The following is a 57,671-nucleotide window of genomic DNA, read 5'->3' as shown; positions in this document are numbered from 1 at the left end:
ATTACGTAGAAAAACAACTTCTACCCGTCGCCGACAGTCTTTTGCAATTTTTAGGGAAAAGTTTCTCAGGGATTACCGATCGGCAAATTGGTTTGTTTTAGGGGGCTTTGATTAATTCTTGGATGAGTTAATCAAGGGTGTTTTTAGTCTATTTTGCTGTTTTATTTTCCGTCAGACGTAAATATTTGATATTAAATCTTGAAAAAAGCCGCCTTCACAGCGGCTTTTAAAGGTTATTTCTTCGCGCAGATAAATTTAATAAAAACAATTCCTGGCGATAAAACCAGTCGCCACGACAACTCTTCGGATTTTGTAAACTGTGGGTCTTGCTGGTAAAAGGTTTCCATTAGGCTGTCGAGCCAAACATCAAATAGATATAAAGGAACTTGCTTGCCGCCTTTACCATGAATGTCGGCGAGTTTTTGCAGGTACGGGGTAATGGTTTTTGTGCGCGAAAATTCCACCATTGAATCAAGGGAGTCGTGCAACATGGTTTTTTGTGCACTCATATTGGTTTCGGCAAACAACTCGGCAATAACACAGGATTTCGACATAAAAAGTCGGTAAAACGCGTCGATCAGATTTACGTTGTAGCATCCATTTCCGAGTAAGCGTTGATAACTACGATCGAATAAATCCTCGTAGTTTATGTCTGATAAATTTAGGTCCTTACTCATAAAAAATCTCCTACGAACGGTTGGCCCGAAAGGTTGAATGATGTTAATGCCGCTCACATACAACGGAAGCAGTGGTTAAATCTGAATACTCAATATGGAAACGGTTGATTAACACATCCATGACTTCATCAGTATGCAGAAGTCGAAAATCGGTTTCCGATTTCTTCCCAATTTCAGAGGTTCATGGTTGTTGAAATTGGTGGCGCATCCTTGCGGCTGGAAACTAAAGGTTAATCGGAGTTTCCTTGTAAAAATAATGTGTTTGCTGTCATTTTTATTGATGTGACTGAGTCAGCATCCGAATAAAGTCTTCTGGGTTCAATTTTGGGTTGCGTCGAGATCTCTTACTACTTCACCTTCCAAGGTAACTGGAAAGCGTTTTTTGGATGGCTTTTCCAGCGTTTGCGAGAAGGGCAGTGTGAACAGATTTTGTGCGAGCGATTGTAAGGTGTTTTTTATTTTAAATTCCGCATCTGCCAGTGCGTTTTGCGCCTCAAAATGACGCTCTTGTTCCGACAATGCTTGGGTTTGCAACTGGTGAAATTTAATGAGAAATTCTTCACCAATTTCTACGCCTTCAACTAGGGCGTTTTCGAGCTCGTCGCGTGCCTGAGTCAATAACCCTAATGTCATAAAGTCTGCCACAGCAAACTGAGCTCTCATCATTTGTTTGGTTTGTGCTACGGCTAAATTTTGCATTTGCGCTGCAAAATCAAAAAATGTTGTTGAAGGATGCATGTTTGAACTGACGTGTGCCGAAAAAAACATAACTTTTACCTTCTTGTAGTTGAGGGTCGGGCCTTAGTTTGGCGATTGCACTGGGTTTGAGTGCCAACACCTTTACAGTGCGTTAATAGTAACGACTTTGAACGGATTTATCATCGTCAGAACTACTTAATAAATCACAGATTTCATCGCACTATTTAGGAACCTCTGACTAACTCATCGATAGCTTAATCAGAAGACAGAACTTGACAATACGATTTCCAATTTCTTCACAATTTCAAGCACTTACCGTTCTTGAATTGGCGACACATCCCACTGTCGCAGGAAACGCTGTATTAACCGGAGTTTCCTATACTCTTAAACCTGCCGGTTAATACACGCTCGGGCTAATAAGCACACTAAGACTAAAAGAGTCATTAATAGCGCTAAAATTTAACATTGTTCGATGATCACGGCATAATCCACATCAAAATCATGGCTGTTATATCTGGCCTCCCAAATTCATTAACAAGAACGACTATTCAGGAATATTATGACTTCTGTAATCTCACGAGCTGACGGCCACTGTGAATTGTGTGGCGCTGAACAATCTTTGGGCGTATACGCTATCCCTAACTCTGGTGACAGAGATGTAGAGGAGTGCGGTGTTGCAGTCTGTGAGACCTGCTCTGAGTTACTGGGCAAAGATGATCCAAGCGCAGACATGAATCACTGGCGTTGTTTGCAAACCAGCATGTGGAGCCCGCACGCGCCGGTACAGGTGTTGGTGTGGCGACTGTTGGATCAGCTCTCCGCGGAAGGTTGGGCGCAAGAAGCCTTAGAATCGATGTTTATGGAAGACGATACTCGTCAATGGGCGCAATCTACAGGCAGTGTCGATGCTGACCAACCGCCAACACTGGATAGCAATGGCGCCGAGTTAAAAGCGGGCGATACGGTTGTGATCATTAAAGACTTAGACGTTAAAGGTACTAGCTTTGTTGCTAAACGAGGCACTGCCGTTCGCAATATTTCGTTGACGAACAATCCAGAGCACATTGAAGGTCGAGTTAATGGCACACGCATTGTTCTACTCACTCAATATGTGAAGCGCAGCGGCTGATAATATCTGTGCCGCTGGTATTTAACACTAATATCCACACTCAAGGTTCAATGAAGGGTTGATTATGAAAATTACAAAAATATACGGAAGTCAAATCGCACCGAACCCACGTCGTGTCCAGTTCATGATTCAATACAAAGGGTTGGATATTCCGGTTGAATACATTGATTTGATGAAAGCACAACAGCTTTCGCCGGAATTCTTGGCTGTAAATCCCAGCGGTACCATTCCTGTTGCTATTTTAGATGAAGGTGAGTCTTTTTTTACTGAGACACTGCCTATTTTGCAATTGATCGAAAGCTTGTACCCAGAAAAGCCGCTCTTTGGCGGTGATATTATTGAAAAGACCAAAATTTTAAGTTGGATTAATACCATTTATATGCAAGGTTTTATTCCAATTGCCGAAGTGCTGCGAAATGGTCATCCGGCTTTCGAAGGGCGAGCATTGCCAGGTTTGAAGTCGATTGCGCAAATTCCCGAATTAGTAACTCGTGGCAAGGCGTTATTAGAAACCTTCTCCGAAACCATGGATAGCGCATTAAGTGGTAAAGAATTTTTAGTTAACGATAAACTGTCACAGGCCGATATCGATTTATTTGTGATGTGCGAATTCAGTGATTTGTCGGCTTGTACCATTTACACCGATCAATATCCAAATTTAAAAGCACACGCAGCACGTTTAAAAGAATTATTGAGTTAAGCTAATTTTTATGTCCCGAGTTAATTTAATTTATGCTCGTGCAAAAAACTTTTGCATTGGTAAAGATGGAAAAATGCCTTGGCATTTACCGAAAGAATTTGTTTGGTTTAAAAAACACACCATGGGTTGTCCTGTGATTATGGGTCGCAAAACCTATGAAGATCACAAATCGGTATTGCCTGGGCGTTTAAACATAGTGATTACTCGGGATGAAAATTATCAAGCCGTATCTGGAATTGAGTTGGTCTCTACTTTGGATGAAGCTTTAAAACTCGCTTTTAAACAAAAAGACGAGGTGTTTGTTATTGGCGGTGTGCATTTTTTTACAGAAGCATTCCCAATGGCAACAAGAGTATTCGAAACCGTTGTTGACACCGAAATTAATGGTGACGCTTTTATTCCCGAGTTCGACTTTGGCGATTGGCAAAGTGAATTGCTAGTTGCTTCTAAACCCGATGCGAAAAACGCGTATGGGTTTTCGGTATTTGAGAGAAGAAAAAATACTCTAGAAAACTCTGATTAAGTCGAGGCAGAATTAATCAGAGTTTCCTCTCTTTAAATTCAAAAAAATTATCAACAAACCTATTTATGCGACCGAGTTTGCGCCGTTTATTCTTGCCAGCTCTTTCGATTTTAAATAAGTTTGTTGTATCACCATGGCATCGGTGCTGGCGCGATGGCGTTTCACATTCAGCTTTTTCTGAACCATCTCTTTGGCCTTGTCCCAGTAATGTATTTGCTCGTCCGGCAAAATAGCCTCAATGGGGCTCAGTGAAAAACTCTGTTTAACCTTGGCAAACAAAAATAATTTATCCAACCAGGGTTTATCAACTACCCAGCAGTCGCTAAAGGTACGTTCGTTTCTCAGCAAATGATTAAGCGCTAACGCTGCTTCGCGAACCGGCAATCCGCGGTTTAGAAGTTGTTCTCGCTTTATACCGTGAATTTTTTCAGCCTCGAATGACCAAAATGTCCAAGAATCGTGAGGATGAATTAATTTTGCCTGGCGAAGACCATCCGAGAGTACCACACCAATTTCTATGGGATAGCTTTCTGGACCAAAGCCGGAAGCTTCTATGTCGATAATAATGGGCGGATTGCGAAAGTGTCTCACGAGTTTTCAGATGCGTTGCAATAATAGGCACAATAAACAGGGTTATTTATTGAGGTTAGATGAACTTGTCGTTTTGTGCTTGAAGAAGTAAAAAATATTTCTTATTTGACTGTCTTGTTAGTAAATTCTTAGAGTAAAGCGTTTAAAAGTAAATGAAAGAGATGCATAACCATAATGTTTAAGACTAATTAATTCGTAATTAATTTGGTCTGCAAAACCTGGTTATAAAAAATAGAAATGAGTGTGGAGAATCTCTTGCCAAAGAGCAGGTCGTTATAACCTGCTTTGGCATTAATTTTTTGAAATTATCTGCGTTTGGCTTATTCGTATTTAGCGAATTAATTGATAGCGGTCGTTAAGCGTTGCAATAATTTCTGCCTTCGGATTTTCGGGTTTATAAACCGCAGAGCCAGTAATTTGTTCAGCGATGCTTGTGTAAGTTTGAGAAACTTGCATCATCATTTCTTCGGGTAGGGCGTTATTTTTTGCCAAGGCTTCTCGCTCAAACATGCGGTTTTTATTGAGCAAAATGTCTGGGTCTGGAAAATGATTAAGCAGGGCTTGGCGGAAGTATTCTTTTGAATTTTCTACCACCGTACCTTTTTTGAATTGTTCTGCATCCCACAGACGAGAAGAATCCGGTGTACCTACCTCGTCCATGTAAATCAACTCTTTAACACCGGCGCGATTGGTGATGTAACCAAACTCAAACTTGGTATCCACAAAAATTTGTCCAATGGCCTGGGTTGCCTTGGCGATAACTTCAAAGCCTTGTTTGAGCAATTTTTCGTACAAATCGATATCCGATAGGCTATTAAATCCAAAGGCGCGGTAGTGTCTTTCTATGTCGGCTCTAGAAATATTGACATCGTCGGCCTCCGGCACACCGTCGAGTCCTTTTAAAATTCCTTTGGTTGATGGCGTAATTAGCAGCTCATCAAGGCGCTGATTCTTGTTAAGCCCTTCCGGTAGGTTTTGTCCGCAAAACTCACGTTCGCCGTTTTCGTAGGCTCGCCACATAGAACCGGTAATGTAGCGTCGCGCGATGGCTTCAATTTTTACCGGTTGCGCTTTTTGTACAATCCAGACCAGCGGATGAGGAACATCAAGTATGTGACTTGCTGCTAATTGATTGTGCTTGAACAATCGAAACCAATGATTGGCGATGCTGTTGAGCGCCGCGCCCTTGCCCGGTACACCATTTAGCCCATTTTCTCCGTGCCAAATACAGTCGAACGCCGAGAGTCGATCACTGATAACCATAACAGCGAGCTCCGCTTCTGGTGCTACGGCGTATCCGTGTTGCTTGATGAGTCGCTGACTGTCTTGTTTCGAGAGCCAGTAAACCGATCGAACCTTGCCGCTGTGAACGGATTGTTCGGTTTTTATCGGGAGGTCGTTATTTTGAGCAAGAATTTGCTGGGCATGGCTCATGGTCGGTAAAACCTTTTAAAAAACACCGGGTTTGTGATTGGAAACTGCTAATCTTAGCAGATGCCACACCGTCGGCACCACGGCAGGATAAAACCTGACGAAAAGATCTTCGAAATTGTTTGTCGAGCTTGTGCGCTTGTTATTAGCAAGTTCTTATGAATAGGCGTTATTGTTGCTGTTCAAAAAAATCATTAAAACGCGCTACTCTATCTAATGGGTCGTCTTTGTAGGGTCAATGACGGCAGAGTTTTACAACACTATCTATTTACGCGGTGATCGTGAAATGCTCGGAGGTACTTGGTGAATCGACGGAATTTTTTGTTTGCAGCAGCGGCAGTTGCAGCGGCGAGTCAATTTCGCTGGGTTGAGCGTTTGAGCACCGATAAAACTCAAGCCTCTGATCTAGCGGTGCAAGGTGTTAACAAAGGTTTGTCAGAAGCGAGTTACAGTGAGCACTTAAACTGGGTTTTCGATGATCCAGAGACTCCGGTTCCTTTTAGGTCGCTTAATCGTGTTAGCGCATCGGATCCTTCAAAAGCTGTACAGGTGCCGTTTGCGGGAGAGCCTAACTTAACCAAGCAGCTTGGCACCCAACCAGCGGCACAGCTATCGTCCAATCTTGATTCGCACCGGGCTAGCCAATCTCTATTGAGCAGCAGGGTAGATGAACTGATAGAAGATGGAATCAATCATCAGTCCGATCACAGTCGGGCTCTCGATGAAACTCCAAAAGCCACAGAAGTCGCTAAGTCTATTGTCGAAAAAGTTAAAAACTTCTCGATAAATTACGCCGATGACGTATTTCTTAGTCAATCCGACCAAGTGCTTCTGGATTCGACCTTAAATCGCCTCGCACGATTGCAAAACGTCACTGGTTTCGGAAATTTTAATATCCTTGGTTTTGACGAAGCGCTGAAATTTGCCAAAAGCTTTTCGGATGTGGGTGAATTTACCGCCCAAGAGTTGGCTTTTATCGAACAAATTTTTACCACCGATGCTCGAAACTACGGTTTCTTTGGTGAAAAAGTCAGTAGCCAGTTAACCGATGTTATTTCTAAAGACTCGGTGATCAAGGTTCCGGGCAGTGGCCATTATTTGTTTAAAGAGCAATCGTTGCATCATTACGACCAGTTGGTTCGTGATGTGGGTGAAGACATTGTTTTAACCTCGGGAATTCGCGCCAACGTAAAACAGCTGCATTTGTTTTTAGCCAAGGCGCGAAGTGTCAATTACAACCTGTCGCGAGCCTCTCGTTCGTTGGCGCCTCCGGGTCATTCATTTCACGGTATTGGCGATTACGATGTGGGTAAGACGGGTATGGGCGCGGCGAATTTTACCGATGCCTTTGCCGATTCCGATGTATTTAAACGCATGGCAGATCTGGGTTACATTCAAATTCGCTACATGCAAGAAAACACCTTAGGTGTGCGCTTTGAACCCTGGCATATCAAGGTCGTGTAGCTTTACGCTCAAAACCGTAATTTGATTTTCTCGCCTCGCATCATGGCTTAAAGCCGTTTCTATTGGTGGGCGTTTTACTCACGCCCGACTTCTTTTGTTGTCTTCGCTGTTTCACTCTTCTTAATGGTTTTAGATGCTGAGGTATCTAATTGTTACTTCGTTATGATTTCATATAGCGATATATTTTAATTCAAGAAGATTGACGATGATTATATTGTGTATATACTAAAAATATACGTGAAAAAGGTAGAGTCACTGTGTGACTAAAACAGCGAGGAGTAACTCAATGAAAAGAATTACAAACGGGTTTAACGCTGCTCTCGTTCTATTGTTTGTTTTTGGTTTTAGCGCTAAAACAATGGCCGAAAGCGATTTAGTATTTAATCACGACGACGTTGAAGTAGTATCGTTGGTACAACCCAGTTATCCAGCCTTAGCGGTTCGCTCGGGTGTTGAAGGTGAGGTGACCCTAAGTTACGACTTAAATCACCACGGTCAAGCGGTGAATGTTCGCGTGGTAAAAGCCACACCAAAACGAGTGTTTACGCAAGCAGCCGTAAAAGCTCTGAAAGAGTCGCGATTTGCGGCCCTGAATGATTCTGGCGAAAGTATTGAGGTGAAAGGTTTGATTCGTAAGTATTCTTTTGAATTGGAAAAAGATCAAATCGCTTCCCGATGATTACAGGCGGCAACGCCGAACCTACATAAATAAAAAGAGCCGGTTGGCTCTTTTTGCGTTTTGTCTTAAAGCTTTTTGACTTAAAACATTCTGTCTTAAAACCCTTTGAGCCAATTAATTACTCAGTTTCAGGGGTGTTTTCTTCTTCTTTAGAGACTTCATTTTCACTGCTGTGCTTAGCCAAAAAGTCGCGAATGAAATGACGTATTTCTCGTGCGGCGCTGGTATCTAAATGTTCACAAAGGTTAATGAACTGCTCGCGCTCTTCATCGTTGATGCGAATAATCAGCTGGCTGTTTTTCTTTTTAATTTTGTGCTTTTTAGTATCTTTACTCATAACGCATCACATTGCTCAAAACAATTTGTCGCGGCAATAGTACCGCAATCGTGACTAAAAATGTATATCGCTTGATTATATAAATTAATTTTCAGAATTGATCGTTCATAAAAAACCCCGCAGAGCGGGGTTTTAAGAGTTTAGATGCTTTTTATCTTTTCGCGTTGTTCAACCAGCTTTTTCACTGACGCTTCGTAGTCGGCGAGCTTGGCTTTTTCTTTGGCAACAACGTCTTCAGGTGCGTTGGCAACAAACTTCTCATTGCTTAGCTTGCCGCTGATACGGCTGACTTCTTTTTCGAGCTTCTCGATTTCTTTACCTAAGCGCGCAAGCTCGGCGTCTAAATCGATCAGTCCAGCCATAGGCACAAAGATATCCATGTCGGCAGCTAAGCCCGTGGCAGAGAGCGGCGCTTGTTCTGAGTCATCGAGCCAGGTTACCGATTCGAGATTCGCCAGCTTAGTTAAGAAGGTTTTGTTTCTTTCTAAGCGGGTTTTATCTTCGGCTTTGGCGCTGTGGAAATACACCGGTAAATTTTTCGCCGGAGAAATATTCATTTCGCCGCGAATATTACGAATGGTGGTAATTACGGTTTTTAACCATTCGATATTTTCTATCGCGTCTTGGTCAACTTTGGATTCGTTCGCAATTGGATAGGGCGCGTACATGATGGTATCGCCGCTTACGCCAGCCAAGCCTTTTACTTTTTGCCAAATTTCTTCGGTAATAAACGGCATAAACGGGTGTGCCAAGCGCAGTACGGTTTCAAGCACACGAACCAAGGTGCGACGTGTGCCGCGCTTTTGCGCGTCGCTGTAGTCATCACTGTTAAGTGCTGGTTTACAAAGCTCTAGATACCAACTGCAGTACTCTTGCCAGATAAAGCTGTACAACGCTTGGGTCGCAAGGTCGAAACGGTAGGTTTTAATGCCTTCGCTAACGGCCGCTTCGGTTTTTTGCAGCAGCGAGATAATCCAGCGATCGGCCAGTGATAATTCGTAATCGCTGGAGCCGTCTTGACCGCAGTCTTGATCTGCACAGTTCATTAAAACAAAGTTTGAAGCGTTCCAAATTTTGTTACAGAAGTTTCTAAAGCCTTCGATACGACCCACATCGAAATTAATGTCGCGGCCGGTTGATGCCAGCGAATAATAGGTGAAGCGCAGCGCATCGGTACCGTAGCTGGCAATACCTTCTGGGAATTCTTTATTGGTCTGCTTGGTAATTTTGTCTTTTAGCTGCGGCTGCATCATGCCAGCGGTGCGTTTTTCCAACAGTGCGTCAAGACCTACGCCGTCGATAAGATCGATAGGGTCGAGCACGTTACCTTTGGATTTCGACATCTTTTGGCCTTGGCTGTCGCGCACCAAGCCGTGTACGTACACGGTTTTAAAGGGCACTTCTTTACGGAAGTGCAGGGTCAGCATAATCATGCGCGCAACCCAGAAGAAGATAATGTCGAAACCGGTCACCAATACCGAAGACGGGTGAAAGGTTTTCAAAAATTCGGTTTCTTCTGGCCAGCCGAGAGTGCCAAAGGTCCACAAGCCAGACGAGAACCAAGTGTCGAGCACGTCTTCGTCTTGGGTTAAGACAACACTGGCATCGAGGTTTTCACGTGCACGAATTTCGTCTTCGCTGCGACCCACGTAAATATTGCCTTCAGCATCGTACCAAGCGGGAATTCTGTGGCCCCACCACAATTGGCGAGAAATACACCAGTCTTGAATGTCGCGCATCCACGAGAAGTACATGTTTTCGTACTGCTTAGGCACAAACTCAATGTCACCTTGCTCAACGGCTTTAATGGCTTCGTCGGCCAAAGGTTGAGTTTTTACGTACCACTGATTGGTTAAGTAAGGCTCGATCACAACACCCGAGCGATCGCCGCGCGGTACTTTTAATTTGTGATCTTCAATCTTTTCAAGGAGGCCTGCGGCTTCAAAGTCGGCAACGACTTGCTTACGCGCTTCAAAACGATCCAAACCACGATATTTTTCCGGCGCTTGATCGTTAATATTCGCGTCGTCGTCGAGAATGTTGATCATGGGTAGGTTGTGGCGTAAACCCATTTCGTAGTCGTTAAAATCGTGGGCAGGCGTGATTTTTACGCAGCCAGTTCCGAAGTCTTGATCCACATAATCGTCGGCGATAATTGGAATTTCACGACCAACCAATGGCAAGGTAATGGTTTTGCCAATAAGATTTTGATAGCGCTCATCGTTAGGATTAACCGCAACCGCAGTATCGCCGAGCATGGTTTCTGGACGAGTCGTCGCGACGGTTAGGTGTTGTAAAACGATGCCGTTCTCGTCAGTAACTGGGTAGCGTAAATGCCACAGGTAACCGTTTTCTTCTTCGCTTAATACTTCAAGATCAGAAACTGCGGTTTTGAGTTTGGGGTCCCAATTCACCAAACGTTTGCCGCGATAAATCAAACCGTCTTCGTAGAGTTTGATAAACACTTCTTGAACGGCTTTGTAAAAACCGTCGTCCATGGTGAAGCGTTCACGGCTCCAATCCGGCGAAGCGCCTAGGCGGCGTAATTGGCGTGTGATTTGGCCGCCGGAATGTTCTTTCCATTCCCAGACTTTTTCGACGAATTTTTCACGGCCTAGATCGTGGCGACTTTTACCTTCAGCGGCCAATAGGCGTTCAACCACCATTTGCGTGGCGATACCAGCGTGGTCGGTACCGACCTGCCAAAGCACTTTTTTACCGAGCATACGTTGATGACGAATCAAGGCATCCATAATGGATTCTTGAAATCCGTGACCCATGTGTAAGTAGCCGGTGACGTTTGGCGGCGGAATCATGATGCTATAGGCTTCACCGTCGCCTTGTGGAGCGAAGTAACCGGATTTTTCCCAGTTTTCATACAGCGCGGTTTCAATTTCTGCCGGCTGGTAAGTTTTGGCAAGGCCAGTGGTTGGCTCTGAAGGTTTGTCAGACATAGTTTTTAAATTCGGAAATAATCGTGTTCACGGCGAAAGTTGCGGCTTTACCTTAACTCTGTGCGTGAATCCTATGATGAATGTGAAAAAAGCGCCGAGTATAACAAGTGGTGAATTATGCGCCTAGGCGGTTGCATCACTCAATGTACGCCAAAACCGGATTACTGCGATTAATTTTAGATGAGGTATTCCAACCAGCGCGACCGAATGGATTGGTTAAATTTTTATGGGTGTAAACAACGCTCTATTTTGTGACGACACGATTTTAACGGGATGAAGCGGCGATACGCGGGAGTATCGCCAATCTCAAAATCATTGTGCAGACAAGTCAGGCATTAATTTTGTGAGATTTTATCGGGTAACCGCGTTCCCGATAAAACGCGAAACTTTTGCGCGTGTTTTGCAATACGGTTTCGTCCTGACAAACCACTTCTACCAAACGCTGAAAGCGACTGAAGTGATTTTCTAACACGCCACTGGTTAGATTGATCAACACATCGTGACAATGTGGATGCGGCTCAAGATGCGTGACAATAATGGGCTCCGACGGCTGTGGATTCGTCTCGCCCAAAGCATGGGCGAGAAAAGATTCCGGTTTATCGGTCCAAAGTTGTTCGCTCAGAGACTTTGCGTCTTGTTCATCTTCCGTTGCAATCACCAATTGATGGCGAGCGTGAAAGATTTTTTCCGCAAGACGCGTTACAAACTGTAAGCGCGCCTGAGGTTCGCTACTTTGCAAAATGTAGAAATCAACGTGCGTCATCGAATGAATAGCCCGATTCAATCCAGTATTAAGCTTTGCTCAGTAGGTATTCGGCCAACAGTGGAACTGGACGACCGGTTGCACCTTTTGCGGCACCGGACACATGCGCCACACCGGCGATATCCAAGTGTGCCCAAGTGTAGCCTTTAGTGAAGCGCGATAAGAAGCACGCTGCGGTTACGCTACCGCCAGCTGGGCCGCCAATGTTGGCGATATCGGCGAAGTTGCTGTCGAGTTGTTGTTGGTATTCATCAAACAACGGCATGTGCCACGCTTTATCACCAACGCTCATGCTTAATTGATGCAACTCAGCGGCGAAGTCATCGTTGTTGCTGTAAAGACCGCAGGCGTGATTACCCAATGCAACGATACAAGCACCGGTTAGGGTTGCGATATCGATAACGGTTTCTGGCTTGAAGCGCTCAACGTAGGTTAGGGCGTCACACAATACCAAGCGGCCTTCGGCGTCGGTATTCAATACTTCGATGGTTTGGCCAGACATAGAAGTCACGATGTCACCAGGCTTTGTAGCTTTGCCGTTTGGCATGTTTTCAGAAGCGGCAACCACGCCAACCACGTTGATATTCGGTTGTAATTCAAGCAAGGTTTTCATGGTGCCAAATACGCTGGCCGCGCCACACATGTCGAACTTCATTTCGTCCATGTTCAAACCGGGTTTTAGGCTGATGCCGCCGGTGTCGAAGGTGATACCTTTACCCACAAGCACGTAAGGCTTTTTGGTTTTCGCCGCGCCTTTGTATTCCATCACAATTAAATGTGCTTCTTGATCACTGCCCGCTGACACTGACAACAAAGAGCCCATGCCCAAAGCTTGCATTTCTTTTTCTTTTAAAATTTTAGTGGTCATTTTTGGCTGGTTGCGCGCCAATTCACGAGCTTGATTGGCTAAATAGGCTGGCGTACAAATGTTGCCCGGAAGGTTGCCAAGTTCGCGGGTGTAATTCATGCCGGTAGCGATACCTTGGCCGCGAGTCATACCCGATTTAATGGCCGCAACACTTTCTTTGTCGGCACCTAATACCACGGTTTTTAGTACAACCGGTTTGGCTTTTTCGGATTTGGTGAAGTCGTATTTGTAAGTTGCTAAGGTTAACGATTGCGCGAATTGGCAAGATTTCCAGTCGTTATCGGCGGTGCTTAGTTCGATGTCATCAATCGCGAAAGCTACAGATTTGGCAGGTGTATCAACGGTTGCCTTGGCAAGGCTGGTCATGGCTTTGCGGAATTTGTCGTTATTAAAGTCGGCTTTTTTGCCTAGGCCTACCAGTAATAATCGTGATGCAGCAATACCCGGTACAGATGGCAATACCAAGGTTTTACCAAGGCCAGCTTTAAAGTCACCGTCTTTAATCAGTTTGCTAATGAGTTTTTCACAGGCGGCGTCGATCGCGTTCGCGGCTCCAGACAATGAAGTCTCGTCGAACAGAGCAAGAATTAGACAGTCGGTCTTGAGTGTGGTTGGGTCAAATGCTTTCGCCTGAAAATTCATAGAGTTTTTCCGTGATTGAAATTGTGGAACATGCGTCGTTAAAAGACGTTCAACGTAATAAGTAAAGTAGCCTTCGATTGGTCTAAATTTAAACCCAGCAAAGGTGTGTATCATTCTTGTGTTGTTAGGGAAATGTTCGCGACATAAATTCCGGATAAATTCGCTATCCTATCGAACTTCTACCAAACAGTGTCATCTGTCGGTAGTATAACGATTTATGCGCTAGTCGATGCAAAGACTTCATCTATTAGACGGAAATAATCCTAAAAATCCGTAATCTAATGCGTGGGCATTACGATGAAAGGTGTTGATCTTACGGCTGATGGTTTGTGTGGCTGTGTATCAAATTCGGTATCCGAGAGTGATTGAATTTTGCTGCGATTGAATTTTACGACGCATTCCTGCGTCGCCGGAAACTCTTGGCTAATGCGAGTTTCCTACAAACGGCACACTCGAACATTTACACCACCTATTAAAAAGTAGTTCCGCTCTTGATTATTTTTCGATACATCACTCGTGAAATCTTTGCCAGCATGTTCGGTGTCTGCATCGTTCTGGTGTTTATCATTCTCAGTAGTCGCTTTGGGCGCTACCTCGCTGAAGCTGCCACGGGGAGAATTCCTTCCGACATTTTGTTTTCGGTCATTGGTTTAAGAATTCCCGTGGTGTTGGAACTGGTTGTACCGCTTAGCTTTTTTATCGCCATTTTGCTCGCCCTTGGCCGTATGTACGTTGATAGCGAAATGACGGCCTTGTTTGCCTGCGGTTTTAGCCGCAAACGCTTATTGGCGTACGCCTTTGGCCCGGCCACCGTGGTTGCGGGTTTGGTGGCGGTCTTGAGTTTGTGGTTAAGTCCGCTCGGTTTGGATCATTCCAACGCGCTGTTAGAGCAAGCAAAGGCGCGCAGCGAATTTGAGACCTTAACGCCTGCGCAATTTCAATCGCTGGGTGACAGCAGCGCGGTGATTTATACCGAATCGCTCAGTCGCGATCGCAAATCCATGTTCGATGTTTTTGTGGCAACCAGCAGCGATAGTGAAACATCGTCGTCGTTGACCTTGGTAAAAGCAGAACAAGGCGAGCAGATTGTTGTAGAAGAATACGGTCGCAAGTATTTGCAAATTAATCGCGGCTCACGATTGGACGGTGAGCCGGGCAGTGACAGCTATCGAATCGTTGAGTTTGAATCCTATGCTCAGCAGCTCGACGAGCCGGAAATTCGCCAGAAATCCGCTACCGATCGTAAGCCAACGCTGGAGTTAATCGGCGATCCCGATCCCGAATCTCAAGCGGCTTTGCAATGGCGCCTAACCCTACCAGCGTTGGTATTTGTGTTAACGGTGATTGCTGTTCCTTTGGCTTACACCAATCCTCGTCAAGGTCGTTACACCAAAATGATTCCAGCCATTTTGCTGTATTTGTTGTATCTAGTGGCTCTTAATGCAGGGCGTGGTGCAATCGAAGACGAGAAACTTCCCGCCCTTGGTTTGTGGATTATTAATGCGATTTTCTTGGGCATTGGCTTGTTATTGTTTAACGGTTTTAGTTTACGTGGCCTGTTTTCATCGAAAAAAGTGAAAAAGGTGAAACATGCGTAAACTTAGTTTTTATATTGCGAAGACCATTGCCGGTGCCATCTTTGTGGTGTTGTTGGTGATTGTTGGGTTGGATACGCTGTTTTCTTTAATCGATGAATTTACCGATTTAAAAAATGGCTACACCGCCAAAGATGCTTTTTTATACGTGCTAACCAGTATTCCGGGGCGACTTTTTGAGTTTGTGCCGTTTTCTTCGCTGATTGGTTGTTTAATTGGTTTGGGCTTGCTTGCTGGAACCAGCGAATTGGTGGTTATGCGCGCTGCGGGAATTTCTGTATTGCGCATTACCGGCTTGGTATTGCGTCCGGTATTATTGTTGGTGTTACTCGGGATTTTAATTGGTGAATTTATCGCACCTATTACCGACCAAATTGCCGAAAGTAATCGAGCGGTTGCCCGCGGTGAGGAACAGGTTTTTGAGTCTGACTCTGGTTTATGGCATCGCGACGGCAACGAATTTATGCACTTCAACGCTGTGCAGCCGAACGGGAAAATCTTTGGGTTGAATCGTTACGTGTACAACGATGCCGGTGATTTGGTCAGAACCAGTCACGCCGAGTTAGCTATATACGCCGATAAGCATTGGGTAGAAGAAGACGTAGAAGAAAAAACGTTCTTTGAAGATCACATTGAAACCACCACCTATCATTCTCGCGCTTGGGATACGAGAGTTTCTCCGCAGTTGCTCAATGTTTTGGTTTTACCCGAAGATTCTTTATCGATTCGCGATTTGTACACTTTTGCAACCTTCAGACAATCGCAAGGCCTGCCAGCGCGTAAATACTGGCTGACGTTTTGGGAGAAGGTTTTACAGCCTTTTGCGACGATTAGTTTGGTATTGATTGCGGTATCTTTTATTTTTGGCCCGCTGCGCCAAGTGACCACCGGATTTCGTGTTTTTACCGGTGTAATGGTGGGTGTTGCCTTTAAAACCAGTCAAACAATTTTAGGCCCTTCCAGTTTGGTTTTTGGATTTTCACCGTTAATTGCGGTGGCAATTCCTATCTTAATTTGCGCCACGGCGGGTGTTTGGGTGTTGTCGCGTTACCGATAACATTGTTATGGGCTCGCTTAATAAAAAGAGATGAAACTCTGATTAACCTAGAGTCTGCTGCGACATAAAGATATGTCGCCAATTTCAAGAACGGTAGGTGAATGAAATTATGAAGAAATTGCAAATCGCATTGTTAATTTCTGTGTTAATTTCTGTCCTCTGATTAAATTATTGTTGAGTTAATCAGAGGTGCCGAGGGTTTTACTTTTTAGCTTTGGGTAACAAAACTATTCGAGTACGGCTTAGCTTGTCGTGCAAGGTCTGATTATCTTTATCAAGAAGTTGCCAAAGATAACCCAACAAAAATACTCCAAGACCAATGGGGGCGATAATTCCACGAATTACGCAGCTTAAAAATGACGGTTTTTTTCCGTCATTGGCAATAATTTGTAATCGCCATGCACGCATTCCTAAAGTTTGTCCACCGCGACGCCAAAAAAAACAATAAAACGCAAAAATTAATACCACTAAACCCAAAAAACCGAGCGTACCAAAATCGCCTTTTTCGCCTTCGCCGAAGGTTTTGCCGAAAGCGTTCACCTGAATAAAAAGTACCAATGCACCGTAGCCCATACATACAGCTGCCAGTACAAGCCAGTCGTAAATCAGCGCAGTGAATTTTCGCCACAAGGGTGCGTTTGGAAGTTCGGATAGATACATGGTTATTGCCCGTTCAAAATTCTGCGGCAATAGTACCAAAATTAATGTGCAGAATAACCCCGAGCAAGATCAAAAATTGGCTGCTAAGCGGTTGAGTTTGTAGGTGCAGATTCGTTCGGTGGTGCGCAGATTTAGACCCGACTCGTGTTTGAAATGAGTATGGGAAACTCTGATTAACCAGAGTTTCTCGCGACACAAGGATGTGTCGCCAATTTCAAGAACGGTAAGTGATTGAAATTGTGAAGAAATTGGAAATCGCATTTTCAATTTCTGTCCTCTGATTAAATCATGGATGAGTTAATCAGAGGTTCCTATGATCTATTTGTTGCTGATTCATTTATTGCAGAATAGGGCAGATTTTGAAGCTTGGGCACTTTCACGTTTCCAGAAAATGCCCTTGCAGTTGTTCGTCAAAACTCATAAACAAACGACATTTTTACCGAGTCATCTTTTAGGCGCATTTTGTAATTAACTTCGCTAATGCTGCCCTCGCCGCTGGAATCCGGTAGCGCTGTATTGATGAGTTTATTTTGATGATATTTTTGCCAATAGGTTTTTAGGGTCGATTTAAATAAGTTAGAAAAAAACTTACTGCCGCTTTGCAATTCAATATCGTGGTATGACTGATAAATCCATTGGTGATTCATCAGTCTTTGCGTGGTATTTAAGCTGTTATCAAAAAAATTCGCCGCTGAGAATTCCAATTCCTCGTTGGTTAAACCGTAAGCCGAAAAGTGACGATCGGCGCCTTGCCCTTCGATATCTGCCGCATGCATATTTGAATAGGGATACAGATAATCTGGAACGAAAGTTTGTTCTTGTGCCGAGCCTCTAGTGGAATAAATGCAGACCGAAAAGGCTATTAAACACAAGGCTAAAAATTGCAGTGCTAATTTATAGTCTGTGTTGTAGTCCGAGGCAGCAAGTGCGAGGGTGTGATCGTAGGTTTGAGTTTTTCGTTGCTCGAAACCACGGGTTTTTACATGAATTGTTTTTTTACTGTTCATAATTATATCTTCCCAAACAAAGCTTAATCGGTACTGTTTTGCTGAAAAGCTTTTTGTACAGCGTTAATGAATCACTGGTCTTAGATTAAGTATGGTTGAACAGTAATTTACTTGCTGCTATTTCAGCGACTTATTTTTAGATTTGTTTGTTCTGAGCTGAGCGGTAATTCTGCGTGAATATTTGTCCTTATATTATTTCTCTTTAGTGAAGCCGGTTTTTGTAAAGAATACTTTTTAACAGCAATTTAACTGAATCAATTAGGGTATTTTAATGGTCGTTATTATTTATGTGTGTTCATGAAAATATACGAAGCAATATGCGAACCAGCTAATTTCTGTAGTGTTAAATACTGCTCTAGATCTTTGTTTTTATACAAATATTTCTGATTTACTTAGGGCTAAGGGTGGGCTGTAACGCGAGGGGTGTTGTTTTATTCGGCGTGATTTACGGCGAGTATTTTTGAAAAAATTTTTTACCATTCTACAAACTCACCACAGCAAATGCGTGTTAGATAAATTCGAAATGTAACAGATTGGTAAAGATGGGTAGAAAGGTAATATCGGTGGATTTTTTAGAGTGATCGTTATTTTTCGCTGGAATCAAAGCGACACGGATGCCGCTTTGATCTCTTTTAGAATTACTTGTCAGCTTCGTAGCGCGCAACAGAATCTAAAATTTCTTTTTTGGCTTCTTCTACGTCGCCCCAACCTTCAACTTTAACCCACTTGCCAGGCTCAAGGTCTTTGTAGTGCTCGAAGAAGTGTGCGATTTGATCAAGTAACAACTTAGGCAAATCGGTTACGGTTTTCACGTCTTTGTATAACGGAGTGATCTTGTCGTAAGGAACCGCAAGCACTTTCGCATCTTCACCAGATTCGTCGGTCATTTTTAAAACGCCGACAGGACGACAGCGAATCACAGAACCGGTAAGAACAGGAATTGGCATAACAACCAATACGTCTACTGGGTCGCCGTCGCCACAAAGAGTGTGAGGCACATAGCCGTAGTTTGCTGGGTAATGCATAGCCGTACCTAGCATACGGTCAACAAAGATCGCTCCGCTGTCTTTATCTACTTCGTACTTGATAGGGTCGCCATTCATCGGGATTTCAATGATTACGTTGATATCGTCTGGAAGGCTTTTACCCGAAGGGACTTTGTCAAAACTCATAACAGTTTCCATTAGTGTGTGTGAAAAATTGCACCGGAGGGCCCGAAAATTTAGATTTTATCATATTCGAGTTTGTGAACAATTAAACCTAAGTGCACCTTCCGAAGTAGATACATTTGTTGTAGGTCATCTTTCTCTAGGCGCTGTGTTTTCCTGCCAATGGCGGAGTGCTTCATACCATTGATCGATTTGCCAGCAGATTTCTGGCGTAAGCGGATAAGTTCGCTAAGCTTAGGAATGTATAACATAAGACGTTAGTTAAGAAGGGCATTACTATGGCGTTGGAAATTGATCCTCTCGACAACAAGGCACCACAGGCGGAGCGACTACTTAAATTGTTGGCTCATAAAGGTCGGTTGGCGGTACTTTGTAACCTCATGCAAGGCGAGCGGTCAGCCGGTGATTTGGAATCTGTAGCGCGTTTAAGTCAATCTGCGTTGTCGCAGCATTTGGCAAAACTTCGAGAAGAGAAAATTGTTTCGACTCGCCGCGATGCACAAAGAATCTACTATCGGCTCTCTGATAATCGCACGCGAGCCTTGCTCGATTGTATTTCGCAAAACTTTTTTGCTGAAGCTGCCGTCAGTGCAGCGGAGCGTTTACCAGAACGCTCCTTAGCAACAGAGATTACGAATCTATCGGCCTGACGAAGTAATTTAGCGGTTGAGTTCAGCGGCTTTTGAGGCTGAGGCTGGCTGGTGTGCAGCTAACAGCATCGAAATTTCGTTTTTAGAACCCAGTGCTACCGCGACTCTTTGATGAATTTTGGTGGGCTCTATATCTAAAATATTGCCAAAACAGGTGGTTGCCAAGCCACCTGCTTGTTCTACCAAAAGACTCATTGGATTACCTTCATACATTAAGCGAAGTTTACCGGGCTTGTTTGGTTCGCGATTGTCCCACGGATAGGTGAAAATTCCGCCGCGGGTTAGTACGCGATGCACGTCAGCAACCATGGACGCGATCCAGCGCATGTTGAAATTTTTATTTCGACTACCGGTCTCACCTGCCAATAATTCCCCAATGTAATTTTGCATTTCTGGCTGCCAAAAGCGTTGATTCGACATATTGATCGAAAATTCTTTGGTGTCTGCCGGAATATTCATCGCTTCGGTGATCAGTAAAAATTCGCCGCTATTGTTTAAGGCAAATTGCTGTACGCCTTTACCGGTGGTCAAACTTAACGTGGTTGATGGGCCGTACAAGGCGTAACCGGCGGCTAATTGTTTGCGACCCGATTGTAAATAAGCACTTTCTTCGCCGCCGTTAGCTCCTTCGGGAAGCTCTAACACCGAAAAAATAGTCCCTACAGACACGTTGACATCAATATTGGATGAACCGTCGAGGGGGTCGAACAAAACTAGAAAACGTCCTTCAGGATTGCCGCCGACCGGTAAATCTTCTTCTTCAGAGGCGATACCGGCAACACTTGGAATCGCAAGTAATGCTTCTTTTAATAAATCATTGGCGATGACATCCAGTTCTTTTTGGGTCTCACCTTGCACATTGGTGTCTTCGAGCGCACCCAAAATTCCAGTCAATGCGCCTAACTTTAAACGCGCAGAAATTTGCTCACAGCAACCGGCAATCTCTTCAATTAATCCGGCCAGTTGTGCGTCTTTGGTGTAGTTTTTTAGCGTTTCGGTTAGGTTCGCGGTAGGCATTCTAGACTCCTTTTGGAACAGCCCTTGGGGCATTTTGAGTTAATCCCAAGTCAGCAGTTATGAATACATCCTTGAGTGATACCAAATCATAAGCAAAAACCATGATCAATTTGTAAATTGACCGTATATTGCGGCTTTCGATAGATTTGGGCATGTGTGTAGTTGGTAATTCTAAAGAAACCGAAGTTATTTCGAAATATGTACAAGGTAACAATTACAATTTACAAACTACTTTAGGTGAGACTTATGTTTGACGAGTAAGTCAGCTTTTGGGCGTCCCATAGAATTCTAATCTTTTTTGAGTGCCCATAATAACAGCATAAATAACTGAATTTATGTGCAGCTGTGGTACTCTCATTGGCACTTTTAATTCAGTAAAAATCGTATATAAAACCGGAGTTTAGCGCGCGTGCATATTCATATTTTAGGGATTTGTGGAACCTTTATGGGAAGTCTTGCGCAATTGGCAAAAGCGCTTGGGCATCGTGTTAGTGGTTGCGACGCCAATGTTTATCCGCCCATGAGCACGCAACTGGAAGCCGCGGGTATCGAAATGTTTGAAGGCTTTGGTTTAGAGCAATTTACCGGTCGGCCTGATCTGGTCGTTATTGGTAATGCCATGAGTCGCGGTAATCCTGCTGTTGAATATGTGTTAGATCGAGGTATCGCCTATACCTCTGGGCCGCAGTGGCTGTGTGATTATTTATTGCAAGATAAATGGGTGTTAGCGGTTTCGGGTACACACGGAAAAACCACTACAGCGTCTATGTTGACCTGGATATTAGAGTACGCAGATTTCGAACCGGGATATTTAATTGGCGGCGTGCCCGGCAATTTTGAACATTCCGCACGTTTGGGTAAAAGCGATTTTTTCGTTGTTGAAGCCGATGAATACGACAGTGCGTTTTTTGATAAGCGATCTAAGTTTGTTCACTACCGCCCGCGCACCTTGATCATTAATAATTTGGAATACGATCACGCCGATATTTTCCCCGATTTACATGCCATTCAAACACAATTTCATCATTTGGTGCGTACTGTTCCGTCCTGTGGAACGATTTTATACCCAACGGAACCTGCCATCACCGAAGTAATCGATCGCGGCTGTTGGAGTGAAACGCAAATACTCGGTGCAGATTGGACAGCGTCACTGCTCGATGATAGCGGCGCCGAATTCGATATTTATTTTAAAGATGAATTAATTGGCAGGGTGCGATGGAATTTAAGCGGCAAGCACAACGTTAACAATGGTTTGGCTGCGGTCGCCGCGGCGAGAACAATCGGGCTTGATCCGGCGGTTGCTTGCCAAGCGTTGTGCGAATTTAAAGGCGTAAAGCGCCGTATGGAACAATTAGCCAATTTTGCTGATATTGCAATTTATGATGATTTCGCACATCACCCAACAGCGATTCAAACTACCCTAGAAGGTTTGAGAGCTAAAATAAAAGAAGAACGTATCGTCGCTATTATTGAACTGCGTTCTAACACTATGAAGTCGGGCGTTCATAACCATGAGTTGGCCCAGGCGGCTCAGTCGGCGGATGTAGTGCTTTGGTACCAAGCAGGGGATGACCACGACAATTTAACAAGTATTGTTCATCACAGCCCAGTCGCCGCCAAGCGATGCAACAGTATCGATGACATTGTTGAATTGGTACCTACGCTGATTTCTGGCAAAACGCATGTGGTCGTAATGAGTAACGGTGGTTTTGGCGGTATACATAAAAAGTTGATTGCAAAACTTTCTGAAGACAAATGGTAAAAATTAAGGACAAGTGACGTGTCACAAAGAATTACTGTCGCCATAACAGGCGCCTCCGGATCAGCCTACGCATTGCGGCTGATCGAATGTTTATTGGCTTCCGGCTGTGAGGTGTCTCTGTTGATGTCTAAAGCGGCGGAGATTGTTATGCGGCAAGAAACTGGGTTGGCGGTTCCAGCCGAAGAGTGGGGGCCAGTATCGCTACAGCAATTTTTTCAAAACCATTTTTGGGTAGGCCAAAGTCAATTAAAAGTGTATGGCCGAGAAGATTGGTTCTCGCCCGTGGCTTCAGGTTCTAGTGCGCCACGCAAAATGGTGATCTGCCCGGCCAGTGGCGGCACCCTATCGGCCATAGCCACAGGGGCTAGCAATAATCTCATCGAACGTGCCGCCGACGTGGCCATTAAAGAGCGCAGGCAGCTGATCGTTGTTCCCAGAGAAACGCCGTTATCAACCATACATTTAGAAAATTTGTTAAAACTGAGTCAGCTGGGTGTGGTTGTTTTACCGGCGTCACCGGGTTTTTATCATGAGCCAAATCAAATCGGTGATCTGGTGGATTTTGTGGTGGCGAGAATCCTAGACCAACTCGGCATCGAGCAGACCTTAATGGCGAAATGGGGCGAGCGCTAAAGGATTCTCTAGCGCGGGATTTATTGGACTTGAATTGCTGGCCTGTGTTTGAGCGGCCAGCCATTGAAAACTTACCGCTGGGTTAGCTCTGGTTGTGCTCAAAGTTGTAAGGCGATATAGGTTAGATATCCAATGCAACTGCTGATCGCCAATAGTCCAGAGATCATCGTCCATTCTACTTTTGGTGATCTTGGTGTATGGATGACATAAGCACCTGCGTGCGGACGATCTTTTTTCGCCACCGTTGGTTTCGAAGCTACAGGCTTATGCAAAACGCCAATTTGGGTTTTCATGGTTTGCGCTTCTGGGCCTAAAACGCGAAAGCTGAACTGATCGAATTTTACAACATCGCCGTCGTGTAAAGGTTGGCGGCTAACGCGTTGACCATTTACAAAGGTGCCATTGGCCGAATCTAAATCGGTTACCGTTAATGTGTTGTTTTCAATGTTGAACTCTGCATGCAAACGAGAAAGGTGTTTGCTCGGCAAGGTAAGATCTGCCTCGGCACTGCGGCCAAGGGTTTGTTTACCTGGATGTAAATCGAAGTGTTGGCCTTTCATCCAACTGTCGCTGGCAATTAACGACCAAGTGTTTTCTTCGCTTTCGGCAAGTTGGAAGATCTGATCGCCTACTTGAATCAGATCATCCAATTTTAACGCCTGATATTTAAGCGCATCTTGACCATTCACTCGGCAAATCCCGTTGAGCGAATGCATCCAAACCGTTGACGATTCATCCAACCAAAAACGCGCCTGCTTATCGCTTAAATTACCCAAAGAGATTGTCCAGTCGCATTCTGCCGATTTACCCAAAATACGACTGCGTTTGCCGATAAAAAACTGAAGATCGGGGTTTTGAGTGTGTTTGAGTATGTATTGGTTCATTGGATTAAATGGCTCAACGTATTCGGTTTGTGACTGGTGTTAGTAACGATAGACACAAGATTAATGATTGTTCAATTAAGCTAGTGGCCACGTTAGTTGATTAATCTCGCGATTGAGTAGTGGCAATTCACAAAAATCATGTCGTTCTGAACAGAGTGCCAATATTATGCAGCTCTTCACAGAAGACTTTTGATCGCTTAGAAACAGGCTATTTAGAGCGGGTCACAAATATCATTAACCCCGTCGTAAATGGATACTCGGTTTGTTGGGTATTTAAAAAATAATCAGCTCGAAATAGCCTTTTAGAATTGCAGGTTTAGGCCTGTATCGATCTTTTATTGCATAAAAGTTGTATGAACGGCGTTATTATCTCACTTTGTCATTATGAAATCACACGCAAAAACTGAGATTACTCTATTTTTACGCAAATGCATGTTTGCAATAAATGAATTAATTTTGCAATTGCTGTTGTTTTTATAATTATATCTTTTCAATTTTTTATTAAAGAGACGGTTTTTGCGTTTAACGCTTATTATTAGTAAATGTGTTTTTAGGTTTAATTTCGTTGGCAGAAGCTGAATTTATGAATGAGTTAAAAATCGTAAAAATTTATTATTGTCCAGGTTGTCGCTGGTTATTAAGAGCTGCGTGGTATGCCCAAGAGTTACTTTCGACGTTTGAATCTGAGTTAGACGAAGTGTCCTTGTGCCCGGCAAGCAGTGGTAGATTTGAAATTTTTGTTGGCGAGATCAGTGTGTGGGAGCGCAAAATGGATGGCGGTTTTCCGGAAATTAAACTCTTAAAGCAACGTGTACGCGATTTGATTAGTCCTGAAAAATCCTTAGGGCACAGTGATGTGACCTAAAAACCTTACACGGTGGAGTGAATAATTCCAATACCTTGTTATGTTTAAAAACTCCGTGTAACGCAGTCATTCATTCGCAAGTACAGCGAGAATTAGGTAATTAAGTAACTTCTGGCTAGCAGCTGCTGGAGCCAAAAAGCAATTCCAATTTATTCTCAGCTTTAATAATTTAGCGGTGTTGAAATTGGCTAAGTTACTGGTATTTGCGCAAATGCCTTTAATTTACTTGCCGATGAATTTACCTGCCGATGATCGCTAAATTACCGGGTTTGATGGGAGTTTTAGGCAGGTAATTATTTAGGAAGCTCTGATTAACTTAGAGCTTCCAGCGACACATGGATGTGTTGCCAATTTCAAGAACGGTAAGTGATTGAAATTGTGAAGAAATTGGAAATCGCATTTTCAATTTCTATTCTCTGATTAAATCAGGGATGAGTTAATCAGAGATTCCTTTAAGTTTTAAGCTTTCCATTTATATTTACTTTTAAAAACGTCAAAAGTATTTCGATTAAACGTTTTTGCCTCTTTGGCTTATCTATTTTGTCTATCGGAATTTTCGATTGACGCAGCAACAAGTTTTTAAAGTACCGAAAAAGTTTTTAGGAAACTCTGATTAACCTAGAGTTTCTCGCGACACAAGGATGCGTCCCTCTGATTAAATCAAGGATGAGTTAATCAGAGGTTCCTTTAAAAGTACCAAAATCGAAAATACGATTTCCAATTTAGCCAAGGTTTCGGCCGCTTAAGGTTATTGAAGCTGACGGCTTGCCTCAGGATTAATGGAAACTTTTGCTTCATTAGGGTTTCCTATTCAACCATGATTAGAACCACACATTTTTTAGCTTAAACTTGAGCGATGATCGCAGTATGGTTTGCTTTATTTATAAAATCATTTAGTGTGCGCGGCGACTATCAGGCCAATGGAAAATGTGGGATGCAAGAATCCTTAGGCTGCTGTGTGTGTCTTTGGGGTTCGCCATAGGTTTAACGCTTCGCTTTAGGTTAAATCTCGGATATATCCGTCAGTATGGATTTTGCGTCTAGTAAGAGTGCTGTGAATGAGTGGCCTTATAGAAGAGCGAGGCACTCAGTAATATCTGCAATCATTTCAACAAGGTTGCTGAAAATTACTGAAATAGATAGAAAACTCTGATGAACTTAGAGTGCTCAGAGATACGTATATGTATCGCCAATTTCAAAGGCGGCAAGTGATTGAAATTGTGAAGAAATTGAAAATCACATTGTCAATCTCTGGCCTCTGGTTAAATCGCGGGTGAGTTAATCGGAGGTTCCGATAGATAAAAAAACACACTGTTTGAGAACTCACTGGAGATATTTGAGTGAAAACTCACTCAAATAAACGATTTTTGAGTGGATGACAGTTCTAAATATTGTGTTGAGTTGTGTAAAATCAGTGTTTGCTGGTAATCCTATTAGTGCAGTCGCGAGTTATGTTTCTTAAGCGTGTTTATCCCGCCTGCGTTCTCGCCTAATTCAACCCATTTAAATCCTGTGCGTTCGTTGGTAGGTGGTTGTTAATCACTTATTAATCCGCTGGAGTCTTAGCAGTAATCATTTATTAAAAGTCCTCGATCTTTTGGGGAGATTTGTCCTTCAAAACAGCACTAAGGAAGGACAGCAATTGTTTGAGCGAGAGTATGACGGAAGGTTTTTTAAAGTTTTATCACGGGCTGGTTATCAATCGACCAAAATTAGCGCTATTTTTGGTGTTGCTGATTACCGTTGTTATGGCCGCGGGTTTACCCAATTTTAAACTCGATGCATCTGCCGATGCGTTGACCCTTGAAGCCGATCGCGATCTTGATTACTTCCGCCAGATCATCAAACGCTATGGCGCGGGTGACTTGTTGGTGGTTACTTTTAAACCGCATGATGAGTTGTTCAAAGCGGAGACTCTAGCCACTCTTGAGTCATTGCGGGATGAATTAAAAGGGCTCGATGACGTTGCCAGTGCTTTGAGTATTCTCGACGTTCCTCTGCTTTACAGTCCTATTCAGAATTTAACGCAAATTCGTCAAGGTCTTCGTACACTTGAAACGAGTGATGTCGGTTATGACGATGCGAAAAAAGAGTTTCTAACCAGCCCCATCTATAAAAACCTTATTCTTGGTCCTGATGAGCAAACCACAGCAATTGCACTGAATCTTGCGGTTGATGAAAAGTATATTGAGTTAGTTCGTGCCCGTGATGCTCTGCGCCTTAAGCGCAATCAGTTAGGGTTAACTGAGCAAGAAACCCAGGAATTAGAGCGAATCAGCCATGATTTTTTAGTGTATCGCACACAGGCTGAAGTTAAATCTCATGATCGGGTGCAAAAGGTTCGTGAAATAGCCGCTAAATATAAAGGCGATGCCGAAATTTTTGTTGGTGGTGTAAGCATGATCACCTCCGACATGATTCGTTTTATTCGCAGCGATTTGGTGGTGTTCGGCTCGTGCATTGTTTTATTTATCGTCGCTTTGCTGGCCATTATTTTCAGACGAATCCGCTTTGTGGTTTTGCCGTTAATGACCTCAGTATTGTCGGTAACCATCATGCTGGGCTTAATCAGTTGGCTAGATTGGCGACTGACCGTTATCTCTACCAATTTCGTCGCGCTCTTATTGATTGTCTCGTTGGCCATTACCATTCACTTGGTTGTGCGGTATCGGGAATATCACGCCGAAAATCCCGATTGGAGCCAAGCGCAGCTGGTTATTGCCACCACTAAATTTATGTTCAAGCCGTGTCTTTACACGACTTTGACAACCATCGTGGCGTTCGCATCGCTAGTAGTCAGTGGTATCAGACCAGTGATAGATTTTGGTTGGATGATGACCATCGGCTTGTGCGTAAGCTTTGCCTTGGTGTTTGTGATTTTACCGGCGGGATTGATGTTGCTCTCTCCAGGTAAAGCGCAGGAGGATAAAGTAGGTGACCAACCCTTAACGCTCGCCTTCTCTCGATTTACAGAGCGCCACGGTAAAATTGTGGTGTTGCTAGCATTACTTGCCACCGTGTTGGGCGGTTGGGGAGCAAGTCGATTGCAAGTCGATAACCGTTTTATTGATTACTTCCATTCCAGCACCGAAATCTACCAAGGTATGAAGGTCATCGACCAGAATCTTGGCGGTACCATTTCGTTAGATATTATTCTCGACGTTGATCCTGAATTGGCCCGTATTACCGGCGGTGGTAGCAGCGAAGCGTCACCGGAAGAAGATCCGTTTGCTGAAGCCGATCCGTTCGACGAACCCGACCCGTTTGCGTTTCCCGATCCTATTGTTGAAGAAGATCCATTTGCTGAGGTTGATCCATTTTCCGAACACAACACCAAAGCTCAGCCGGGCAATAGTTACTGGTTTACCATCGCTGGCCTACGAGATTTGGAATCTCTGCAAAATTACCTAAACAGTTTGGATGAGATCGGACGGGTTGATTCCTTGGCGACCTTGTATGAGGTTGCGGTCGATATTAGCGGTGGTTCGCTCAACGATTTTGAGTTGGCGGTTCTGAAAAATAGCTTGCCTCAAGACATTAATAAGATTCTGGTGAATCCTTATTTGGATGTTGAGAGCAACCAAGCCCGCGTTACCATGAGAATTCGAGAAACTGACCCTAACCTAAAGCGTTTGCAGTTGGTGAATAAAATTCGCACGCACATGGTCGACGATCTAGGTTTTAAACCTGAACAGATTCATTTCACCGGTGCGTTGGTGTTGTACAACAACATGCTAGAGAGCTTGTTCCGTTCCCAGATCATGACCTTAGGCGCGGTATTCTTAGCTATCATGATCATGTTTATGATTCTCTTCCGATCATTACTGATCGCGGTTGTTGCCATTATTCCTAACTTGCTTGCGGCTCTTGTGGTATTGGGCGGTATGGGGCTGGCGGGAATCTCTTTGGATATGATGACCATTACCATTGCTGCCATCACCATTGGTATTGGGGTGGATGACACGATTCACTATATCCATCGGTTTATGCGTGAGTACAAAATCGACAACAACTATATTGCCGCGATGCATCGCTCCCATGCGTCCATTGGTAGTGCAATGTACTACACCTCGGTGATTATCATTGTTGGCTTCTCGGTGTTAGCACTGTCGAAGTTTATTCCGTCAATTTTGTTCGGGTTATTGACCGGTGCGGCAATGTTGGCAGCCATTTTAGGCGCGTTAACCTTGTTGCCTAAGTTAATTTTACTCGTCAAACCTTTCTCTAAGTAATCTCTATCGTATTAAGTACTTTGCACCCCAGTTGCTGGCACATACACTGTGACCAGTAACTGATTGAGGGTGATCTATGGACTTTTTGTGGATTTGTGTGGCATTTGTGTTTGGTTTTGCCGCCAAGCAGTTTTCATTGCCACCGCTGGTGGGCTACCTGCTAGCGGGATTCTTATTAAACGCTCTGGGAATTCAACCTTTCGAAGGACTCAACGAACTTGCTGATTTAGGCATTACGTTGATGTTGTTCACCATCGGTTTAAAGCTAAATCTGCGCGATCTTGCCAAAGTAGAAGTCTGGGGCGGTACCAGTTTGCATACGCTTTTGTGGTGCGCGCTTTTATTGGTTGGTGGTTTGGCGTTAATTTGGGTGTTCCCATTCGCAGAAGGCAACTGGTTACTGGTACTTTTAGTGGCTTTTGCCGTCAGCTTCAGTAGCACCGTGTGTGTGATGAAAACCCTTGAGGATAGCGCCGAGCTCAAAAGTCGTCACGGTGATCTCGCCATTGGCGTTTTGGTTATTCAAGACATTATTGCCGTTTTGTTTTTGGTGATCGCGACGGGCAATATTCCAAGTGTTTGGGCTCTGGCGCTACCAGCTTTGTATTTCGCTCGACCCGTTTTAGCTGCTCTGTTATCGCGATGTGGTCACGGTGAGCTGTTAGTACTGGTCGGATTTTTCATTGCCCTAGGCGGTTATAACTTGTTTTATGCGGTTGATGTCAAAGGTGATTTAGGTGCCTTGATTTTAGGTATGCTGGTGGCGGGTTTACCTAAATCGAACGAGCTTTATAAATCTCTGGCGAGTCTCAAAGATTTGTTCTTAGTCGGTTTCTTTTTAACCATCGGATTCAGTGCTTTGCCAACGTGGGAGTTACTGGCTTGGGCGATGCTGATGATTGTATTGCTACCGGTTAAATTTGCCCTGTTCTTTGCTCTGTTTATTAGCTTTAAGTTGCGTGCACGTACCGCCTTTTTAAGTTCTCTGGCGCTTGCAAACTTCAGTGAATTCGGACTAATTGTCGCCAGTAAAGGTGTAGAAAATGGCTGGCTGCCAGAAGATGAACTGGTCATGATTGCCTTGGCGGTCGCAATTTCTTTCGTAGCCAGTTCATTTTTGTATCGTCGGGCGCACACTCTTTATGCTCGCTACAAAGGTTTTCTTGGTCGCTTTGAACATCCAAAAGCCCAAGTCATCCACGGCTATCAACAGCCTTACGGCGCCGAGGTTTTAATTTGTGGAATGGGGCGAGTTGGTAGTGGTGCTTATAATGCGTTGCAGCCTCACCTGCACGAAAAGGTCTGGTGTGTTGAGGTTGACGAGGGGCGTGCAATGGCGGCTCAGAAAAAAGGTCGTAATGTGGTTCTTGGTGATGCCGACGACATCGACTTTTGGGAGCAGTTGGATGTGACTCGCGTAAAACTGATTATGTTGGCGATTCCATCCATTCAAGAAATGAAAAACATTATCTACCAGCTTCGTCAAACGTCATACTCCGGGCGAATTGCGGCTGTTGCTCGCTACGACGATGAGCGCAAAGAGCTGATCAAATTAGGCGCAGATGTGGTTTTCAACTATTACGCAGAGGTCGGTGCGGGTTTTGCGGCAGAATGCGCGCACTTGATGGGGCCGGACGTTAATCCTAACCAATTGGTAATTCAACATTAAAAGCGGCTCCTCCGAGCGAGGAGTCTGCGACACTCAGACTGCCGTTGTAGCTGCTGACGATATCAACTGCAACGGCAAGACCAATACCTTGGCCGGTTTCGGCGGTATCGGCCCGAGCGCCTCGCTCTAAGATGGTTCTGCGATCGGATGCTTTTACGCCTAGGCCGTTGTCTTCAACCAAAATGCTCAAGATCTTGTGACGGGTAGAGACCTTAATGCGGACTTTGCCGCGGCCATATTTACAGGCGTTATCGAGCAGATTTCCGAGCAGTTCTAATAAATCGGCTTGTTCACCAAAGAACAGTTGGTCGGCGTTGATTTCCAGATCAAAACTTGGATTTTTATCTCGATACACTTTGGATAACGCAGAAACTAATCGCTGACAACATTCCAATACCGAATGCCCTTTGCCGGGCTGGCTGGATTGTTGAGTCACCGCTCGCTGCAATTGATGGCGAACAATTTCATCCATTCTGGAGACCTGCTCATCGACGATATCGGGTCGGTCTGAGCTGGAGCGAATCACCGCCAGAGGTGTTTTCAAACTGTGAGCGAGATCGGCCATGGTATTGCGATAGCGATCACGTTGGGCGCGTTCAATTTCTAAGACCTTATTAAGATTGGTGATTACCGGTTGGATTTCGGTGGGATAGGTGCCGCCAAGCGACAGGGTTTCACCCGTTTCAACACGTTTAAGATCTTCAGCCAGATGCGACAAAGGTTTTAAACCCCAGTTTTGAATCCACCAAAGCACAATCACCAGTATCAACGCCAGTGCGCCCAGCCATCGCCACAGTTGTTTTCGGTAGCTGTTGCGCTCGGCGATAAGTGCGTCTTGATCGCTGATGATTTCGAAACGATACAATTTTTCTTGGGTGGGAGATTGTTCCCAGCTGACGTCAAAAATCAGGTTGTGAGCGTCTTTTTTATTCAGTTTACTGTCGTAAAAAACCTCTTGTCCGACTTGAATGGGTAAGTTGATCGGCGCAGGCAAGTCAACGGTCACAGCCGATAACGATTGCCAAATAATCTTATCGGCTTCAATGACGCGTGCGTAAAGACCAGAATCTGGCTGGCTAAATCGAGGTTCTTGAAGTTGCTCCGGTAGCCAGAGTATGCCATCGAAGATTTCTGCGGCGGCAAGCAGCAAATAGATTTGTGTTCGGAGGCGTTCTTGTTCGGCGACTTCTTGGCTGCGAGCGAACGCCCTATCTAATGCAGTGGTTGTGATGGCAAGAATAAAGGGCAGCAACAGGGTGGACGCCAAAATTAGACGCCCGCTTAAGCTTTGGCTCAGATGTTTGATAAACCGCTTGATCACTCGATTACGATTGCGCTTCTAAGTTAAAGCGATAACCTTGGCCTCGAATGGTGGTGATGGGTTTTAGGCTACCGTCTGGATCGATTTTTTTTCTAAGGCGACCCACAAACACTTCGATGGTATTACTGTCGCGATCAAAGTCTTGATCGTAAAGATGTTCGGTTAGCTCAGTTTTAGAAACCACCTTGCCAACGTTTTGAGCCAAGTATTCAAAGGTGTTGTACTCGAAGCTGGTTAGCTCCAGCGCTTGATCATTGAGCTTTACGGTTTTGGCAGCGGTGTCGAGAACGAGAGAACCAAAATTGATGGTTGGACTGGCATGGCCATTGGAGCGACGAATCAAGGCGTTGATACGTGCACGTAACTCTTCGTTGTGAAACGGTTTTACCAGGTAATCATCAGCTCCGGCTTCTAATCCACCAACTTTGTCTTGCCAACTGTCGCGTGCGGTTAAAATAAGAATTGGGTATTTTTTGCCTTTAGTTCGCAGTTGTTTGATGACTTCGATACCGTCGAGCTGAGGTAAGCCAATATCAATGATGGCAAGATCGTAAGGATATTCTTCACCGAGATACAAACCTTCACGACCGTCGTGGGCGGAGTCGATAACGTATCCATCGGATTTAAGAAAACTGCACAGGTTTTCATTGAGTTGTGGTTCATCTTCGACAATAAGTAAGCGCACTAAAATGCCTCGATCTAAAAATTACTGAATATCACCATTGGCGTTAACATTAACGTAGGTGATTTTTCCGGAAGGCAAAAGCAGTTTTACGAGATGGCCATCTGAAGATGGATTCACGCGTAATACTTTGCCGCCAAATCGCGATTTAGCAATGTTTGCCGCGTCGTTGGAATTGATACCCTTTGGCAAAGCATTGCTACTTTGTAGACTATTTTTTCTTTGATCGGATTGTGGCGTCTTTGATAGCGAACCAGGTTGTCGAAAACCTGGGCGCGGATGATTATTTTGATCTTGATTGCCACCGGCTTGGGCAACGGTAAAGTCAAACTGCTTAGCGGCGTGTGCAGGTGTTGTAACCATTGTATTTAACGCGAACGCTAAGAGTAGTGCTGTTACGAACATCCGTAGAGTCTGGTAGTTAGTATTTTCAGCATCAAGACTGCGCAACGCTTTGAGCGAAGCGCTTGGAGTAGTTTGCGGTGAGGCATTGTAGTGCGGTAGCGCCATAATTCCTTCGATGAGCATATGCTGGTATTAAGGTTCAAATTAATGATGCTTAATCGCGCAAAGCAGTCACTAGTGCTAGTGAGTGTGCGCCTGATCACAGTCTATAAAACGGCGAAATACTGCTGTCTTGCAATCTTGTTATGTCTGGTGAGTATAACGATTAAGCGCCCTAAATGCTTATGGAATTCGGGCAAGAAGTGTTGTTTTTACTCGCATAGATCGAAAAGTGCGCGGTACATGTCTTGCCAAAGCAAGTTTAAATTTGCGCGCCTGTTTCTAGTCGCCGATTTGTATAGAAACAAAGACTAGTTCACAGTGCCTGAATGATGGCTGAAATCAATGCACCCGCATTCTGCTTGCTGTGGAATTCGGCGGTGGTATTTCGGTAGGTTTACCGGTGCCGCTGGTGCCAAGTAAAAATCTTGAAAGTGAATGCTTGCTAACTGTGCATAATTTGTTTTATCTCTATTAACTCTTGGTGTTCGTCAATGTCATCGACCGAAGAAATCGCATTATTCCCACTCAACACTCTGTTGGTTCCCGAAATGACTCTGCCTTTGCAGATATTTGAGCAACGGTATTTACAATTGATCAAAGATTGCGTCAAAAACGGTAGTGTCTTTGGTGTTGTGCCTATTCGTGATGGAAATGAGGTTGGCGCAGCGGCCATGATTTATAACGTGGGCGTGGTTGCTAATATCGTTGATTGGAGCCAGGGTGAAAACGGTTTACTGCACATCAAAGTATTGGGTAGTCGAAAATTCCGGGTTTTAAAGACTTGGGTAGAAGACAATCAACTAATGCGTGCACAGGTAGAATATCTTGCCAGCGAAGAGATAATTGCTATCGATGACCAATACGATGGTTTGCGAGCGATTTACGACTCTTTGGCCACGCACCCACAAATTCAATTGTTGAAGCTCCCAAGCATTCAATCTGTCAATCAGTTGGGCTGGTTTTTGACACTGCTTTTGCCAATCAGCCGTGCCGAGCAGGTGGAATTGATCAAGCTGAGCGATCCCGTTGAACGTGTAGAGCGGATATCAGATCAGATTGATCGTATCAGTCGACATTAGCCTTTGCTGGTAAGCTTCCACTTTAAGACAAGTTCACATGAGCAATCATTTACCGTTAAAATGACCGCAATTATTCCGCAAGCTTCCGTTGTGTATATGGATATGTGGGTCTTCAGGGTGAACAATCATATGCACCCAGCGATGGGTGTGATTCGAAATGAATACGACAACAATAAAATCAAGGGATCGCTATGTCTGTTAAAGATTACATGATAGAGCTTGGCAAGAATGCTCGCGCTGCCTCCAGAGTGATCGCTGCGGCGACAACTGGAACCAAAAACGCAGCACTTTTAGCGACGGCTGAGGCTCTCAATGCTTCTCGCGACGCGCTTGCCGAAGCAAACGCCAAAGATTTAGCTGCGGGAAAAGAGCAGGGCTTAGACAGCGCTCTTCTCGATCGACTTGAGCTTACGCCAGCGCGAATCGACAGCATGATTGAAGGTCTTGAGCAGGTTGCTGCACTGCCTGATCCGTGCGGTGAGATTACTGACTTACGCTACCGTCCCAGTGGCATCCAAGTGGGCAAAATGCGTGTTCCTTTAGGCGTTGTTGGCATTATTTACGAATCACGACCCAACGTTACCATCGATGCCGCCAGCCTGTGCTTAAAGTCTGGTAATGCAACTATTTTGCGCGGTGGTAAAGAAGCGCTGCATTCCAATCAGGCTATTGCCCAATGCATTCAAGCGGGTTTAGAAAAAGCGGGATTGCCTGCCGGTGTGGTACAAGTAGTTTCCACCACCGACCGCGAAGCCGTTGGTCACTTAATTACCATGCCCGAGTATGTTGATGTGATTGTACCGCGCGGCGGCAAAGGCTTGATCGAGCGCATCAGTGCCGACGCTAAAGTGTCTGTCATCAAGCATCTTGATGGTATTTGCCATGTTTATATCGACGATCGAGCCGATTTAAATAAGGCGTTCGATATCGCTATGAATTCAAAAACCCACCGCTATGGTGTTTGTAATGCCATGGAAACACTACTGGTAAACAAAGGCGCAGCTGCGGAAATTTTACCGCGCTTAGCAGAAGCTTACTTAGAAAAAGGTGTTGAGCTGCGTGGTTGTGCGCAAACCCAAGCGTTAATCCAGTGCAATGCCGCTACCGAAGAAGATTGGGCGACCGAATATTTGGCACCAGTGTTGTCCATTCGTATCGTCGATGACATGGCTCAAGCCATGGATCATATTGACCAGTACAGCTCTAAACATACTGAGTCGATTGTTACCGAAGACTATACCCGCTCTCGACAATTCGTCAGCCAGGTGGATTCAAGCTCGGTTATGGTGAATGCGTCGACTCGATTCGCAGACGGTTTTGAATACGGACTGGGTGCCGAAATTGGTATCTCTACCGACAAAATCCACGCTCGCGGCCCGGTTGGTCTTGAAGGTCTAACCTCCCAGAAGTGGGTGGTTTACGGAGACGGCCACGTCCGAGTTTAGGTTCAATAACGTTGATGGGTGAGCGACAAGAACAGTTACAAAGACAACTAATTGGTGTTTGGGGCGGAACCTTCGACCCCATTCACAACGCCCACCTAAGACTTGCTCTTGAAATTAAACAGCAGTTGCATCTCGCTGAGATGCGATTGTTGCCTGCCAGTATTCCGCCTCATAAAAGTAACTACCATTGTCGTGCCGAAGACCGTTTGGCGATGGTTAATCTCGCGGTGCAAAGCTGTAGTGAGTTGATGGTTGATGATCGCGAACTTAAACGCGAAGGGCCTTCGTATTCTTACGATACTTTGATAGAAATTCGATCGGAGCTCATGACTAATCAGTCGCTGTGTTGGATTATGGGATCAGATTCTTTGGTGAATTTCAGCTCTTGGTATCGCTGGCGAGAGCTTTTAGATTGTGCGCACATCATTGTTGTGCAGCGGCCAGATTACGACTTTCCTGTATCCGGCGAGGTGGGGGAGTTTTTAAAAATGCATCAATCTTTTGAGCTGGGTGACTTACAAGCATCGCCTGCAGGAAAGATTTTTTGCACACAGCTGCGCATGTTGCCGATTTCATCCAGCGACATCAGAGCGCTTTTAAAGGATGATCGCTCACCGCAGTTTTTACTTCCAGATGCAGTTTTAGATTACATAAAGTCACACAAGCTTTACCATCCGTAACTTTTCGCCGAGCAGCTATTATTTAAACCTGTAGATCTTGGCAGATAGTAGTACAATGATTAGACGACGCCTGTGTTAGCGCGTCTATTTTGATTATTTTTCATTAAAATTCGCGAGGATAGATGACCGAAACCATTCCTACCGACATTAAAAGCGTTGTATTTGAGGCGCTCAGTGATCTCAAAGCCAAGGATGTCGTCGAACTAGATGTAGCAGAACTCACCGATGTAACCGATACCTTGGTCATTGCCAGTGGTACTTCCAACCGACACGTCAAATCTCTTGCTCTACACGTTGCCAGCGAAGCGAAATCTCACGGGATTATGCCTCTTGGTGTTGAGGGTGAAGATCAAGGCGAATGGGTATTAGTCGATTTTGGCGATATCGTAGTGCATGTCATGATGCCTGCTATGAGAGATTTCTACGATTTAGAAAAATTGTGGTCTAAGGCGCCTAAGCACCGTATTGAAACGCCACAAGTCAGTTCCAATTCTGTGTGATGGCTTCTAATCGTTAGAAACTGAGTTGTTATGAGAATTACCATCCTAGCCGTCGGCACCAAGATGCCAGACTGGGTAACTGCGGGCGTGAACGAATATGTTAAACGCCTTCCCCGTGAAATCGATCTGCAAATCCGCGAGCTGGCTCTGGCTCATCGTGGCAAAAACCAATCAACCGCTACAGCTATTTCTGATGAAGGCAAAAGAATGCTTGATGCCATCGATGAAAAAGATTGGGTTGTAGCGTTGGATTTATCGGGGAAACCGTGGAGTACCGAGGTTTTGTCTCAGCAACTCGATCGCTGGAAAATGGATGGCCACAACATCACTTTGTTAGTGGGCGGTCCAGACGGCTTATCCCCAGATTGTATAGCTCGTGCTCAGCAAAAGTGGGCGTTATCGGCCTTGACATTACCGCATCCTATTGTGCGAATTTTGCTGGCCGAACAAATTTACCGAGCTGTAAGTATTTTAAATAATCACCCGTACCATAAATAATATTAAGGAATCTGTGATTAATGCATTGATGAATTAATCGCAGTGTAAAAAGCTTAATGATGTATGGTGATTGACGTTGGTGACGCTTTTTTTGTATCGCTAAAAAGTTCTGAATGAATCAGAATTCCTTTAAACATTATTGAATAATACAGGTCTGAGGCTGCCTGAGCATTTGATGGCGGTCTTTTGTGGCTAGATTTAGAGAAATATTCAAAAACTGTCTAAGCTTGAACGAAAGGCCTTTATGCTAATATTGGCTGAGTTTGAGTGTTTTGTTTTCTAAACTAGAGCAATTTGTAAGATCAGTCTTTAACGTGCATTAACTGCGCGGCTATATAAAAAACATCCAGAGTTGGGTATTCAGTCCCGCTAAGGTATTTGACGGAACAGTCGCAAAACACATGAGCGAACAACAAACATTAAAAGATCATTTTCGAGAGGCGAGGATTTTTCGAAATCGATTGTTTGTAATTGCTTTGTTTATGATTGTTTTATTATCAATTCTGGTAGTGCGTTTCTACAGTTTACAGGTTGTTCACTATAACGACTATGTCACTCAATCCGAGCGCAATCGCGTTCACGTTCGTCCTTTAGCACCTACCCGTGGCCTCATCTACGATCGCAACGGCATTTTACTTGCCGATAATCGAGCCAGTTATACGCTCAGTATTGTTAAGGAGCGCGTCGGTAATCTCGACGAAACTCTTCAAGTCTTGTCGGAATTGGTTGAGTTTGATGAAGGCGACGTTGAAAAATTTCACTCTCGACTAAAACAGCGCCGCCGTCCTTTCGAAGCAGTTCCTTTGCGTTACCAGCTCACACCAGAAGAAATCGCCCGAGTTGCTGTTAACGAGTATCGCCTTGAAGGTGTGGAAGTAGATGCACAGCTCGTTCGCCATTACCCAATGGCCGACCTCTATGCACATACGGTAGGCTACGTTGGTCGTATTAACGAACGCGAACTTCGCTCGTTTTCTGAAGAAGAATATAAGCGTTACAGTGGAACCTACACGATCGGTAAAATTGGTTTAGAACGCCAATACGAAGATTTATTGCTGGGCAAAGTTGGCTTTGAAAACGTAGAAACTAACGCCCGAGGCCGAGTGCTCCGCGTACTTGAACAAACACCGCCTGAGCCTGGTGAGAATTTACATCTGTATTTTGATAGCCAAGTACAACGCGCCGGTTTAGAGGCTTTAAATGGCCGTCGCGGCGCAATTGTCGCGATTGAAATCGAAACCGGTGGCATTCTCGCCATGGTTAGCTCGCCGAGTTACGACCCCAACCTATTTGTTACCGGAATCAGTCATTCTGACTATAACCGACTGACTGGGTCACGAGACTTGCCCTTATTTAACCGCGCCATTCAAGGCGAATACCCGCCTGGCTCAACCATCAAGCCCATGGTGGCTTTGGGCGGTCTTTATCATCGTGTGGTCGATCCTAATGTCGCGATTTATGATCCGGGTTTTTATCAGCTCGATAACGAAGAGCGAAAATATCGCGATTGGAAAAAAGGCGGTCACGGTCGGGTCGATATGAATTCCGCCATTCGTGAATCCTGCGACACTTATTATTACGACCTTGCCTATCGTTCAGGTATCGACAGATTGCATGAGTTTGGAAGTCAGTTTGGCTTGGGCGATTACACCGGCATTGATCTTCCCAGTGAGCGAAAAGGCATTTGGCCGTCTAGAACTTGGAAGCGACAAAACCGCGGTTTGCCTTGGTTTCCCGGTGACACGTTAAACGTTGGCATTGGTCAGGGTGATGTGCTGGCAACGCCCCTGCAATTGGCGGAAATGACCGCAACCCTAGCCAATCGCGGAAAAAGAATTCAACCACGAATAGCACAAAATGTTGATCCGGTAGTTGCAGACTCGGCAGACTCAAAAATGTTGTTAGACGTAGCCGATGGTCACTGGAATTATATTTTTAATGCTATGAGTGAGGTTATGCATCATCCACGTGGTACGGCTTATCGAGTCGGACGCGATATGTCTTTTAAAATGGCGGGAAAATCAGGCACCGCGCAGGTCGTTGGTATTGCTCAAGACGAAGAATACGACAGTGACGCCTTGTCTGAAAGAAATCGAGATCATGCATTATTTGTTGGTTTTGCACCTCTTAATAACCCCAAAATTGCTGTTGCCGTGATTGTTGAAAACGGTGAAGGTGGATCTTCCGAAGCCGCTCCGGTTGTTCGTAAGGTGGTTGAAACCTACTTAGCGATTGAAGAAGAAAAGGCGAGACAGCAGATTTCCAGCGATAAAAATCCTACCGAAAAACAACAGGAGCTTCCGGGTGTCAACGGCTGATTTTTTGCGTCGATTACCGGGGACCTCCTGGGATGTTCAGCGTCAAGATACTTTTTGGAGTCGAATTCATATCGATCTACCTCTGTTAGTGCTTTTGTTGGCGCTCACAGGATTCGGCCTAGTTGTACTCTACAGCGCCGGCGGCGCAGATATTCACTACATTAAGCGGCAGGCGGTATTTTTCGCGGTGGGTTATTGTGTGATGTTCACCATTGCGCAGTTTAACTTGTCGTTTTTAGAGCGGTGGTGCTGGCTTTTGTATGTGGCCGGTGTCGGTTTGCTCGCCGCCGTGTTGGTGGTTGGCGTGGGTGCAAAAGGTGCCCAGCGATGGCTCGATCTGGGCGGCTTTAGGTTTCAACCCTCTGAAATTCTCAAGCTTGCAATGCCGTTGACGATTTCTATGTATTTGTCTCGACGCATGTTGCCGCCACGTTTTAAACACATATTTTTTACGTTGGTGTTGGTCATAATTCCCAGTGTTCTGATTCTTAAACAGCCTGATTTGGGTACATCGTTATTGATTGCGATGTCTGGTCTCATTGTGTTGTTTTTATCGGGGTTGCCTTGGCGTTACATTATTTCTGCTTTGGGATTAGTACTAGCCAGTGCTTGGCCTGCGTGGCATTTTGTTTTACACGATTATCAACGTACCCGAATTCTAACCTTGCTGAATCCAGAGGCCGATAAGTTGGGTGCTGGCTGGAATATCATTCAGTCAAAAACCGCTATTGGTTCCGGTGGAATTACCGGCAAAGGTTGGCTTAACGGAACTCAATCGCAATTAGATTTTCTACCAGAGAGCCATACCGATTTTATTATTGCCGTATTAGCGGAAGAATTCGGTTTAGAAGGTGTGCTTTGTTTGTTAGGGCTTTATATTTTAGTGCTAACTCGCGGCGTTATGATTGCGGCAACTTCGCAAAAAACGTTTGGTCGTTTGCTCGCAGGCAGTATTACCTTCACGCTTTTTGTTTATATCTTCGTTAATATCGGCATGGTTTCAGGATTACTACCGGTTGTGGGCGTTCCCTTGCCTTTTGTTAGTTATGGTGGAACTTCTTTGTTGACGTTAATGATGGGCTTTGGTCTTTTAATGGCGGTGGCAACCCAGCGTCGTAAGGAACCTTAAATACACCTAAAGCCTAGGTAAGAAATGGTAGGAGAGTCAGTGATAAATTTTGTAACCCTTAAACGCGGCTTTAATTTAGCGGTTTTTAGCACGGCTCTTAGTGCTGCTGCGACGGTAGCCTATGCTGGAGATTATTCTAATAATCCCGAAAAGCAAAAATTGGTTGATGAGTTAGTTTCGGAGTACGGATTCAACAAAGAACAACTTAACGCTTGGTTCGATGACGCCGTGCGAAAAGATTCTATTTTAAAAGCCATCGCTCGTCCGGCTGAAAAAAGTAAGCCTTGGAAAGAATACCGAAACATTTTCGTCACTGAGTCTCGAATTTCTTTAGGCGTTGATTTTTGGATTGCCAATCAGGAGACCTTGGCCAGAGCAGAACAAACCTTTGGTGTTCCTGCCGAAATGATTGTGGCTATTATTGGCGTTGAAACGCGCTATGGTAACAACACCGGTGGTTACCGAGTCATTGATGCCTTATCAACATTGGCGTTTGATTATCCGCCGCGCTCTGAATTTTTTCGCAAAGAACTCAAAGAGTTCCTGTTGTTAGCCCGTGAGCAGAGTAAATCACCAGTTGACCTTACCGGATCTTACGCCGGTGCCATGGGTTACGGTCAATTTATGCCGTCGAGCTATCGTGCTTACGCCAAAGATTTTGACGACGATGCTTTTATCGATATTTGGAACAATCCCGTCGATGCTATTGGTTCGGTAGCCAACTACTTTAAGGTTCATGGTTGGCAGGCTAATCAACCTGTTACCGATCGCGTTCGTGTAGATGATAACTTTGATGCAACGCTTTTGAGTGATGATCTAAAACCTTCTCGCAGTCTTGAAGAAATTACCCAGGCTGGATTTACTTTAACATCGATACAAGCTCCACCAACTCCCTTGCGAGTTTTTGAGCTTGAAGGTGAAAAAGGGTCGGAGTATTGGGCGGGTTTCCATAATTTTTATGTGATTACTCGCTACAATCGCTCAACCATGTATGCTATGGCGGTGTATCAGTTAGCTGAAGAAATTAAAAAAGCGAAAGCCGAAAAAACATTCTAGCAATTTATTGATCTTCACGTTTCTAATCAACTACGGTTTTTATGGGCAGTAATCACGATAACTCACGGGTTACTGCCATACGTAAAATCAACCTAACTTCGGCGCCGCGGTAATTGATCGTGGTATGCTACAAAACTTCGATTATTGTCATCGGGTGTAAAGCGTGTTTTTTCAGGGAAATACTGTATTTTGTGGAAAGAGCTTTTTTATAAGCTTTAAACTTATTGTGCTTACGCTGGTTCTATTTATCGGCGGTTGTGCATTCAAATCCTATGACAATACCTCCCAACAAACTCCGGTTCCGCAAGAGTCAAATAACGAAGGACGCTATTCCCAACAACACGATAGCGCACCTGATCAGTCTTACGCTGTCGATCACATTCCCGACGCGGTGCCCATTCCCGAAGAAATAACTCGTGCTGGTAATAAAAGCCCGTACCGCGTTGCCGGACGAACCTATCATGTCCTGTCGAGTGCGCAAAATTATCGCGAGCGAGGATTCGCCAGCTGGTATGGAAAAAAATTCCACGGCCACAATACCGCCAACGGCGAAGTTTATAATATGTTCGGTATGACTGCCGCCCATAAAACTTTACCAATCCCGTCTTATGTGCAAGTAACCAACCTTGAAAATGGCCGCAAGGTAATTGTTCGTATTAATGATCGAGGCCCGTTCCATTCCGGCAGGATTATCGATCTTTCGTACACCGCTGCTAAAAAGCTTGGATTTTTAAATGCAGGTACAGCAAATGTTGAAGTGGTGGCTATAGATCCTATTGCTTGGCAAAAAGAGAATTTAATTTACGGAGAAGGTACCGGTATTATTTCTCCTGCGCCCAGAGTCTCCAATGAACCACCGGCGCCATTAGCTTCAGAAGGCTCCGCTTTACCAGCAAATACTTATCTACAGGTCGGTGCTTTCTCAAGCCAGCAAGCGGCAGAGTTGCATCGAAAAAATATCGCCGTTATTACCGGTTCACCGGTCATTATCAATACACCTGATCCACAAACACGATTGTACAGAGTTCGTATTGGCCCCATTGTCGATAATTTGCAATTGGCAAAACTGCGAAATCTTCTGACGCAAAGTAATGTCACGGGTCATCATCTGGTTTACGAATAAAACCCGTGTGCATATTTTAAATTATTGAAACCGCTGATTAACGCCTCCGTGATTTATCAGAGGACAGAAATTAAAAATGCGATTTCTAATTTCTTCATAATTTCAATTGCTTATCGTTCTTGACATTAGCGACACATACCTAAGTCGCTGGAAACTTCAAGTCAATCAGGGTTTGCTATTGAATTTTGTATATGAAATCAAAATAATTTTGTCGCAGATATTAGCGAAGTGCTTCTTGGTTTGATAAGGTGCTTACGCTTTGCAGTAATTGTTAAAGAAAAAGCACGTCTATTTAAAAAGCTTGTTCGTGTTTTTATTCCAGTTGTATGAATGACTGTGTGCATAAAACTTTTTTTGCGCTTGCTAGGTCATAGTCTCCAAACAATCCACCCAGATAAAAGTACTTATTTTTAATAATATGTCTAATTTTTTAACACGATCTTTTTGGTCTTTATTTGTTATTTTTTTCGTTGCAGTGAATTCTGCTTCAGCCCAACAACTGATTATTCCAGCGCCTCCCCAGTTAGCGGCGTCCAGTTATCTTTTAATTGATGCTGCCACGGGAGAAGTTTTGGTTGAACACAATTCTCACGAGCCATTGCCTCCTGCAAGTCTCACCAAAATGATGTCGAGTTACATTGTTTCAGGCGAAATCGATCGAGGTCATATCAATATGACCGATATGGTGCCCATTAGTGTACGCGCCTGGAAAATGGGTGGCTCAAGAATGTTTATTCGCGAGGGCACCGAAGTTTCTGTTAAAGATTTGTTGCGCGGCGTGATCATTCAATCCGGTAATGATGCGACGGTCGCTCTGGCGGAATATATCGCCGGAAGTGAAGAAGCGTTTGTTGATATTATGAATCAACAAGCTGCTCTATTAGGTATGAACAATACACAATTTAAAAACTCTACCGGTTGGCCCGCCGAAGGTCATCTCACCACTGCTTGGGATCTATCACTGCTAGCGCGGGCTTTAATCAATGATCATCCTGAGCATTACAACATTTATTCAGAACAAGAATTTACCTACGGTGCTCCTGGTGAAGAGACAAAAACCCAATCGAACCGTAATAAACTTTTATTTAGGGATAAGTCGGTTGACGGTATTAAAACCGGTCATACCAACGAGGCTGGTTACTGCTTGGTAGCTTCTGCCGTTCGCGACGACATGCGATTGATTTCAGTGGTTATGGGAACGCGTTCTGAAAGCGCACGTGCGGATGAGTCTCAGAAACTCCTAGCCCACGGTTTTCGTTACTACGAAACGCACAAGCAGTTCTCTGCCGATGAGGTCTTAGCCACCGCACGAGTTTGGGCGGGCCAAGACAATCATGTCGATTTGATCGTTGGTGCAGATCTCGATCTGACCATTCCACGAGGTTCCGGTAAAAACCTTCAATCAGACATTCGTATCGACGAAACCATAAGAGCGCCTATTGAGCAAAACCAAGCGTTGGGTGAAGTCACTATCACCTTAGATGGTGAAGTTGTAGCCAAACATTCTCTGTTGGCTGCTAATGCCGTGGCAGAAGCCGGTTTTCTAGCGCGTCTTTGGGATGGATTAAAGCTGTTCTTTATCAACTTGTTTTCCAGTTAGGCGTTGATGAAAAGCTCTTATCGAAGCCACTGACTAATGCTCATTAAGCTAGTCGATGGTTTCTTCTTTAATGATATTAAGTCCTAAATTCAGTAGACCACAGGCTTCAAACCATGGCAGATGTAAATCCAGAAGACGTTAAAATTCAGTTTCCTTGTCCTGACTACCCCATTAAGGTTATGGGTACCGCCGGTAAAGATCTGCATGCGTTGGTAGTGGAAGTTTTCCATCGACATGCACCCGGATTCGATTCAGAGACGATTGTCATTCGTGATAGTGCTAAGGGAACCTTTCAATCATTGACAGTTACCATAGAAGCGACCGGCGTTGACCAACTACAAGCAATTTTTGATGACCTAAAGTCCAACAAATTGGTTAAAATGGTGCTTTGAAACAAACGCCCGTTAGGATTTTTCGTGTCTATAGAGCTTCGCGACACTACCGATCTCATTATTCGCCAACTCGGACTTGTTGATTATCAACAGAGTTGGCAAGCCATGTTGGACTTCACCCATGCACGTGAGCCCGACACTATCGACGAGTTATGGCTGTTGCAGCATCCGCCGGTATTCACTCAAGGTCAGGCTGGTAAGGCAGAACATCTGCTCAACCCAGGAGCTATTCCGGTTATTCAATCTGACCGTGGTGGTCAGGTTACTTATCACGGTCCTGGGCAGATTATTGCTTATCCCCTAATCAATCTTCGTCGCGCCAAATTGGGTGTACGGGATTTGGTCACACAGATTGAAAAAACGGTGGTTGATACCTTATCGGCCTTCAACATTAACAGCTATCCAAAATCCGATGCGCCGGGTGTTTATGTTGAAAAAGACGCCAGAGAGCATAAGATATCGTCCCTTGGTTTACGTGTGAGAAACGGCAACAGCATCCACGGTTTGGCGTTGAATGTCGCTATGGATTTGTCCCCATTTTTAGCGATAAACCCTTGTGGTTATGCGGGTTTAGCCATGACTCAGGTAAAAGATTGCTTGTCGGGCGAAAGTCCTTCAGATTGCCAACTAATTTGCCAAGTACAATCAAAACTGATCGAGTCCTTTATGGCAAATTTGCGATACAATCACGCATCATACTCAACCGAGTTACCCGTACTTCCGTAAATTGATTATCATTGCTGCAAAGCAGTGCGCGTTGCACAAATTGATTCACTATAACTAGAGAACGCCATGACCACTCCTGAATTCCAGCCGGTTAAACGTACCCAGCGCCACAAGCAAGGGGAAAAACTGAGAAACGCCGATAAAGTTGAACGTATTCCGGTAAAAGTGATTGCTAGCGACAGTTTCCAGCGTAAACCAGATTGGATTCGAGTGCGTCTTCCTGCATCCCCAGAAGTTGATCGTATCAAGAAGATTCTGCGCAAAAATGGCCTATCCAGCGTGTGTGAAGAGGCGAGTTGTCCTAACTTAGGTGAGTGTTTCAGTGGCGGAACCGCAACCTTTATGATTATGGGTGACATCTGTACCCGTCGTTGCCCATTTTGCGACGTTGGCCATGGTAAGCCAAATCCACTCGATCCCGGTGAGCCTGCGCATCTTGCTCAAGCAATTGCTGAAATGGGCTTAAAGTACGTGGTAATCACGTCGGTTGATCGCGATGATCTTCGTGACGGTGGTGCACAACACTTCGCAGATTGCATTCGCGAGTCGAGAATTCTATCGCCGAATCTTCAGGTGGAAATCCTTACCCCAGATTTTCGAGGTCGAATGGACATAGCTCTAGATATTTTGGCCAAAGAAGCGCCCGATGTTTTCAACCACAACCTAGAAACGGTTCCTCGCCTGTATCGACAATCGCGTCCGGGTGCAAATTACCAATGGTCGCTGAAACTGTTAAAAGAATACAAAGCCATGCGTCCCGATGTGAAAACCAAATCAGGGCTTATGGTTGGATTGGGTGAAACCAAAGAAGAAATCTTCGAAGTCATGAAAGACATGCGTGAACATAATATTGATATGCTCACCATCGGTCAGTACCTACAGCCTTCTAAAGATCATTTAGCGGTAGATCGTTATGTGACGCCAGAAGAGTTTGAGGAATACACGCAAAAAGCCCAAGAGCTCGGTTTTGTCCATGCGGCGTGTGGGCCTTTAGTTCGTTCTTCTTATCACGCAGATAAACAAGCGCACGGCGAAGAAATTTAATTTTCAACGCGCGTTTAAAAAAACCGGTACTTGTACCGGTTTTTTTGTGTCTAGTGCACCGGTTAAATGCAAAACCTTGTCGCAGATGTTTGCGTATCTATGGTGTTTTTTTATTATTTGTTGAGTCTTGTGATTTAGCGCGCCGTTTAAAATTCGTTTAAGCAATATAAGCGTCCAATAGAAACCAATAGCAATGAGTTTTACGGAAAATAAACTAAGTGTTTCGAGAGTTTTGAAGCACATAGCGGCAGCAGTTTTGTTGTGCTCTCTCACGTCGTGCAAACAAGCCGATCTAGCAGAGTCTATGTTCGACCGCTATCAATCCCGCCTGAGTAATGCGTTGAATTTGACCCTTGCAGACCGCTCCACTATTGAATTGCAGGAGTTTCCTTCACGTCGTGAATTAACCATCGAATTAGTCGCTCAAAGTATTGATATTCTGGAATTTCTTGAATTAACGCCGTGCCAATTACAGCGTTTGATAGGCGAACGTAACAGTAGCCTCGGCCAATTCATGAGTCATTCACAGCGATGGATTTACGAAGCGGAATTTATTCAACTCTTGCAAGAGTGTTTGGCCTATTTAGAAATACATGAGCCCGAAGATGATTTGACGCAAAAATTAACGCAGGTGCTAGTGGATAAAATTCAGCAAAGACCCAATGTGGTGTGGAATGCGTTGTGGGCGAGTAACGAATTTCACAATTTATTTTCAGTTGCGTCTAAATCTCTTGAACCCAATTCACAAAAACCATCAGAACTGATTGCAGCGCTGCAACAATTAAATAAATCTAAGGCCGATTGGCTAAATCGAAAAATCATTCCATCTCAAAATATAGAATTTAATTATCAGGTTATCGGTTCTGAAAAATATTTAGGTAAATTGCTACTTTCAATAAAATTGGCTTTATCCAGATTAAATGTTTTAAATGATGCGATGACAGATCGGCTGAATGCGCGACCATTATGCTTTAGCCAGCAAAAAAACCGCCAAGCTGGTGTTTTAGAAAATGTATTTTTAAAATTTTACATTGGTGAAGTTCAGCCTTATTTAGCGTTGATTCATCAATCGACGAAACCTTTAGTTCTTGAATTAGAATTATTGAATGTAGATTTGATGGATTCTAAGAATAGCCCGCAAGTGGTTGAATTTAATCGATATTGGCAAAGTAATTGGTCTGTTGAAAATCCCGATAGTTTATGGAGCCGCTTTAATCGAGCAGTAGGCTTGCATACTCAGTTATGGCAAAAACAATTAGATCAGTGTGGTTTATTACCGAAATAAATATTCTTATTTATTGCAAAAAATAAAACGAAAAAATTCTTCGATATTTATAGATCTGTTTACGCTAAATTTATTCGAAAATAAATTATTAGCGTTCAAGTAAAGTTAGATTGATAAAGTAGACACTTGGCCTAAAGTTCGGTACAAAGCCGTTTTGCGCAAAATTTCATAAGCGATGAGCGCGTCAGGGATTTTCAGCACGGAACGTGCTATTTCTGTTTACTTAACAATTTTTTTGGAATAAGAAACCCAAATTCCCGTTGTTTTGTCTCAGAAAAATGTCAGGACAGGCAAAAATTGATGACCTCTTATGCAAACATTTTGGCTGAAGAATCCAGCCCTTATTTGTTGCAACACAAAGACAACCCCGTTCATTGGCAGACTTGGAGCCCAAAGGTTCTCGAGGATGCACGCCTGTCCAATAAACCGATTTTCCTTTCTGTAGGTTATAGCGCTAATCATTGGTGCCGAGTCATGGCCAGTGAAACCTTTAGCAGTCCTGCAATTGCTCGCGAACTTAACGAAAATTTTATTTGTATTAAGGTCGATCGCGAAGAACGTCCAGACATTGATGATATTTACCAAACCGGTCATCAATTATTGGCGGGCCAACCCGGTGGCTGGCCGCTCACGGTATTTTTGTGTCCGCAGACTTTGTACCCTTTTGTGGTTGGTACCTATTACCCGCCAACATCCAATACCATTCAATTAGGTTTTGCTGATTTAATGCAGCGTGTGCTTGGTTTTTATCACGGTGATCAAGAACAGTATCACGCGATGATCGAACAGGTCAGAAATGGCTACAATCAGCTCGACGCACATATTCAAAAGCCTATTCCTTCGGAATATTTTTCATTAGATCCTGCCCAGGCGGCGGTTCGTAATCTGCTGCAACAAGCCGACCCACAACACGGCGGCTTTGGCGAAGCGCCAAAATTTGCGTTGTCATTCCAATTACAGCGATTAATGATTGCTGGCCGTGAAGATTCACTACTGGGTAAGCGTGCTCGACAACACTTGCAGTTGACCTTAGCCATGATGGCCCGAGGCGGCATTCGCGATGTTCTTGCCGGAGGTTTCTTTCGTTACTCCACGGATGCCACCTGGAGCATTCCTCATTTTGAGAAAATGCTGTACGACAACGCTTCGCTACTGGCTATCTATGCGGAATCAGCGCGGGTGTTTAACTCGCAATTGTTTGCCAAAACGGCGCAGGGTATTGCCAGTTGGATGTGTGCAGAAATGTCCAACGGTTATGGTGCTTTTTACAGCGCGCTGGATGCCGACAGCGAACGCGGCGATGGCGGTTATTACTGCTGGCAAACCGAAGAGCTTAAACGTCTGTTAACGCCCATCGAATATCGAGTTATGTCGATACTGTGCAAATGGCAAGGCATGCCCAACTTTTTGGGATTGTGGCATCTGCAAATCGTGGGACGCGTTGCCGATGTGGTGTCTGTTTTAGATATCGAGCCAAAAGTTGTTAACCAAGTTTATCGGCGTGCTTTGGCGAAATTGTTGGCCGCTCGACGACGACGTCCCGCACCTGAGCGCGATCATAAGATTTTGTGCGCCAGCAATGCCTTGGCAATCCGTGGTTTATCGATAGCGGGTCGCATCTTGAATGATGTATCGATGATCAATGCCGCTCAAGAATGTTTGGATTTTATCAGCCACAATCTGTGGATCGACGGTCGCCTCTACGCGACTTGGCAAGGTGGCGAAGCGAAGATTCTGGGTTTCTTGGACGATTACGTGTTCTTAATGGATGCCATATTGGAGTCGCTGCAATCTAACTGGCGAGATCAAGATTTCCGATTGTTGGTTCAACTTGCCGATTTCGTTATGGATAACTTCAATGATCCCGAAACCGGTAGCTTGTATTTCAGCAGTGACGAACACGAGCAGCTGATCTATCGCAGTAAACCCATTTACGATCGAGTAACACCTGCGGGTAATGGCATCGCCGCTAAGGTTTTTGCTCGTTTGGGTAATTTGTCTTCTGAGCAACGTTATTTTGATAAGGCCGGAGAAATTTTGCAGGCATTGTGGACATCTATTGAGTTGCAACCGCAGTTGCACGACAGTTTGCTACAAGCCTTGGTGGAGCTGAAGTATCCGCCTGTACAAGTCATGTTAACTGGGCCTGAGGCAGGCGTTTGGCGTGAGCGATTGGTTGCAAAATTCATCAACGATATTCATTGTTATGCAGTGGTTGATGATGTGCTTACAGATCCCACTCTAGATGCAGAGCCTACGCGCGCTTTATTATGTATTGGCGCAGACCAGCAAAACGAACTTGAATCCTACGAGAGCTTAGAATCCGCCATTGTCGATGCCCTCGCTGCTCAACCTCTCACAACCGGCGACAAGATTCAGTAACTCGACTCTTCGCCTAAACCACCTCAGCCAATTCTGGGTTCATCATTAGTTGCGGCAAATCCGTAAATACAGCGTCGACTCCCATGGCGTCTAAGTGCCTGATGTCGTCGAGATGATTAACGGTGTACACCCAAAATTCGGTTCCGATACGGTGGCTGTCATCAATCAGATGTTGTCGAATGTAAGTCAGTCCGGCGCCTAAAAAGTGAGCTTTTAAGGCTTTGCAGGACGCGATAATGTCTAAAGGAACACCTTCAATAAGTACGCCGCGAGGAATGCGCTCATTGATGGTGAGTAGGTTTTGAATCTGGTGATGATCAAAACTAGAAACAACGTACTGTTCGTAGGTTCTTTGTGCATCAATGACTTGAGCTTCAATCGTTTTTGCCACCAAATGTGCACAGTTCGGGCCTTTGATTTCAATGTTCAAAAAGGCTCGGTCGCCAATCAACGTCATAACTTCTTGCAGTGTTGGCAGATCAAAGCCTTGCTTTCTGGCGCGAGCTTTTAGCGCTTGAGGTGAAAGCTCAAGTAATAATTCATTACCAGACAACACTCGACCTAGGCGACGGTCGTGAAAAACCAGCAGCTCGCCTTGGCAATCCCAAACGTCGATCTCAATGCCATCGACACCCAATGAGAGTCCGTGCTCGATCGAAGCAAGAGAGTTTTCTGCAAAACCCGCCGACATACCGCCGCCGCGGTGACCAATACATTTGATAGGCATAGCTTGTTTAAGACTCAAAAAGTTCGCTGTAAAACGATAGTTGTATATAGTTTCGCTATAGACGGATAAATAGGATCAGTATGGAGTGAAATAATGACAGTCTGTGGTTTGGGCGATTCTGCCAAAGTCTTACGTTACAAGCTAGAGGCTTAAAATGTTAGAATAGTGCTACGATTTATCTCGGCCTGTACACGGCCGATTCCGACGGAGTATAACTATGACCGATATCGACATTGCAAAAGTCAACGCCGAACTCAAAGATGCCAGACCCGAAGAGATTATCCGTTGGGCGTTGTCATTGAATAAAAAAACATTGGTTACCACGAATTTCGGTCCCTTCGAAGCCGTGATCTTAAACATGATCAACGAACAAGCGCCAAGTATGCCGGTGATTTGCGTTGACCACGGATACAACACCGAAGCTACCTATCGTTTTGCAGACGCTTTGATCAAAAAACTCAACTTGAACATGTTTTATTACACACCGCGTGTAACCGCAAAACGCCGCGAAGTTACTCTTGGCGGTATTCCTGATATCGATGATACCGTTGCTCATGATGCCTTCACGCAAGAAGTAAAATTAGAACCATTTAATCGCGCTATGAGCGAGCATCAACCAGAGGTTTGGTTTACTGCCATTCGAAAAGAACAAACTCCCTTTAGGGACTCTTTAGATGTAGTAACCATTGATGGTAAAACTGGTTTAATTAAAGTGGCGCCGGTATTTTATTGGACCGAGCTCGACATGGAAGAATATTTGTACGAAAAGGGTCTTGAAAACGAAGACGATTATTACGACCCAACCAAGGTTCTTAAAAATCGTGAGTGCGGTTTACACGTTGGCTAATTAAAAATCTGTAAAAATAACCAGCGCAATATAAATTGCATTAAAAAGGCTTCTTTATGGAGCCTTTTTTTGTATTAACGAACATAAACATAAACGATTTAAATTATTTTTTATCGTAAAAAATACACAACTGAATTATTTAAAATACAGGAAGATGGCAAGCAAGAAGGGAATTGTAAATAAAGCGCAGGAATTAAAAGCGTGTATTTATTTCAATTTGAAATCAACGCGATTTATTTTACTGACAATGTTTTAATGACTGTGTTTTATTGGACAAGTTTTACTAAATTACCGCGTGGGTAATTTAGTAAAACATGGTAATTAATTATGCGGCTGGTTTGTGTTTATCGTTGGCATGCAATTGGCCTTTACGATGACCTAATGCGGAATCCATTTTTTTAGCAGCTGCAGCAATTGCTGCGTAAAGATCGTGATCTTTTGCATTTACTGCAACTTGTGCGCCCATATATTGGGCTGTTATTTCGGCACTTTGTTCTTTGCGTTCGACGGTGAGGAAAACAGAAATTTTATCGAGGGAAGGGTAGTGGCTAACAAGGCGCTGGAGTCTTTCTTCAACGTTGTTGCGCATAGCTTCGGTAACTTCGATGTGGTGACCAGAAATTTCTATTTGCATAATGATTCCTCTTGTTGTTTTCACTTGCATTACTAAAACTAAGTCCGATCAAAGTTAATTTCAAGTGATCAAAACAGATTTATTTTTTTTGTTACTGAAAATTTGACCGTGATCGAAAAAAATTCTGTTATATACCTTGGTATATTTAGAGGTGAATTAGTTTCGTTTTATACACAAAACGGGTAAACAATTGCATCCATCACTGCAAAAAACAGGTAGAATTCTAGGCATACTGTTTTTAGGTAATTCTTTTATCACAGGTTTCTTTAGCAAGGCTCAGAATGAAACAGAGACCACTTTACGTGCCGTTTGCCGGTCCCGCATTATTAGATACGCCGCTGCTGAATAAAGGCAGTGCTTTTACGCAAACCGAGCGTGAACACTTTAATTTGGTCGGTTTAATCCCGCACACCATCGAAACCATTGAAGAGCAAAAAGAGCGCGCATACGAACAGCTCAATACGTTCACTTCCGATATCAGTAAACATATTTATCTGCGCAATATTCAAGATACCAATGAAACTCTGTTTTATCGGCTGATGGTTGATCATCTCGAAGAAATCATTCCACTCATCTACATACCCACAGTCGCGCAGGCCTGCCAGCAGTTTTCCCATATTTATCGACGCCACCGCGGCTTGTTCATTTCGTATCCAGATCTCGATAATCTCGACGACGTTTTGCAAAACGCGACCAAACACAATGTAAAGACCATTGTGGTCACCGATGGCGAGCGAATTCTAGGTTTGGGTGATCAAGGTATCGGCGGCATGGGTATTCCCATTGGTAAGCTATCGCTTTATGTGGCCTGTGGCGGTATCAGCCCCGCCTATACTCTGCCGGTGGTGCTAGACGCAGGTTGTAACAATGAAAAGTTAATCAATGATCCGTTGTATATGGGATGGCGTCACCGTCGCATTACCGGCGACGAATACGACGAATTTATCGACGAGTTTGTAGCCGCGGTAAAACGCCGCTGGCCTAATGCCTTGCTGCAATTCGAAGACTTTGCACAAACCAACGCCACCTATATTTTGAATCGCTACAAAGACAAGCTTTGCTGCTTCAATGACGATATCCAAGGCACTGCCGCCGCGACACTGGCCTCGGTAATTGCCGCTAGCCGCTATAAAAACCAAAAGCTTAGCGAGCAAACCGTGTGTATTCTCGGTGCCGGGCCTTTGGGATGTAATATCGCCGAGCTATTGGTTGAAGAGATGGTGTCTGAAGGCTTAAAAGAGTCACAGGCGCGCGCGAAAATCTACATGGTCGATCGCTGGGGTCTCTTGCAAGATAAGATGGCGAATCTGCAAGATTTTCAGTCACCTTTTGCTCAATCTAAGGCGGCGTTAAAAGGTTGGAAAACCCAAAATACCGATGCTATTGGCTTGATCGATGTGGTCACTAATGCCAAGCCGAGTGTTTTGATTGGTGTTTCGAGTCAGCCCGGATTATTTTCAGAAGCCGTCGTTTCCAAGATGCATGAACACTGCGATCAGCCGGTAATCATGCCTCTATCGAATCCAACCTCGGGGCTTGAAGCAGAGCCTCGCGACCTTCTGCGCTGGACACGTGGCCAGGCCATCGTTGCAACCGGTGTTGCCTTTCCACCGGTCAATCACGCTGGCGAGCTGTTTGAGATCGCCCAGTGCAGCAGTAGCTTTATCTTTCCGGGTTTAGGGCTTGGTGTTATTTCCAGCATGGCCAGTCGCATTACCGACGGCATGATCAAGGCTGCGGCTCGCGCTTTAGCGTCTTTGTCGCCCTTAGCAAATCGAGGTTCTGGCGCCTTATTACCCTCCATTGCCGACAGTCGCAGTATCAGCCCGGTCATTGCCAAGGCTGTTTATCGTCAAGCAATATTAGATGGCGTAAGCACAGAGGTAACCGATGCAGAGATCGACGAGCGCGTTGTAAAGAATTTCTGGAAGCCGGAATATCGTAATTATAAGCGAGCGCCTTTCTAGGCGGCTTGTGCTTAATGGGTAGATAGATTTGCTGGATTTATTTGTTAGCCACTGGAGAATATTGATACATTGTCTGGATATTTATAATTCTTTAACAGTTAGTTTTGGTGGAAGTAGTGGGTTCGATACCCAATCTCGACACTATGAACATAATAACTGCGCTCACTGTCGTAATCTTTGTTTTAAATTACGTTAGTAATTGGTTTATTTCAAATGCATTAATTCAGAGTGAAGGTGGTATTATGGGAATACTAGGACAAAATATAAAGCACGGCATTGCAGCAGTAACAAATGGTGTGAGTGCAGTTTGTTCGGGTGTTGTAGCGACTGGTCTAACTTCCGGGTTGAGTCTAGAAGGCCTAAGTCTTCTGGGCTTCCACCAAAGCTAATTTCCAAAATATTTCGTTCGATGCCATAGCATCATAAGCTTCAACTTTCTGGGGTTAAGGTGCCAGTAATACTCTGAGTTTAAAGCGTCAATTCGGCTTCTGGATTTTGCCAAACCATAATCAACGCGTCTTCGAATTTATTATTCTCTGCGGGATAATAATTTTTCCTCAGTCCTACTTCGTGAAAGTCGAGTTGTTCGTAAAGTGCTTGTGCGCTGGTATTGCTTGCTCGAACCTCCAAAAAAATTGATTCCGGATTAATCTCCTTGAAGGCATGCTCGATGAGTGTCTTAGCAAAGCCTTTTCTTCGGGCATTGACTGCACAGGCAATGGTCAGCAGCTCGCATTCACCGGCAAGTAAACCAAAAACGGCAAAGGCGCAGACTTGGCTATCTTGCTCAATCACCCAAGCGCGGCGATGCGGTTTTAACGAGTTTAAAAATTCTTGTTTGCTCCAAGGATGAAATTGGCTAGCGCATTCAATTTCGTACACAGCGTCTATATCGGATTCGCGCATTGGTCGCAGCGATAACGTCGAGTCAGTCATGGTGGTTGTCTTTTTATCGTCGCAGTACTTGCACGGCGTTCCAAGTGTCACGCTTTAAACTCGGATTTTGGAGCAGATCACAGAGGCTAGGGGTAACAATGGCTGTTAGCGAAAACGCGCTCATTGGGTATTGTTTGCCGAGTTTGTCAGCAAAAGATGTATCGGAGTCCAGCAAGTAGGTTGCGGCGTCTTCGCCCATCAGCAAAATATATTTGCCCGGATCTAACAAAAACTTTTCATCCATAAACGCGTTGAGCGTGTCTCTTGCCGCGTTGGCATCTTGAGGTTGATGCGGTGCTTCAATAACCGGCCAGCGAATGATTTCACTTTTGGGTAACTCTTTAGGAAAACCCAAGGCAAAAAGCAGGTTTACCAAGAGTTTTTCGGTGGGCAACGCTAGCTCTGCATGGCGGGAATCAACAACCATAAGATCATCAGACACTCGCCAAAAATTCAACGCGAAACGTACATTTTGCCGACGTGCTGATTCGCTTTTAGTTGCAGGCTTAATCGATGTATTGGTGGTGTTGGCTTGCTGAATTCGAGGCTTTGGTTGTTCGAAATTTTCTTTAAGAGCAGGTCTTACGTCTAATTTGGGATATTGTATATCGCCGATTTCAGCGTGCTGCTTAACAGCCGGTTTCGATTCTAACGAGGTTGTATGAATCGGTGATTCGGTAATTGTACGCTTGCTGATCGTTGCAGACGCAGAAACAGTAGAGGCTATCGCAGACTCAATAAGCGCCGAAGCCTGCACTGGTAGCGCTGTATCGGTAATATCGTCAGCGTTGTGCTCAGGCACAATAAACTCGCATTGCGGGCTTATCGGCGCTCCCGGCAGTTGCCAACGAGGCATGTAGTTTTCAATGCCTAATGCTTTTAAATAGGCGTGGCGATGGCTTTCGAACACAGGCTTAGGCGACACTTTTAGAATGAAAGACGAATAAACCCGAATGGTAGAGGCTTTCGCTCAATTAGCCAACATTTTCAGGCGGTAATAGCCATCGTAGTAGCTGGTGAAATAGTCAAAAATTTGCGGATGCAAGATAGGCTCTTTGTCCGGTGGCATAGCAAGATTTTCTTCCGCCACATAAGCGCAATTCAACGTGTTGTTGACCAGTACGTGATACCAAGGTTGTTTCTTAGCCGGTTGATTGGTCGCCATCTCTTGGTACCAATCGTCATCCTTCGAGAAATAGGGGTCTACATCGAAAATAACGGCTTTTTCGTTCATCAGTTTATGAAAAACCAATTGTCCGACAACAAATTTACTTCTTAAAAAATTATCAGAATTCATGTTTTGATAAATATTTCAAATTGAAATAACAGGATCGATTAGGCAGATAGTGTTACATCATTTTATACTTTAGTGTTAAAAATAAAAGACTAATGTTTCATGTTAAAACTGGTGTTTCCAATAAATCTGAAACGTTTGGTCAGATTTTATGATCTTATCCCTTCAGTGTTTTAATCGTTAATAACCTCCCATATTAATTGAAAAAATCTATTTTAATCGGTTCTGTCTAAACGAGTCGGTGGTTTACAGGAGTATTAATATATGAATTTTGGAATGCATAAACCTGTACAATTTTATGTTTTTTTCTTGAGCTGAGGCAGATATGCAGTCAACAGAGATTTACTTGTAAAAGGCTAAATCAGATTTTAATTTTTATAAAAATAAGGAAACTCTGATTAACCTAGAGTTTCCCGCGACACAAGGATGTGTTCCATAAGATTGTTACGGTGTTTTTACCGTTGTTACGACTGAAGTTATAAGAATGTTAGATGTGATATAAATCGAATGAATTACATCTAGAGAAAGCCTTCAAAACGATGTATTTAACAGTAATGATGAGCGCCAGTAGCCGTTGAATAATCGCATTAGATTACCGATATCGCGAGTAAAGCTCGCAGATATAGTTGTGAGTTTTAACCGAAAAAATTGGTTAATGTCGCTATTACAGAAGTGTTGATGTCGATCGAATAAACGTTAATAAACGATAGGTGATTGAATTCGTATTGAAACGGAAATCGCATTTTCGACTTCCGTTTCGATTTCTGTCCTCTGATTTAAATCAGGGAAGAGTTAATCAGAGGTTTCTTTAAATATTAATTTATTTTTAGTGCATAACCGCT

General features: G+C 44.3%; 54 protein-coding genes (2 of these 54 running past the window's edge). 32 read left to right on the top strand and 22 right to left on the bottom strand.

Features of this window, described 5'->3' with window-relative positions:
* Positions 1-101, top strand: partial view of a DNA polymerase II gene (locus ACYQ28_RS09135; protein WP_460049555.1) — the 3' portion only. Its footprint begins 2,368 nt before the window's first position; 101 of the gene's 2,469 nt are visible here — the last part of the coding sequence; the start codon falls outside the window, past its left edge; its stop codon occupies positions 99-101.
* 132 nt (positions 102-233) lie between these two features.
* Here ACYQ28_RS09135 and ACYQ28_RS09130 read toward each other — a convergent pair whose 3' ends face one another.
* Both ACYQ28_RS09130 and ACYQ28_RS09125 read right to left on the bottom strand, forming a co-directional pair.
* A complete protein-coding gene (locus ACYQ28_RS09130; RefSeq protein ID WP_460049556.1) occupies positions 234-677 on the bottom strand; it encodes a globin in 444 nt (147 codons plus the stop codon).
* Between the two features lie 318 nt (positions 678-995).
* Positions 996-1,445, bottom strand: coding sequence for a hypothetical protein (locus ACYQ28_RS09125; protein WP_460049557.1), 450 nt, complete (start codon positions 1,443-1,445; stop codon positions 996-998).
* 490 nt (positions 1,446-1,935) lie between these two features.
* Between ACYQ28_RS09125 and ACYQ28_RS09120 the strand changes: the two genes are divergently transcribed.
* From ACYQ28_RS09120 to ACYQ28_RS09110, 3 genes are all read left to right on the top strand, one after another.
* Entirely contained in the window at positions 1,936-2,505 is a 570-nt protein-coding gene (locus ACYQ28_RS09120) for a PhnA domain-containing protein (protein WP_460049558.1), read from the top strand.
* 64 nt (positions 2,506-2,569) lie between these two features.
* The gene (locus ACYQ28_RS09115) at positions 2,570-3,205 is read left to right on the top strand and encodes a glutathione S-transferase family protein (RefSeq protein ID WP_460049559.1); all 636 of its coding nucleotides are present in this window, start codon (positions 2,570-2,572) and stop codon (positions 3,203-3,205) included.
* Between the two features lie 10 nt (positions 3,206-3,215).
* Positions 3,216-3,728 carry a dihydrofolate reductase gene (locus ACYQ28_RS09110; protein WP_460049560.1) on the top strand — a complete coding sequence of 171 codons (513 nt, stop codon included), beginning with the start codon at positions 3,216-3,218 and terminating at the stop codon, positions 3,726-3,728.
* A gap of 63 nt (positions 3,729-3,791) precedes the next feature.
* On the opposite strand, the gene ACYQ28_RS09105 is transcribed toward ACYQ28_RS09110, so the two are convergent.
* Complete coding sequence (locus tag ACYQ28_RS09105; protein WP_460049561.1) at positions 3,792-4,319, bottom strand: 3'-5' exonuclease family protein; 528 nt, start codon at positions 4,317-4,319, stop codon at positions 3,792-3,794.
* A gap of 330 nt (positions 4,320-4,649) precedes the next feature.
* Positions 4,650-5,753 (bottom strand): phosphoribosylaminoimidazolesuccinocarboxamide synthase, encoded by a 1,104-nt coding sequence (locus ACYQ28_RS09100; protein WP_460049562.1) that lies wholly within the window; start codon positions 5,751-5,753, stop codon positions 4,650-4,652.
* A gap of 300 nt (positions 5,754-6,053) precedes the next feature.
* On the opposite strand from ACYQ28_RS09100, the gene ACYQ28_RS09095 reads away from it, so the two are divergent.
* Positions 6,054-7,214: a M15 family metallopeptidase gene (locus ACYQ28_RS09095; RefSeq protein ID WP_460049563.1), complete on the top strand. Its 1,161-nt coding sequence runs from the start codon at positions 6,054-6,056 to the stop codon at positions 7,212-7,214.
* 286 nt (positions 7,215-7,500) lie between these two features.
* Positions 7,501-7,893, top strand: a complete 393-nt coding sequence (locus ACYQ28_RS09090) for an energy transducer TonB (RefSeq protein WP_460049564.1) — start codon at positions 7,501-7,503, stop codon at positions 7,891-7,893.
* A 118-nt stretch (positions 7,894-8,011) separates the two neighbouring features.
* Here the strand turns inward: ACYQ28_RS09090 and ACYQ28_RS09085 are convergent, their stop codons facing one another.
* From ACYQ28_RS09085 to ACYQ28_RS09070, 4 genes are all read right to left on the bottom strand, one after another.
* A complete protein-coding gene (locus ACYQ28_RS09085; RefSeq protein ID WP_460049565.1) occupies positions 8,012-8,230 on the bottom strand; it encodes a hypothetical protein in 219 nt (72 codons plus the stop codon).
* 140 nt (positions 8,231-8,370) lie between these two features.
* On the bottom strand, positions 8,371-11,184 hold the full coding sequence (locus ACYQ28_RS09080) for a valine--tRNA ligase (protein ID WP_460049566.1): 2,814 nt from the start codon (positions 11,182-11,184) through the stop codon (positions 8,371-8,373).
* 328 nt (positions 11,185-11,512) lie between these two features.
* Complete coding sequence (locus tag ACYQ28_RS09075) at positions 11,513-11,947, bottom strand: DNA polymerase III subunit chi (RefSeq protein WP_460049567.1); 435 nt, start codon at positions 11,945-11,947, stop codon at positions 11,513-11,515.
* Between the two features lie 28 nt (positions 11,948-11,975).
* Positions 11,976-13,457 (bottom strand): leucyl aminopeptidase, encoded by a 1,482-nt coding sequence (locus ACYQ28_RS09070; protein WP_460049568.1) that lies wholly within the window; start codon positions 13,455-13,457, stop codon positions 11,976-11,978.
* Between the two features lie 491 nt (positions 13,458-13,948).
* On the opposite strand from ACYQ28_RS09070, the gene lptF reads away from it, so the two are divergent.
* The gene (lptF, locus tag ACYQ28_RS09065; RefSeq protein WP_460049569.1) at positions 13,949-15,055 is read left to right on the top strand and encodes an LPS export ABC transporter permease LptF; all 1,107 of its coding nucleotides are present in this window, start codon (positions 13,949-13,951) and stop codon (positions 15,053-15,055) included.
* Positions 15,048-16,109 carry an LPS export ABC transporter permease LptG gene (gene lptG, locus ACYQ28_RS09060; protein ID WP_460049570.1) on the top strand — a complete coding sequence of 354 codons (1,062 nt, stop codon included), beginning with the start codon at positions 15,048-15,050 and terminating at the stop codon, positions 16,107-16,109. Before lptF ends, lptG begins: the two co-directional genes overlap by 8 nt.
* A gap of 201 nt (positions 16,110-16,310) precedes the next feature.
* On the opposite strand, the gene ACYQ28_RS09055 is transcribed toward lptG, so the two are convergent.
* The 3 genes from ACYQ28_RS09055 to ppa all read right to left on the bottom strand — a co-directional run bounded on the left by ACYQ28_RS09055 (position 16,311) and on the right by ppa (position 18,948).
* Complete coding sequence (locus ACYQ28_RS09055) at positions 16,311-16,769, bottom strand: RDD family protein (protein WP_460049571.1); 459 nt, start codon at positions 16,767-16,769, stop codon at positions 16,311-16,313.
* A 410-nt stretch (positions 16,770-17,179) separates the two neighbouring features.
* Positions 17,180-17,776 (bottom strand): hypothetical protein, encoded by a 597-nt coding sequence (locus ACYQ28_RS09050; RefSeq protein ID WP_460049572.1) that lies wholly within the window; start codon positions 17,774-17,776, stop codon positions 17,180-17,182.
* A 638-nt stretch (positions 17,777-18,414) separates the two neighbouring features.
* On the bottom strand, positions 18,415-18,948 hold the full coding sequence (gene ppa / locus ACYQ28_RS09045; RefSeq protein ID WP_460049573.1) for an inorganic diphosphatase: 534 nt from the start codon (positions 18,946-18,948) through the stop codon (positions 18,415-18,417).
* Between the two features lie 275 nt (positions 18,949-19,223).
* Between ppa and ACYQ28_RS09040 the strand changes: the two genes are divergently transcribed.
* Positions 19,224-19,595, top strand: coding sequence for an ArsR/SmtB family transcription factor (locus tag ACYQ28_RS09040; protein ID WP_460049574.1), 372 nt, complete (start codon positions 19,224-19,226; stop codon positions 19,593-19,595).
* 9 nt (positions 19,596-19,604) lie between these two features.
* On the opposite strand, the gene ACYQ28_RS09035 is transcribed toward ACYQ28_RS09040, so the two are convergent.
* Entirely contained in the window at positions 19,605-20,612 is a 1,008-nt protein-coding gene (locus tag ACYQ28_RS09035; RefSeq protein ID WP_460049575.1) for a class 1 fructose-bisphosphatase, read from the bottom strand.
* Positions 20,613-21,021: 409 nt separating this feature from the next.
* Here ACYQ28_RS09035 and mpl point away from each other — a divergent pair, with 409 nt between their 5' ends.
* Together mpl and ACYQ28_RS09025 are read left to right on the top strand one after the other, a co-directional pair.
* Entirely contained in the window at positions 21,022-22,374 is a 1,353-nt protein-coding gene (gene mpl, locus ACYQ28_RS09030) for a UDP-N-acetylmuramate:L-alanyl-gamma-D-glutamyl-meso-diaminopimelate ligase (protein WP_460049576.1), read from the top strand.
* Positions 22,375-22,392: 18 nt separating this feature from the next.
* A complete protein-coding gene (locus ACYQ28_RS09025) occupies positions 22,393-23,007 on the top strand; it encodes a flavin prenyltransferase UbiX (protein WP_460049577.1) in 615 nt (204 codons plus the stop codon).
* 98 nt (positions 23,008-23,105) lie between these two features.
* On the opposite strand, the gene ACYQ28_RS09020 is transcribed toward ACYQ28_RS09025, so the two are convergent.
* Positions 23,106-23,891 (bottom strand): FHA domain-containing protein, encoded by a 786-nt coding sequence (locus ACYQ28_RS09020; RefSeq protein ID WP_460049578.1) that lies wholly within the window; start codon positions 23,889-23,891, stop codon positions 23,106-23,108.
* A gap of 583 nt (positions 23,892-24,474) precedes the next feature.
* Here ACYQ28_RS09020 and ACYQ28_RS09015 point away from each other — a divergent pair.
* The 3 genes from ACYQ28_RS09015 (at position 24,475) to ACYQ28_RS09005 (ending at position 30,657) form a co-directional block, all read left to right on the top strand.
* A complete protein-coding gene (locus tag ACYQ28_RS09015) occupies positions 24,475-24,756 on the top strand; it encodes an Rdx family protein (protein WP_460049579.1) in 282 nt (93 codons plus the stop codon).
* Positions 24,757-26,414: 1,658 nt separating this feature from the next.
* Positions 26,415-28,988: an efflux RND transporter permease subunit gene (locus ACYQ28_RS09010; protein WP_460049580.1), complete on the top strand. Its 2,574-nt coding sequence runs from the start codon at positions 26,415-26,417 to the stop codon at positions 28,986-28,988.
* Between the two features lie 76 nt (positions 28,989-29,064).
* On the top strand, positions 29,065-30,657 hold the full coding sequence (locus ACYQ28_RS09005; RefSeq protein ID WP_460049581.1) for a cation:proton antiporter domain-containing protein: 1,593 nt from the start codon (positions 29,065-29,067) through the stop codon (positions 30,655-30,657).
* Here the strand turns inward: ACYQ28_RS09005 and ACYQ28_RS09000 are convergent.
* Genes ACYQ28_RS09000 through ACYQ28_RS08990 form a run of 3 tightly spaced genes read right to left on the bottom strand, consistent with a single transcriptional unit; the run spans position 30,632 to position 33,170 of the window.
* Positions 30,632-31,924 carry an ATP-binding protein gene (locus ACYQ28_RS09000; RefSeq protein ID WP_460049582.1) on the bottom strand — a complete coding sequence of 431 codons (1,293 nt, stop codon included), beginning with the start codon at positions 31,922-31,924 and terminating at the stop codon, positions 30,632-30,634. The two genes, ACYQ28_RS09005 and ACYQ28_RS09000, sit on opposite strands and share 26 nt — an antisense overlap.
* Before the next feature lie 58 nt (positions 31,925-31,982).
* A complete protein-coding gene (locus ACYQ28_RS08995) occupies positions 31,983-32,663 on the bottom strand; it encodes a response regulator transcription factor (protein ID WP_460049583.1) in 681 nt (226 codons plus the stop codon).
* A gap of 21 nt (positions 32,664-32,684) precedes the next feature.
* Positions 32,685-33,170, bottom strand: a complete 486-nt coding sequence (locus ACYQ28_RS08990) for a hypothetical protein (RefSeq protein ID WP_460049584.1) — start codon at positions 33,168-33,170, stop codon at positions 32,685-32,687.
* A gap of 488 nt (positions 33,171-33,658) precedes the next feature.
* Here ACYQ28_RS08990 and ACYQ28_RS08985 point away from each other — a divergent pair, with 488 nt between their 5' ends.
* The 15 genes from ACYQ28_RS08985 (at position 33,659) to ACYQ28_RS08915 (ending at position 50,424) form a co-directional block, all read left to right on the top strand.
* Positions 33,659-34,246, top strand: coding sequence for an LON peptidase substrate-binding domain-containing protein (locus ACYQ28_RS08985; RefSeq protein WP_460049585.1), 588 nt, complete (start codon positions 33,659-33,661; stop codon positions 34,244-34,246).
* A gap of 191 nt (positions 34,247-34,437) precedes the next feature.
* Positions 34,438-35,691, top strand: a complete 1,254-nt coding sequence (locus ACYQ28_RS08980) for a glutamate-5-semialdehyde dehydrogenase (RefSeq protein ID WP_460049586.1) — start codon at positions 34,438-34,440, stop codon at positions 35,689-35,691.
* 14 nt (positions 35,692-35,705) lie between these two features.
* A complete protein-coding gene (gene nadD / locus ACYQ28_RS08975; RefSeq protein WP_460049587.1) occupies positions 35,706-36,371 on the top strand; it encodes a nicotinate-nucleotide adenylyltransferase in 666 nt (221 codons plus the stop codon).
* Positions 36,372-36,493: 122 nt separating this feature from the next.
* Positions 36,494-36,871 (top strand): ribosome silencing factor, encoded by a 378-nt coding sequence (gene rsfS, locus ACYQ28_RS08970; protein ID WP_460049588.1) that lies wholly within the window; start codon positions 36,494-36,496, stop codon positions 36,869-36,871.
* 30 nt (positions 36,872-36,901) lie between these two features.
* The gene (rlmH, locus tag ACYQ28_RS08965) at positions 36,902-37,369 is read left to right on the top strand and encodes a 23S rRNA (pseudouridine(1915)-N(3))-methyltransferase RlmH (protein WP_460049589.1); all 468 of its coding nucleotides are present in this window, start codon (positions 36,902-36,904) and stop codon (positions 37,367-37,369) included.
* Between the two features lie 401 nt (positions 37,370-37,770).
* Positions 37,771-39,687: a penicillin-binding protein 2 gene (gene mrdA / locus ACYQ28_RS08960; RefSeq protein WP_460049590.1), complete on the top strand. Its 1,917-nt coding sequence runs from the start codon at positions 37,771-37,773 to the stop codon at positions 39,685-39,687.
* Entirely contained in the window at positions 39,674-40,816 is a 1,143-nt protein-coding gene (gene rodA, locus ACYQ28_RS08955) for a rod shape-determining protein RodA (RefSeq protein ID WP_460049591.1), read from the top strand. Before mrdA ends, rodA begins: the two co-directional genes overlap by 14 nt.
* Before the next feature lie 42 nt (positions 40,817-40,858).
* Entirely contained in the window at positions 40,859-41,872 is a 1,014-nt protein-coding gene (mltB, locus tag ACYQ28_RS08950; RefSeq protein WP_460049649.1) for a lytic murein transglycosylase B, read from the top strand.
* A 163-nt stretch (positions 41,873-42,035) separates the two neighbouring features.
* The gene (locus ACYQ28_RS08945) at positions 42,036-42,995 is read left to right on the top strand and encodes a septal ring lytic transglycosylase RlpA family protein (protein ID WP_460049592.1); all 960 of its coding nucleotides are present in this window, start codon (positions 42,036-42,038) and stop codon (positions 42,993-42,995) included.
* A gap of 418 nt (positions 42,996-43,413) precedes the next feature.
* Entirely contained in the window at positions 43,414-44,595 is a 1,182-nt protein-coding gene (locus ACYQ28_RS08940) for a D-alanyl-D-alanine carboxypeptidase family protein (protein ID WP_460049593.1), read from the top strand.
* Positions 44,596-44,708: 113 nt separating this feature from the next.
* Positions 44,709-44,987, top strand: coding sequence for a YbeD family protein (locus ACYQ28_RS08935; protein ID WP_460049594.1), 279 nt, complete (start codon positions 44,709-44,711; stop codon positions 44,985-44,987).
* 24 nt (positions 44,988-45,011) lie between these two features.
* The gene (gene lipB, locus ACYQ28_RS08930; RefSeq protein ID WP_460049595.1) at positions 45,012-45,713 is read left to right on the top strand and encodes a lipoyl(octanoyl) transferase LipB; all 702 of its coding nucleotides are present in this window, start codon (positions 45,012-45,014) and stop codon (positions 45,711-45,713) included.
* 66 nt (positions 45,714-45,779) lie between these two features.
* The gene (lipA, locus tag ACYQ28_RS08925; RefSeq protein ID WP_460049596.1) at positions 45,780-46,757 is read left to right on the top strand and encodes a lipoyl synthase; all 978 of its coding nucleotides are present in this window, start codon (positions 45,780-45,782) and stop codon (positions 46,755-46,757) included.
* 232 nt (positions 46,758-46,989) lie between these two features.
* Positions 46,990-48,042 carry a DUF3080 family protein gene (locus ACYQ28_RS08920; RefSeq protein ID WP_460049597.1) on the top strand — a complete coding sequence of 351 codons (1,053 nt, stop codon included), beginning with the start codon at positions 46,990-46,992 and terminating at the stop codon, positions 48,040-48,042.
* Between the two features lie 300 nt (positions 48,043-48,342).
* A complete protein-coding gene (locus tag ACYQ28_RS08915) occupies positions 48,343-50,424 on the top strand; it encodes a thioredoxin domain-containing protein (RefSeq protein WP_460049598.1) in 2,082 nt (693 codons plus the stop codon).
* Positions 50,425-50,437: 13 nt separating this feature from the next.
* On the opposite strand, the gene ACYQ28_RS08910 is transcribed toward ACYQ28_RS08915, so the two are convergent.
* Positions 50,438-51,169 (bottom strand): glycerophosphodiester phosphodiesterase, encoded by a 732-nt coding sequence (locus ACYQ28_RS08910; RefSeq protein ID WP_460049599.1) that lies wholly within the window; start codon positions 51,167-51,169, stop codon positions 50,438-50,440.
* A 199-nt stretch (positions 51,170-51,368) separates the two neighbouring features.
* On the opposite strand from ACYQ28_RS08910, the gene ACYQ28_RS08905 reads away from it, so the two are divergent.
* Entirely contained in the window at positions 51,369-51,998 is a 630-nt protein-coding gene (locus tag ACYQ28_RS08905; protein WP_460049600.1) for a phosphoadenosine phosphosulfate reductase domain-containing protein, read from the top strand.
* Positions 51,999-52,323: 325 nt separating this feature from the next.
* Here the strand turns inward: ACYQ28_RS08905 and hpf are convergent, their stop codons facing one another.
* Entirely contained in the window at positions 52,324-52,632 is a 309-nt protein-coding gene (gene hpf / locus ACYQ28_RS08900; protein ID WP_460049601.1) for a ribosome hibernation-promoting factor, HPF/YfiA family, read from the bottom strand.
* Between the two features lie 281 nt (positions 52,633-52,913).
* On the opposite strand from hpf, the gene ACYQ28_RS08895 reads away from it, so the two are divergent.
* Together ACYQ28_RS08895 and ACYQ28_RS08890 are read left to right on the top strand one after the other, a co-directional pair.
* Entirely contained in the window at positions 52,914-54,599 is a 1,686-nt protein-coding gene (locus ACYQ28_RS08895) for an NAD-dependent malic enzyme (RefSeq protein ID WP_460049602.1), read from the top strand.
* Positions 54,600-54,841: 242 nt separating this feature from the next.
* Positions 54,842-54,988, top strand: a complete 147-nt coding sequence (locus tag ACYQ28_RS08890) for a hypothetical protein (RefSeq protein ID WP_460049603.1) — start codon at positions 54,842-54,844, stop codon at positions 54,986-54,988.
* Between the two features lie 79 nt (positions 54,989-55,067).
* Here ACYQ28_RS08890 and rimI read toward each other — a convergent pair whose 3' ends face one another.
* The 4 genes from rimI to ACYQ28_RS08870 form a co-directional block, all read right to left on the bottom strand.
* Entirely contained in the window at positions 55,068-55,535 is a 468-nt protein-coding gene (gene rimI, locus ACYQ28_RS08885; RefSeq protein WP_460049604.1) for a ribosomal protein S18-alanine N-acetyltransferase, read from the bottom strand.
* A 13-nt stretch (positions 55,536-55,548) separates the two neighbouring features.
* Positions 55,549-56,445 (bottom strand): hypothetical protein, encoded by an 897-nt coding sequence (locus tag ACYQ28_RS08880; protein ID WP_460049605.1) that lies wholly within the window; start codon positions 56,443-56,445, stop codon positions 55,549-55,551.
* Between the two features lie 60 nt (positions 56,446-56,505).
* A complete protein-coding gene (hspQ, locus tag ACYQ28_RS08875; protein ID WP_460049606.1) occupies positions 56,506-56,832 on the bottom strand; it encodes a heat shock protein HspQ in 327 nt (108 codons plus the stop codon).
* An 823-nt stretch (positions 56,833-57,655) separates the two neighbouring features.
* On the bottom strand, positions 57,656-57,671 hold the final stretch of the coding sequence (locus tag ACYQ28_RS08870) for an ABC transporter ATP-binding protein (RefSeq protein WP_460049607.1). It continues 1,562 nt past the right edge of the window; only the last 16 of its 1,578 coding nucleotides appear in the window; its start codon lies off the right edge, out of view; its stop codon occupies positions 57,656-57,658.

The sequence above is a fragment of the Sessilibacter sp. MAH1 genome, assembly GCF_054658315.1.
Note: the sequence above shows the minus strand (reverse complement) of the source record. Positions and strands in the feature narration are given on the sequence as shown.

What these genes read in the sequence shown, in the direction of transcription:
- ACYQ28_RS09130 (WP_460049556.1), bottom strand. Translation starts at nt 677, where the DNA reads ATGAGTAAGGACCTAAATTTATCAGACATAAACTACGAGGATTTATTC.
- ACYQ28_RS09125 (WP_460049557.1), bottom strand. Translation starts at nt 1,445, where the DNA reads ATGTTTTTTTCGGCACACGTCAGTTCAAACATGCATCCTTCAACAACA.
- ACYQ28_RS09120 (WP_460049558.1), top strand. Translation starts at nt 1,936, where the DNA reads ATGACTTCTGTAATCTCACGAGCTGACGGCCACTGTGAATTGTGTGGC.
- ACYQ28_RS09115 (WP_460049559.1), top strand. Translation starts at nt 2,570, where the DNA reads ATGAAAATTACAAAAATATACGGAAGTCAAATCGCACCGAACCCACGT.
- ACYQ28_RS09110 (WP_460049560.1), top strand. Translation starts at nt 3,216, where the DNA reads ATGTCCCGAGTTAATTTAATTTATGCTCGTGCAAAAAACTTTTGCATT.
- ACYQ28_RS09100 (WP_460049562.1), bottom strand. Translation starts at nt 5,753, where the DNA reads ATGAGCCATGCCCAGCAAATTCTTGCTCAAAATAACGACCTCCCGATA.
- ACYQ28_RS09090 (WP_460049564.1), top strand. Translation starts at nt 7,501, where the DNA reads ATGAAAAGAATTACAAACGGGTTTAACGCTGCTCTCGTTCTATTGTTT.
- ACYQ28_RS09085 (WP_460049565.1), bottom strand. Translation starts at nt 8,230, where the DNA reads ATGAGTAAAGATACTAAAAAGCACAAAATTAAAAAGAAAAACAGCCAG.
- ACYQ28_RS09080 (WP_460049566.1), bottom strand. Translation starts at nt 11,184, where the DNA reads ATGTCTGACAAACCTTCAGAGCCAACCACTGGCCTTGCCAAAACTTAC.
- ACYQ28_RS09075 (WP_460049567.1), bottom strand. Translation starts at nt 11,947, where the DNA reads ATGACGCACGTTGATTTCTACATTTTGCAAAGTAGCGAACCTCAGGCG.
- ACYQ28_RS09070 (WP_460049568.1), bottom strand. Translation starts at nt 13,457, where the DNA reads ATGAATTTTCAGGCGAAAGCATTTGACCCAACCACACTCAAGACCGAC.
- lptG (WP_460049570.1), top strand. Translation starts at nt 15,048, where the DNA reads ATGCGTAAACTTAGTTTTTATATTGCGAAGACCATTGCCGGTGCCATC.
- ACYQ28_RS09055 (WP_460049571.1), bottom strand. Translation starts at nt 16,769, where the DNA reads ATGTATCTATCCGAACTTCCAAACGCACCCTTGTGGCGAAAATTCACT.
- ACYQ28_RS09050 (WP_460049572.1), bottom strand. Translation starts at nt 17,776, where the DNA reads ATGAACAGTAAAAAAACAATTCATGTAAAAACCCGTGGTTTCGAGCAA.
- ppa (WP_460049573.1), bottom strand. Translation starts at nt 18,948, where the DNA reads ATGAGTTTTGACAAAGTCCCTTCGGGTAAAAGCCTTCCAGACGATATC.
- ACYQ28_RS09040 (WP_460049574.1), top strand. Translation starts at nt 19,224, where the DNA reads ATGGCGTTGGAAATTGATCCTCTCGACAACAAGGCACCACAGGCGGAG.
- ACYQ28_RS09035 (WP_460049575.1), bottom strand. Translation starts at nt 20,612, where the DNA reads ATGCCTACCGCGAACCTAACCGAAACGCTAAAAAACTACACCAAAGAC.
- ACYQ28_RS09020 (WP_460049578.1), bottom strand. Translation starts at nt 23,891, where the DNA reads ATGAACCAATACATACTCAAACACACTCAAAACCCCGATCTTCAGTTT.
- ACYQ28_RS09015 (WP_460049579.1), top strand. Translation starts at nt 24,475, where the DNA reads ATGAATGAGTTAAAAATCGTAAAAATTTATTATTGTCCAGGTTGTCGC.
- ACYQ28_RS09010 (WP_460049580.1), top strand. Translation starts at nt 26,415, where the DNA reads ATGACGGAAGGTTTTTTAAAGTTTTATCACGGGCTGGTTATCAATCGA.
- ACYQ28_RS09005 (WP_460049581.1), top strand. Translation starts at nt 29,065, where the DNA reads ATGGACTTTTTGTGGATTTGTGTGGCATTTGTGTTTGGTTTTGCCGCC.
- ACYQ28_RS08990 (WP_460049584.1), bottom strand. Translation starts at nt 33,170, where the DNA reads ATGGCGCTACCGCACTACAATGCCTCACCGCAAACTACTCCAAGCGCT.
- ACYQ28_RS08985 (WP_460049585.1), top strand. Translation starts at nt 33,659, where the DNA reads ATGTCATCGACCGAAGAAATCGCATTATTCCCACTCAACACTCTGTTG.
- ACYQ28_RS08980 (WP_460049586.1), top strand. Translation starts at nt 34,438, where the DNA reads ATGTCTGTTAAAGATTACATGATAGAGCTTGGCAAGAATGCTCGCGCT.
- nadD (WP_460049587.1), top strand. Translation starts at nt 35,706, where the DNA reads ATGGGTGAGCGACAAGAACAGTTACAAAGACAACTAATTGGTGTTTGG.
- rsfS (WP_460049588.1), top strand. Translation starts at nt 36,494, where the DNA reads ATGACCGAAACCATTCCTACCGACATTAAAAGCGTTGTATTTGAGGCG.
- rlmH (WP_460049589.1), top strand. Translation starts at nt 36,902, where the DNA reads ATGAGAATTACCATCCTAGCCGTCGGCACCAAGATGCCAGACTGGGTA.
- mrdA (WP_460049590.1), top strand. Translation starts at nt 37,771, where the DNA reads ATGAGCGAACAACAAACATTAAAAGATCATTTTCGAGAGGCGAGGATT.
- ACYQ28_RS08940 (WP_460049593.1), top strand. Translation starts at nt 43,414, where the DNA reads ATGTCTAATTTTTTAACACGATCTTTTTGGTCTTTATTTGTTATTTTT.
- ACYQ28_RS08935 (WP_460049594.1), top strand. Translation starts at nt 44,709, where the DNA reads ATGGCAGATGTAAATCCAGAAGACGTTAAAATTCAGTTTCCTTGTCCT.
- lipA (WP_460049596.1), top strand. Translation starts at nt 45,780, where the DNA reads ATGACCACTCCTGAATTCCAGCCGGTTAAACGTACCCAGCGCCACAAG.
- ACYQ28_RS08915 (WP_460049598.1), top strand. Translation starts at nt 48,343, where the DNA reads ATGACCTCTTATGCAAACATTTTGGCTGAAGAATCCAGCCCTTATTTG.
- ACYQ28_RS08905 (WP_460049600.1), top strand. Translation starts at nt 51,369, where the DNA reads ATGACCGATATCGACATTGCAAAAGTCAACGCCGAACTCAAAGATGCC.
- hpf (WP_460049601.1), bottom strand. Translation starts at nt 52,632, where the DNA reads ATGCAAATAGAAATTTCTGGTCACCACATCGAAGTTACCGAAGCTATG.
- ACYQ28_RS08895 (WP_460049602.1), top strand. Translation starts at nt 52,914, where the DNA reads ATGAAACAGAGACCACTTTACGTGCCGTTTGCCGGTCCCGCATTATTA.
- ACYQ28_RS08890 (WP_460049603.1), top strand. Translation starts at nt 54,842, where the DNA reads ATGGGAATACTAGGACAAAATATAAAGCACGGCATTGCAGCAGTAACA.
- rimI (WP_460049604.1), bottom strand. Translation starts at nt 55,535, where the DNA reads ATGACTGACTCGACGTTATCGCTGCGACCAATGCGCGAATCCGATATA.
- hspQ (WP_460049606.1), bottom strand. Translation starts at nt 56,832, where the DNA reads ATGAATTCTGATAATTTTTTAAGAAGTAAATTTGTTGTCGGACAATTG.